The sequence below is a fragment of the Bradyrhizobium neotropicale genome, assembly GCF_001641695.1.
GTDB lineage: Bacteria > Pseudomonadota > Alphaproteobacteria > Rhizobiales > Xanthobacteraceae > Bradyrhizobium > Bradyrhizobium neotropicale.
Genome location: NZ_LSEF01000085.1, coordinates 1 through 57,509, shown reverse-complemented (window position 1 = coordinate 57,509; position 57,509 = coordinate 1). Strand labels below are relative to the sequence as shown.

General features: G+C 64.7%; 47 protein-coding genes, 3 tRNA genes and 4 pseudogenes (1 of these 54 running past the window's edge). 12 read left to right on the top strand and 42 right to left on the bottom strand.

Annotation, left to right across the window (positions count from 1 at the left end; genetic code table 11):
* Together AXW67_RS26790 and AXW67_RS26785 are read left to right on the top strand one after the other, a co-directional pair.
* A pseudogene (locus AXW67_RS26790) lies at positions 1-113 on the top strand (cbb3-type cytochrome c oxidase subunit I) (it extends 1,449 nt beyond the left edge of the window).
* Complete coding sequence (locus AXW67_RS26785; protein WP_063680318.1) at positions 113-928, top strand: c-type cytochrome; 816 nt, start codon at positions 113-115, stop codon at positions 926-928. Before AXW67_RS26790 ends, AXW67_RS26785 begins: the two are co-directional and overlap by 1 nt.
* On the opposite strand, the gene AXW67_RS26780 is transcribed toward AXW67_RS26785, so the two are convergent.
* Positions 929-1,399: a type II toxin-antitoxin system RatA family toxin gene (locus AXW67_RS26780; protein ID WP_063680317.1), complete on the bottom strand. Its 471-nt coding sequence runs from the start codon at positions 1,397-1,399 to the stop codon at positions 929-931.
* Positions 1,400-1,405: 6 nt separating this feature from the next.
* Positions 1,406-2,362: a lipoyl synthase gene (gene lipA / locus AXW67_RS26775; RefSeq protein WP_063680316.1), complete on the bottom strand. Its 957-nt coding sequence runs from the start codon at positions 2,360-2,362 to the stop codon at positions 1,406-1,408.
* Positions 2,363-2,492: 130 nt separating this feature from the next.
* Here lipA and AXW67_RS26770 point away from each other — a divergent pair, with 130 nt between their 5' ends.
* Positions 2,493-3,107 (top strand): DNA-3-methyladenine glycosylase, encoded by a 615-nt coding sequence (locus AXW67_RS26770; RefSeq protein ID WP_063680315.1) that lies wholly within the window; start codon positions 2,493-2,495, stop codon positions 3,105-3,107.
* Positions 3,108-3,156: 49 nt separating this feature from the next.
* Here the strand turns inward: AXW67_RS26770 and AXW67_RS26765 are convergent, their stop codons facing one another.
* From AXW67_RS26765 to AXW67_RS26715, 11 genes are all read right to left on the bottom strand, one after another.
* Positions 3,157-6,039, bottom strand: coding sequence for a valine--tRNA ligase (locus AXW67_RS26765; RefSeq protein ID WP_063680314.1), 2,883 nt, complete (start codon positions 6,037-6,039; stop codon positions 3,157-3,159).
* Positions 6,040-6,168: 129 nt separating this feature from the next.
* The gene (locus AXW67_RS26760; protein WP_063680313.1) at positions 6,169-6,933 is read right to left on the bottom strand and encodes a PopZ family protein; all 765 of its coding nucleotides are present in this window, start codon (positions 6,931-6,933) and stop codon (positions 6,169-6,171) included.
* 298 nt (positions 6,934-7,231) lie between these two features.
* Positions 7,232-8,638 (bottom strand): TolC family outer membrane protein, encoded by a 1,407-nt coding sequence (locus AXW67_RS26755; protein WP_063680312.1) that lies wholly within the window; start codon positions 8,636-8,638, stop codon positions 7,232-7,234.
* 205 nt (positions 8,639-8,843) lie between these two features.
* Complete coding sequence (locus AXW67_RS26750) at positions 8,844-9,506, bottom strand: protein-L-isoaspartate O-methyltransferase family protein (RefSeq protein WP_063680311.1); 663 nt, start codon at positions 9,504-9,506, stop codon at positions 8,844-8,846.
* A gap of 147 nt (positions 9,507-9,653) precedes the next feature.
* A complete protein-coding gene (locus AXW67_RS26745) occupies positions 9,654-9,833 on the bottom strand; it encodes a hypothetical protein (RefSeq protein WP_027555659.1) in 180 nt (59 codons plus the stop codon).
* 221 nt (positions 9,834-10,054) lie between these two features.
* Positions 10,055-10,129: transfer RNA gene (locus AXW67_RS26740), tRNA-Asn, on the bottom strand.
* A gap of 141 nt (positions 10,130-10,270) precedes the next feature.
* Complete coding sequence (locus AXW67_RS26735) at positions 10,271-10,639, bottom strand: hypothetical protein (RefSeq protein ID WP_063680310.1); 369 nt, start codon at positions 10,637-10,639, stop codon at positions 10,271-10,273.
* A 150-nt stretch (positions 10,640-10,789) separates the two neighbouring features.
* Complete coding sequence (locus tag AXW67_RS26730; RefSeq protein ID WP_063680309.1) at positions 10,790-12,493, bottom strand: flotillin family protein; 1,704 nt, start codon at positions 12,491-12,493, stop codon at positions 10,790-10,792.
* An 11-nt stretch (positions 12,494-12,504) separates the two neighbouring features.
* Positions 12,505-13,173 carry an OB-fold-containig protein gene (locus AXW67_RS26725; RefSeq protein ID WP_063680308.1) on the bottom strand — a complete coding sequence of 223 codons (669 nt, stop codon included), beginning with the start codon at positions 13,171-13,173 and terminating at the stop codon, positions 12,505-12,507.
* Positions 13,174-13,183: 10 nt separating this feature from the next.
* Positions 13,184-14,347: a PspA/IM30 family protein gene (locus AXW67_RS26720; protein WP_063680307.1), complete on the bottom strand. Its 1,164-nt coding sequence runs from the start codon at positions 14,345-14,347 to the stop codon at positions 13,184-13,186.
* A gap of 651 nt (positions 14,348-14,998) precedes the next feature.
* On the bottom strand, positions 14,999-15,262 hold the full coding sequence (locus AXW67_RS26715; RefSeq protein ID WP_027555179.1) for a hypothetical protein: 264 nt from the start codon (positions 15,260-15,262) through the stop codon (positions 14,999-15,001).
* Positions 15,263-15,520: 258 nt separating this feature from the next.
* On the opposite strand from AXW67_RS26715, the gene AXW67_RS26710 reads away from it, so the two are divergent.
* On the top strand, positions 15,521-15,727 hold the full coding sequence (locus AXW67_RS26710) for a hypothetical protein (RefSeq protein ID WP_027555180.1): 207 nt from the start codon (positions 15,521-15,523) through the stop codon (positions 15,725-15,727).
* 40 nt (positions 15,728-15,767) lie between these two features.
* On the opposite strand, the gene AXW67_RS43305 is transcribed toward AXW67_RS26710, so the two are convergent.
* From AXW67_RS43305 to AXW67_RS26680, 7 genes are all read right to left on the bottom strand, one after another.
* Positions 15,768-15,920: a hypothetical protein gene (locus AXW67_RS43305; protein WP_198024812.1), complete on the bottom strand. Its 153-nt coding sequence runs from the start codon at positions 15,918-15,920 to the stop codon at positions 15,768-15,770.
* A 175-nt stretch (positions 15,921-16,095) separates the two neighbouring features.
* A tRNA-Cys gene (locus AXW67_RS26705) sits at positions 16,096-16,169 on the bottom strand.
* Positions 16,170-16,229: 60 nt separating this feature from the next.
* A complete protein-coding gene (locus AXW67_RS26700; RefSeq protein ID WP_063680306.1) occupies positions 16,230-16,970 on the bottom strand; it encodes a tRNA-uridine aminocarboxypropyltransferase in 741 nt (246 codons plus the stop codon).
* Between the two features lie 41 nt (positions 16,971-17,011).
* Positions 17,012-20,116 (bottom strand): efflux RND transporter permease subunit, encoded by a 3,105-nt coding sequence (locus AXW67_RS26695; RefSeq protein ID WP_063680305.1) that lies wholly within the window; start codon positions 20,114-20,116, stop codon positions 17,012-17,014.
* Positions 20,116-23,265, bottom strand: a complete 3,150-nt coding sequence (locus AXW67_RS26690) for an efflux RND transporter permease subunit (protein ID WP_027555183.1) — start codon at positions 23,263-23,265, stop codon at positions 20,116-20,118. The genes AXW67_RS26695 and AXW67_RS26690 overlap by 1 nt, the downstream gene beginning before the upstream one ends.
* Before the next feature lie 36 nt (positions 23,266-23,301).
* Entirely contained in the window at positions 23,302-24,741 is a 1,440-nt protein-coding gene (locus AXW67_RS26685) for an efflux RND transporter periplasmic adaptor subunit (protein ID WP_063680304.1), read from the bottom strand.
* Complete coding sequence (locus tag AXW67_RS26680) at positions 24,731-26,182, bottom strand: efflux transporter outer membrane subunit (protein ID WP_198024814.1); 1,452 nt, start codon at positions 26,180-26,182, stop codon at positions 24,731-24,733. The genes AXW67_RS26685 and AXW67_RS26680 overlap by 11 nt, the downstream gene beginning before the upstream one ends.
* 854 nt (positions 26,183-27,036) lie before the next feature.
* Between AXW67_RS26680 and AXW67_RS26675 the strand changes: the two genes are divergently transcribed.
* Together AXW67_RS26675 and AXW67_RS26670 are read left to right on the top strand one after the other, a co-directional pair.
* Positions 27,037-28,341 (top strand): SAM-dependent methyltransferase, encoded by a 1,305-nt coding sequence (locus AXW67_RS26675; RefSeq protein WP_245315741.1) that lies wholly within the window; start codon positions 27,037-27,039, stop codon positions 28,339-28,341.
* Positions 28,342-28,350: 9 nt separating this feature from the next.
* Positions 28,351-29,385 (top strand): cysteine synthase A, encoded by a 1,035-nt coding sequence (locus AXW67_RS26670; RefSeq protein WP_063680457.1) that lies wholly within the window; start codon positions 28,351-28,353, stop codon positions 29,383-29,385.
* Here AXW67_RS26670 and AXW67_RS26665 read toward each other — a convergent pair.
* From AXW67_RS26665 to AXW67_RS26645, 5 genes are all read right to left on the bottom strand, one after another.
* Positions 29,382-29,912, bottom strand: a complete 531-nt coding sequence (locus AXW67_RS26665) for a DUF805 domain-containing protein (RefSeq protein WP_063680303.1) — start codon at positions 29,910-29,912, stop codon at positions 29,382-29,384. The two genes, AXW67_RS26670 and AXW67_RS26665, sit on opposite strands and share 4 nt — an antisense overlap.
* Positions 29,913-30,127: 215 nt before the next feature.
* Positions 30,128-30,868 (bottom strand): amino acid ABC transporter ATP-binding protein, encoded by a 741-nt coding sequence (locus AXW67_RS26660; protein ID WP_063680302.1) that lies wholly within the window; start codon positions 30,866-30,868, stop codon positions 30,128-30,130.
* Positions 30,869-30,879: 11 nt separating this feature from the next.
* Positions 30,880-32,400: an amino acid ABC transporter permease gene (locus AXW67_RS26655; RefSeq protein WP_063680301.1), complete on the bottom strand. Its 1,521-nt coding sequence runs from the start codon at positions 32,398-32,400 to the stop codon at positions 30,880-30,882.
* Positions 32,397-33,665, bottom strand: a complete 1,269-nt coding sequence (locus AXW67_RS26650; RefSeq protein ID WP_063680300.1) for an amino acid ABC transporter permease — start codon at positions 33,663-33,665, stop codon at positions 32,397-32,399. The genes AXW67_RS26655 and AXW67_RS26650 overlap by 4 nt, the downstream gene beginning before the upstream one ends.
* 24 nt (positions 33,666-33,689) lie before the next feature.
* Complete coding sequence (locus AXW67_RS26645; RefSeq protein WP_027555191.1) at positions 33,690-34,706, bottom strand: amino acid ABC transporter substrate-binding protein; 1,017 nt, start codon at positions 34,704-34,706, stop codon at positions 33,690-33,692.
* Between the two features lie 383 nt (positions 34,707-35,089).
* On the opposite strand from AXW67_RS26645, the gene metC reads away from it, so the two are divergent.
* Positions 35,090-36,283, top strand: coding sequence for a cystathionine beta-lyase (gene metC, locus AXW67_RS26640; protein WP_063680299.1), 1,194 nt, complete (start codon positions 35,090-35,092; stop codon positions 36,281-36,283).
* Between the two features lie 57 nt (positions 36,284-36,340).
* Here metC and AXW67_RS26635 read toward each other — a convergent pair whose 3' ends face one another.
* The 8 genes and pseudogenes from AXW67_RS26635 to AXW67_RS26605 form a co-directional block, all read right to left on the bottom strand.
* Positions 36,341-36,769 carry a DUF3592 domain-containing protein gene (locus tag AXW67_RS26635; RefSeq protein WP_145927887.1) on the bottom strand — a complete coding sequence of 143 codons (429 nt, stop codon included), beginning with the start codon at positions 36,767-36,769 and terminating at the stop codon, positions 36,341-36,343.
* Positions 36,770-36,872: 103 nt separating this feature from the next.
* Positions 36,873-37,211: a lipid-A-disaccharide synthase N-terminal domain-containing protein gene (locus AXW67_RS26630; protein WP_027555194.1), complete on the bottom strand. Its 339-nt coding sequence runs from the start codon at positions 37,209-37,211 to the stop codon at positions 36,873-36,875.
* The gene (locus AXW67_RS26625; RefSeq protein ID WP_063680297.1) at positions 37,208-37,939 is read right to left on the bottom strand and encodes a glycosyltransferase family 2 protein; all 732 of its coding nucleotides are present in this window, start codon (positions 37,937-37,939) and stop codon (positions 37,208-37,210) included. Before AXW67_RS26625 ends, AXW67_RS26630 begins: the two co-directional genes overlap by 4 nt.
* 65 nt (positions 37,940-38,004) lie before the next feature.
* Positions 38,005-38,103, bottom strand: a pseudogene (locus AXW67_RS44360) (phosphatase PAP2 family protein); the annotation flags it as partial.
* Between the two features lies 1 nt (position 38,104).
* A pseudogene (locus AXW67_RS40945) lies at positions 38,105-38,765 on the bottom strand (phosphatase PAP2 family protein); the annotation flags it as partial.
* 85 nt (positions 38,766-38,850) lie between these two features.
* Complete coding sequence (locus AXW67_RS26615) at positions 38,851-40,593, bottom strand: ArnT family glycosyltransferase (RefSeq protein WP_063680295.1); 1,743 nt, start codon at positions 40,591-40,593, stop codon at positions 38,851-38,853.
* Between the two features lie 50 nt (positions 40,594-40,643).
* Positions 40,644-42,794 (bottom strand): penicillin-binding protein 1C, encoded by a 2,151-nt coding sequence (gene pbpC / locus AXW67_RS26610; protein ID WP_245315740.1) that lies wholly within the window; start codon positions 42,792-42,794, stop codon positions 40,644-40,646.
* 84 nt (positions 42,795-42,878) lie between these two features.
* Complete coding sequence (locus AXW67_RS26605) at positions 42,879-48,083, bottom strand: alpha-2-macroglobulin family protein (RefSeq protein ID WP_063680294.1); 5,205 nt, start codon at positions 48,081-48,083, stop codon at positions 42,879-42,881.
* Between the two features lie 360 nt (positions 48,084-48,443).
* Here AXW67_RS26605 and AXW67_RS26600 point away from each other — a divergent pair.
* Positions 48,444-48,520, top strand: a tRNA-Arg gene (locus tag AXW67_RS26600).
* 139 nt (positions 48,521-48,659) lie between these two features.
* Here the strand turns inward: AXW67_RS26600 and AXW67_RS26595 are convergent.
* The 4 genes and pseudogenes from AXW67_RS26595 to AXW67_RS26580 all read right to left on the bottom strand — a co-directional run bounded on the left by AXW67_RS26595 (position 48,660) and on the right by AXW67_RS26580 (position 51,776).
* Positions 48,660-49,424, bottom strand: a complete 765-nt coding sequence (locus AXW67_RS26595; protein WP_063680293.1) for a phytanoyl-CoA dioxygenase family protein — start codon at positions 49,422-49,424, stop codon at positions 48,660-48,662.
* Between the two features lie 1,312 nt (positions 49,425-50,736).
* Entirely contained in the window at positions 50,737-50,925 is a 189-nt protein-coding gene (locus tag AXW67_RS26590) for a hypothetical protein (RefSeq protein WP_063680292.1), read from the bottom strand.
* A gap of 233 nt (positions 50,926-51,158) precedes the next feature.
* Positions 51,159-51,533, bottom strand: a pseudogene (locus tag AXW67_RS40940) (hypothetical protein); the annotation flags it as partial.
* Positions 51,534-51,581: 48 nt separating this feature from the next.
* Complete coding sequence (locus tag AXW67_RS26580) at positions 51,582-51,776, bottom strand: hypothetical protein (protein WP_063680291.1); 195 nt, start codon at positions 51,774-51,776, stop codon at positions 51,582-51,584.
* A gap of 115 nt (positions 51,777-51,891) precedes the next feature.
* Between AXW67_RS26580 and AXW67_RS43300 the strand changes: the two genes are divergently transcribed.
* Together AXW67_RS43300 and AXW67_RS42840 are read left to right on the top strand one after the other, a co-directional pair.
* Positions 51,892-52,050: a hypothetical protein gene (locus AXW67_RS43300; protein ID WP_201723721.1), complete on the top strand. Its 159-nt coding sequence runs from the start codon at positions 51,892-51,894 to the stop codon at positions 52,048-52,050.
* A 572-nt stretch (positions 52,051-52,622) separates the two neighbouring features.
* Positions 52,623-53,042 carry a hypothetical protein gene (locus AXW67_RS42840; protein WP_156918304.1) on the top strand — a complete coding sequence of 140 codons (420 nt, stop codon included), beginning with the start codon at positions 52,623-52,625 and terminating at the stop codon, positions 53,040-53,042.
* A 295-nt stretch (positions 53,043-53,337) separates the two neighbouring features.
* Here AXW67_RS42840 and AXW67_RS26570 read toward each other — a convergent pair whose 3' ends face one another.
* The 3 genes from AXW67_RS26570 to AXW67_RS26560 form a co-directional block, all read right to left on the bottom strand.
* Positions 53,338-54,117 (bottom strand): hypothetical protein, encoded by a 780-nt coding sequence (locus AXW67_RS26570; protein ID WP_063680290.1) that lies wholly within the window; start codon positions 54,115-54,117, stop codon positions 53,338-53,340.
* 172 nt (positions 54,118-54,289) lie between these two features.
* A complete protein-coding gene (locus AXW67_RS26565; protein WP_145927886.1) occupies positions 54,290-54,514 on the bottom strand; it encodes a hypothetical protein in 225 nt (74 codons plus the stop codon).
* Positions 54,515-54,575: 61 nt separating this feature from the next.
* Entirely contained in the window at positions 54,576-54,800 is a 225-nt protein-coding gene (locus AXW67_RS26560; RefSeq protein ID WP_063680289.1) for a hypothetical protein, read from the bottom strand.
* 272 nt (positions 54,801-55,072) lie between these two features.
* On the opposite strand from AXW67_RS26560, the gene AXW67_RS26555 reads away from it, so the two are divergent.
* Positions 55,073-55,426: a DUF6481 family protein gene (locus tag AXW67_RS26555; RefSeq protein WP_027555207.1), complete on the top strand. Its 354-nt coding sequence runs from the start codon at positions 55,073-55,075 to the stop codon at positions 55,424-55,426.
* A 211-nt stretch (positions 55,427-55,637) separates the two neighbouring features.
* Here the strand turns inward: AXW67_RS26555 and AXW67_RS26550 are convergent, their stop codons facing one another.
* Both AXW67_RS26550 and AXW67_RS26545 read right to left on the bottom strand, forming a co-directional pair.
* The gene (locus AXW67_RS26550; protein WP_063680288.1) at positions 55,638-55,868 is read right to left on the bottom strand and encodes a pentapeptide MXKDX repeat protein; all 231 of its coding nucleotides are present in this window, start codon (positions 55,866-55,868) and stop codon (positions 55,638-55,640) included.
* A gap of 179 nt (positions 55,869-56,047) precedes the next feature.
* Complete coding sequence (locus tag AXW67_RS26545; RefSeq protein ID WP_063675745.1) at positions 56,048-56,329, bottom strand: LexA family protein; 282 nt, start codon at positions 56,327-56,329, stop codon at positions 56,048-56,050.
* 38 nt (positions 56,330-56,367) lie between these two features.
* Here AXW67_RS26545 and AXW67_RS26540 point away from each other — a divergent pair, with 38 nt between their 5' ends.
* Positions 56,368-57,498, top strand: coding sequence for an IS630 family transposase (locus AXW67_RS26540; RefSeq protein WP_063675747.1), 1,131 nt, complete (start codon positions 56,368-56,370; stop codon positions 57,496-57,498).
* Positions 57,499-57,509: the final 11 nt, after the last annotated feature.

The window sequence follows — 57,509 nt, the reverse complement described above, 5'->3', positions numbered from 1 at the left end:
TGTGGGTGGCGTTGATGATCGCGCTCACCATCACCAACTACGGCTACCCGATCCTCACCCTGGCAATGACCGAGGGCACGTCGGTGCCGGCCGTCTATGTGGGAGCGCAGTGATGAGTGCGCGCGACCTTTTCACGCTCAGCAACTGGCACTTCAAGTCGAGCGTCGGTATCACCGCTGCAATCTTCATCGTGACGGTGATTGTCGGCTTCATCGTATTGCCCTTCGCGCAGCCCTGGGTTCAATTCGCCAATGTCTGGGATGCGATCTGCAGCGCTGCCGGGGTGCCGCAACGCTCAGCAGGCGTCGCTGCGCAGGCGCAGGACAAGCGTCTGTCGGAGGTTGTGCTGACCTCGCACACGCTGTCGCGTCCGAACCAGGAGGCGATCGGCCGCGGCGCCACGCTGGCGCAGCGCTGCGCGATCTGCCACGGCCCGACCGGCATCAGCCGGGCGGATTCGCCCAACCTCGCCGGCCAGTACGCCGCCGTGATCTACAAGGAGCTGCACGATTTCCGCTCCGGCGCGCGCACCAATGCCGTGATGTCGCCCTTCGCGGTCAACCTGACGGACCGGGAAATCGCCGATCTCGCAGTCTATTACGCCTATCTGCCGCGGCTGCCGGCGTACCATCCGACGCCGCAGCTTCCCAAGCCCAACATCGTCATCTACGGCGCGCCGATGCGCGGCATTGCACCTTGCGGCTCCTGCCACGGCAGTCTCGACAACAAGACCGGCAGTCCCTGGCTCGAGGGCCAATCCGAGGCCTACATGAAGGCACAGCTCCAGGCGTTTGCCACAAGCGAACGGCGCAACGACATCAGCCAGCAGATGCGCAACATCGCGCGCGCGATGACGCCGCAGGAGATCGAGGAGGCCGCGGCCTATTATGCCTCGCAGCCGCCGGATATCGTGAAAGCCGTTGATTGATCAGGACGATGCGAGCTTCGGCCGCCCGTAGATCGCATCGGCCCGCTTTTCGAAGGCCGCGGAAAAGCGCGCGAATGCGGCGTCGAACATCGAGCCCATCAGTATCGCCAGCATGCGGCTCCTGAACTCGTAGGACAGGAAAAAGCCGACGTCGCAGACCCCCTCGCCCTTCGGCTCGAACGTCCAGCGATTTTCCAGATTGCTGAACGGCCCCTGCAGATATTCGACGAGAATTTTCAAATTGGCACGATCGAGCGTCACGCGGCTGGTGAAGGATTCCTTGACCAGCTTGAACGACACCGTCATGTCGGCGACCAGCACCTCGGTCCCGTCGGGCTTGGCCAATCGCTGACGCACCTTCAGCGCGCTGCACAACGGCACGAATTCCGGGTAGCGCTCGACATCGGCGACCAGATCAAACATCTCGGACGCACTGTGGTTGACGCGGTGCTTGCTCGAAACTCGATGCATTGGACGTCAGCGAGCCGTTGCGGCCCGCGCTGCCTTCAGTCTTGCAAAATCCTCGCCGGCATGATGCGACGAACGGGTGAGCGGGCTCGCCGACACCATCAGGAAGCCTTTGGTGTAGGCGACCTTTTCGTATGACGAAAACTCGTCCGGCGGCACGTAGCGCATCACCGCATGATGCTTGCGCGTCGGCTGGAGATATTGCCCGATGGTCAGGAAGTCGACGTCGGCCGAGCGCAGGTCGTCCATCACCTGCTGCACCTCGTGGCGTTCCTCGCCGAGGCCCACCATGATCCCGGACTTGGTGAAAATGCTCGGATCGATCTCCTTGACCCGCTGCAACAGCCGGATCGAATGGAAGTAGCGCGCGCCGGGCCGCACTGTGAGATAGCGCGACGGCACGGTTTCGAGATTGTGGTTGAAGACGTCCGGCTTGGCCGCCACGACAACCTCGAGGGCGCCGTCCTTGCGCAGGAAGTCGGGCGTCAGGATCTCGATCGTGGTCGAGGGACAGGCCGTGCGGATCGCGCGGATGGTCCGGGCAAAGTGCTCGGCGCCCCCGTCAGCAAGGTCGTCGCGGTCGACGGAGGTGATGACGACGTGGGCGAGCCCCAGCTTGGCCACGGCCTCGGCGACGTTCTGCGGCTCTGCAGCGTCCAGGGCGTTGGGCAGGCCGGTCTTGACGTTGCAGAAGGCGCAGGCGCGGGTGCAGGTGTCACCCATGATCATGAAGGTCGCGTGCTTTTTGTCCCAGCACTCGCCGATATTCGGGCAGCCCGCCTCCTCGCACACCGTGTGCAGGCCGTTCGCCCGCACGATGTTGCGGGTGTCGGCATAGCCGCGGGTGTTGGGCGCCCGCACGCGGATCCAGTCCGGCTTCGGCGGCGACGCTGAATCGGGCCGATTCACCTTTTCCGGGTGGCGCGGGCGCAACGGGTTCGTGATGGTATCGACAATAACGACCATGGGGTGTCCGGTCTGTTCAGGTCCTACCTAGTCGGTATCGCATGGCATCGCAACCCGGCTCGCACCTCTTCAGGGAACATGGCAGATATGGGGAATATCCTGCTCTGTTCTCAGACGATTCTCACTTCGAATGGCTCCAAGAAAACTACGAAGTTCGAACGCCTCCGCGCCGCGCCTCGGCAAGCCGCTGAAGCGTGCCTTTTTCGGGCGCAGCGTCCACGAGGTCGCCCCCGACCTGATCGGCGCGACCATGCTGGTTGGCGGCGTCGGCGGGACCATTGTCGAAGTTGAGGCCTATCATCATACCGACCCGGCGGCGCACTCCTATCGCGGGCCGACGCAGCGGAACCGGGTCATGTTCGGCCCGCCCGGCTTTGCCTATGTCTATCGCTCTTACGGAATCCACTGGTGCGTGAACTTCGTCTGCGAGGAGGAAGGCTCGGCCAGCGCGGTCCTGATCCGCGCGTTGGCGCCGACGCATGGCATCGGCGCGATGCGCCGGCGACGTCATCTTGTCGACGTGCACGCGCTTTGCTCGGGGCCGGGCAAGCTGACGGAGGCGCTCGGCATCACGATCGACCACAACGCTTTGCCGCTCGACCGGCCGCCGATCGCGCTGCATGCGCGGACAGCAGATGTTGAGGTCGCGACCGGCATCCGCATCGGCATTACCAAGGCGGTCGAGCTGCCCTGGCGCTACGGCGTCAAGGGATCGAAGTTTCTGAGCAAGCCGTTTCCCAAGTGAGCGTCATTACGGGTTCGATGCTGCGCATCGCCCCGGAATGACCGGAGCCTCACGAGACCTGCTTCAAGCGTTCCTGCGCCTCGAGCAGCTTCGCCTTGCGCGCCAGCGCGGCCTCGCGCTTTTCGCGCTCCTCCTCGACGACCTCTTCCGCCGCGTTGGCAACGAATTTCTCGTTCGCCAGCTTGGACTCGGCGCGCTTGATGTCGGCGTCAGCCTTGGCGATCTCCTTGTCGAGACGCACGCGCTCGGCAGCGAGATCGATCACGCCCTTCAGCGGCAGGGCGGCGACCTCGCCACGCACCAGGATCTGGACCGCACCATCGGGCGCGCGATCGGCGAAGGAGATGTCCGAGAGCCGCGCCATACGCTTGATGACGTCGGTCCAGCGCGGCGCGCGCTCCTTCGTCCCCGCGGAGGCGCCAGCAAGTATCAGTGCCGTCAGCGTGGCCGGCGGGATGTTCATCTCGGCGCGCACCGAGCGGATCTGCGTGACGAGATCGATCACCCAGCCGATCTCGGCTTCGGCCGCAGGATCGGTGAAGTCGGCATGATCGAACATGGGCATGATAAGTGCCGGCGAGATCAGCGGATCGGTCGGCCCGGCCGCCGCGGCGAGCATCGCAAGCTGCTCCGGCGTCGGTTCGGCCGGTTTCAGCGGCCATGGCGCCAGCGCGAGCAGGCTCTCACGGCTGGCCGTCACCTCCCACAGCTCCTCGGTGATGAAGGGCATGAAGGGATGCAGCAGCTTCAGGATCTCGTCGCGCGCCCAGGCGACCATGGCGCGGGTCTCGGCCTTTGCCGGTCCATCGGGACCGAGCAACACGGGCTTTGCGAGTTCGACATACCAGTCGCAATAGACGTTCCAGACGAAACGGTAGATCGCGCCTGCCGCGTCGTTGAAGCGATAGGCCTCGATGGCTTCGGTCACTTCGCGCGTGGTGTGCGCGGTCTCATGCGCGATCCAGCGGCTCAACGTCTCCTTCTCCTTCGCCTTCGCCGGCTCAAAACCCTCGGGGACCACGCACTGGTTCATCTCGGCGAAGCGGCAGGCGTTCCAGAGCTTGGTCGCGAAGTTGCGGTAGCCCTCGACGCGGCTGGTCGCGAGCTTGATGTCGCGCCCCTGCGCCGCCATCGCGGCCAGCGTGAAGCGCAGCGCGTCCGCGCCGTATTCGTCGATCAGGTGCAGTGGGTCGATGACGTTGCCCTTCGACTTCGACATCTTGGCGCCCTTTTCGTCGCGGACGAGGGCGTGGATGTAGATCGTCGAGAACGGCACCTCCTTCATGAAGTGCAAGCCCATCATCATCATCCGGGCGACCCAGAAGAAGATGATGTCGAAGCCGGTCACCAGCGCGTTGGTCGGGTAGTAGCGCTTCACCTCGGGGGCATCTTCGGGCCAGCCGAGCGTCGAGAACGGCCACAGCGCAGAGGAGAACCAGGTGTCGAGCACGTCCTCGTCGCGCGTGATGAAGCCCTCACGCTTGTTGCGGTCGAGCGCCATCTCGCGGCCCTGCTCCGGCGTGATCACCTCCTGCTCGACGTAATAGCCGAGCGCGTGGCTGACGGCCTCCTCCTCTGTCTCGGCGACGAAGACCTTGCCGTCTGGTCCGTACCAGGCCGGAATCTGGTGACCCCACCAGAGCTGGCGCGAGATACACCAGGGCTGGATGTTCTCCATCCACTCGAAATAGGTCTTTTCCCAGTTCTTCGGCACGAACGCCGTTTCGCCCGAACGCACCGCCGCGATCGCGGGCCTCGCGAGCGTCTTCGCATCGACGTACCACTGATCGGTCAGATAGGGCTCGATCACGGTGCCGGAGCGATCACCATGCGGCACCGTGTGGGTGTGCGGCTCGATGCGCTCGATGAAGCCGAACGTCTCCAGCCGCTCGACGATGCGCTTGCGCGCGGCGAACCGTTCGACCTTGTTGAACTCCTCGGCGAATTGCGAGGCGCCTTCCGGCAGGTCGCGCAGATAGTCCTCGTTGTCGAGGAGATCGAGGCAGCCTTCCTTGTCGAGCACGCTGATCTGGCGCAGCCCGTGGCGCTTGCCGACCTCGAAGTCGTTGAAGTCGTGCGCCGGCGTCACCTTCACCGCGCCGGAACCCTTCTCCGGATCGGAATATTCGTCGGCGACGATCTGAACCTTGCGGCCGACCAGCGGCAGGATGACGTGCTTGCCGACCAGCTTCTGATAGCGCTCGTCCTCCGGATGCACAGCGACGCCGGTGTCGCCGAGCATGGTCTCGGGACGCGTGGTGGCGACGACGATGAAGCTCGAGGGATCATCCGGACTGAAGGTCTTGCCCTCGATCGGATAGCGCAGATACCAGAGGCTGCCCTTGACCTCGACCTGCTGCACTTCGAGATCGGAGATCGCGGTGAGCAGCTTGGTGTCCCAGTTCACCAGCCGCTTGTCCTTGTAGATCAGGCCATCGCGGTGCAGCTCGACGAACACCTTGATGACGGCCTGCGACAGGCCCTCGTCCATGGTGAAGCGCTCGCGCGACCAGTCGCAGGAGGCGCCGAGCCGCTTGAGCTGGTTGATGATGGTGTCGCCGCTCTCGGCCTTCCACTCCCAGACCCGCTCCAGGAATTTCTCGCGTCCCATCTCGCGGCGGCCGGGCTCCTGGCGCTCCATCAACTGCCGCTCGACAACCATCTGGGTTGCGATTCCGGCATGGTCGGTGCCGGGCTGCCAGAGCACGTCGCGGCCGCGCATCCGCTCGAAGCGGCACAGGATGTCCTGCAGCGTGTTGTTGAGGGCGTGGCCCATGTGCAGCGATCCCGTCACGTTCGGCGGCGGGATCACAATGGTAAAGGGCGCGGCATCGCGGCGGTCGGGACGGCCGGCCTTGAACGCAAGGCTGTCCTCCCACACGACGGACATGCGGGCTTCGATATCGGCAGGCTGGTAGTTTTTCTCGATCATGGGGCTGCTAGAAAGCCGCGCGCGGGGTTCAAGTCAACGGAAAGCTCAGCGGCAAAAGGGCTTTCCGGCCCGCCGGACAGACCAGATAGGACACGGAAGCAGGGCTTTATCGGGGCCAGGCGGCCCGGCTTACCGGCCGCCGCGTGAGACCCTCTCGATTTCGGCCTTCACGATGCGTTCGACAAGGCCCGGCAGGTTGTCGTCGAGCCAGGACTTCAGCATCGGCCGCAGCATTTCCTTGACCAGATCCTCCAGCGTTCGTGCGTTGCTGGAGAGAACCGTGTGAGCCAGGGAATTGAAGGCGGATTCGACCGCGGAGACCGTCGATTGTGCCAGGATCGGCTGCTGTGGCGGCAACGGCGGCGCGTCGAAATCCACCGGCGCATATGACGGCGGTGGCGTCGAGGGCCGCGATGGGGCCGCTTCGGCGAACTCGAGATCGTCGCGCGGCTCGACCTTGCGGAAGCTCGGCGGCGGCGGAGGCGGTGTCGGCTCCATCGCCATCTCGTCGGTCAGTTCGAGCACATCGGGTTCGGGTTCAGGCTCAGGCTCGGGTTCCGGGGCCCGCACCTCGGGTGCGGGTGTCGCCTCGTCCAGCCCCGCCAGCAATGCGTCGATATCGTCCTGGCTGTTCGGCGCCGCAGGCGCTGGCGCCGGTGCGGGCTTCGCTGCGGCGGGCGCCGGGGCCGGCTTTTCCGCGGCAGGCTTTGCCGGCGTGATCTTGGACGGCGGGATGTCGTTCATCGCCTGCGGTTTCGGCGCGGGCGCGGCAGCCTTCTCGGGTTTGGCAGCGTCTGCCGGCGGCGGCTTGGCCTCGTCGTCGGCAATGATGCGCCGGATCGAGGCCAGAATCTCCTCCATCGAGGGTTCTGTGACCTTTGCAGGCTGCGTCATCTCCGACTCCACATCATCAACGCCCTCGCATGCGTTGTTTTACACCAAGCACGACAGGATTGGCCGGTTCCGCGACGGGCAGTCCGACATTTTCGTCGCGACGGCCAGACTTGTCCCCAATTCACGGCTCGACGTGCGGCGCGCCCCTGCCCCAGGCACCAAACGTTACGCAAACGACATCGCATGCGAGCCGAATCGGCCCGCTGCTTCCTTGAAAGGCTATGTCAGGGATTTTGATGATTGCAAGCAAACCGCCGATTGGCCTCGCCTTTTTGCGAGGCCAATCTCATTGCGGCAATCAGCGTCCGTCAGGCGTGCGCACGCCGGCCCAGCTGTCGCGGACCTGATGGTAGTGGACACTGGGATCATAGGTCGTCGTGGAGAGACCGAGCACCTGCGGCGACAGACGGCCGACCGAGCTCAGCACCGAGTAGGACGCAACCACGCGATCATGCTGCGCGGTCACCAGCGCGACGCGCGCATTGACCAGCGCCTGCTGCGCGTTGAGCACGTCGAGGGTGGTACGCTGTCCGGCCTTGGCTTCCTCGCGGACACCGTTCAGCGCGATCTCGGAGGCCGTGACCTGCGCCTGCGCCGAGGCGACCTGCGCCTTGCCGGCCTGCAACTGTCCCCATGACTGCACGACGTTGGCGCGGGTCTGGTCGCGGGTCGTTTCGAGATTGAGACGCTGCTGCGCCAGGTTTTCCTTGGACTGACGGATCAGCGCATATTCAGCACCGCCCTGATAGATCGGTGCGGAGACCTGCGCGACCGCCGAGGCACCGAACGAGCGGAAGATCGTCATGGTCTGCTCGTAGGACTGCGTCGCCGCGACCTGGAAATTGATCGTGGGCAGCAACGCGCCTTCGTTGATCTTGACCTGGAGATAGTTGACGTCGATGCCGTACATGGCGGCGGTGACGTTGGGGTTCTCGACCAGACTGAGGCTCACGGAGGAGGCCAGCGTTCCCGGCAGGAAGCGATCGACCGGGGAACCCGGCGCCAGGTTTTCCGGCTCGTTGCCGATGATGCGGCGGAAGTTGGCGCGGGTCGTGACCAGGTTCGATTCGGCCTGCAGCGCCTGCGTCTTGCCGGCGGCGAGTTGCGCCTCGGATTGCGCAACGTCGGTGCGGGTCACCTCACCGACGTTGAAGCGGTCGCGCGTCTGCTTGAGCGTCTGCTCGAGCACGCGCACGTTGCTGCGCTGGACTTCCAGCGTCGCCGAATCGCGCAGGTAATCCATGTAAGTGGTGGCGGCCGAGAGCAGAACGCTCTGCTCCATCACGCGCAACGCCTCTCGGGAACCCGAGACCTGGCTCTCGGCGGCGCGCGTCCTGTTCGCGGTCTGGTTGCCGTTATACAGGTTCTGCGTCACCGTCACGCCGGCGCTGCGTGGCGCGTTCACGCCGTGGTTTTCGGTCCTGACGATCTGGGTCGGCGAGCCCCCGGAGGTAATGTTCGTATCCGTGTATTGAACGCCGACGCTGGCCGTCAGCGCGACCTTGGGCCGATAGCCCGACAGCGCCTGCGGCACGTTTTCGTCGGTCGAGCGCACCTGGGCGCGCTGCGCGTTGAGCTGCGGGTTGTTCTGATAGGCGCGCACCAGCGCAGCCTCGATCGTGTCCGCCAAGGCAGGCGTCGGCCCCGCGATCGCCGCCAGCAGGACCGAAACCGCAGCTCCGGTGAAGAGCTTCACCCCATGCATCCCTTAAATTCCGTTTCATCTCACGCCAGGTTCGTGCCCGCGAACCTGGTTACCGTATCCGAGTGGAGTCGTTGCCCCGTCGCAACATAGGACGGGGTTGAGCGCGACGGAACTACCCGGAAGTAGTTCTCAGCGGAAACTCTTCACCTGCAGCTTCCCGGCCACACTTCTGATTCAGAACGGTATTTTAACGGGGTATCGGCCGTCAGAAGACGAAGGCGGCGGTCCGTTCCAGCCCGGGGAGGACCGGTGCAGAGGCGTCGAACAGGGCCCGATGGCCGAATTCGCCGTGGGAATGGGTCACAATCATGGCCCGGGGCGGCTTCGATTCGGCGGAGACCCCAACCAGGCGCCCGCCCTCCTTGAGCTGGCCGAGCAGCCCTTCCGGCGTCACCTCGGCGGCCCCATTGAGAACGATGACGTCATAGGGGGCTGCGGCCGGGTCCCCTTCGGTGCAGGGCGCAGCCTTGCAGCTGACGTTGGCGAGCCCGAGGCTGGCGATGGCGTCCTTGGCCTTCGTGGCCAGCGCCGAATCGCATTCCGTGGCGGTAACCTCACCCGCAAGCTTGCCGACCAGCGCGGCGAGATATCCACTCGCGCACCCGACGACGAGCACCTTGTCGGCCGCGCCGATCTCGGCGGCCTGAAGCAGCTTGCCGGTCAGAGCCGGCTTGATCAGGTACCGCTTGGCAGCGCCCTCGCTCACGTCGAGATCGAGGTCGAGATAGGCCAATGCCTGCCGGCTGGCGGGCACAAACGCCTCACGGGGAACCGTGAGCATGGCGTCGAGAATGCGGCGATCGGTGACGTCATTGGTGCGCACCTGGCCATCGACCATTTTTTGGCGCGCGGTCGAAAAACCGGACATTTGCGGACCCTGAAATGCGGACAATGCCGCGGACGAAAGTTGGCGGCATCTTTGGAACAAGCTCCGCGAAAACGCAACACGGGCGTTGGCAGGGAACAGCCGGGACAGCATCCCGGTCCCCGTGACCGCAAAGCGATCGAAACAGGTCTATTCGATCGCGACTGCGAGCCGGCCGATCAGCGCGGCGACCTCGTCGAGTCGCGCAGAGTCGGGCGCTTCGACGGCACGCGCGAGCCGCGCCAGGCATTCATCGTCACTGAGCTCGGGAATGTCCGCAGGAAGAATCGAGGGGGCCAAGCGCGAATAGTCGACCTGGATGTCTCGCATTGGAATCAGCTCCTCTGGGGTCCAGCCCCGGGAAGCTCGGTTTGAATTGAGTCGATTTGGCGCCGGCCTCATGGCGCGACAGCGCTGTTCCACACAACTGCTTGATGCCTGGTTGCGATTCTGCATCGAGGCAGGGGATGGCGGCACCTGTTAGCTTACCGCAACGACATCGCACGACGCCAGAAGAGGCAATCGCAATCTATTGAAAATGCAGCGGAATTTGGCTCCCCGGGCTGGATTCGAACCAGCGACCATCCGATTAACAGTCGGATGCTCTACCGCTGAGCTACCGAGGAAAAGGGCGAACCGACGTTCGCGCGCGGCTGCGTATAACAAAGCCGCTTGCGCTTGCAAAGGACGAATTCGTCATCTTCCGCAAACGCCTGAGGAAGGGCCTTCGGGGGCGTCAAGCCCCTCCTCCCGGCATCGAAGGCGAACTACTCCGCGATGAAGGACGTGGTCTTGGTACCGGGGTCGTAGCGCAACCTCAGCACGTTGAACTTGCAGAGGTTGACGTTCTTCCACAGCACCGACTCGTCATAGTTCTGCCAGTCGACGCGGATGTTCCAGACGCAGCCCTCGTCATCCTCGTCGAACTCGACATAGGTGCTCGCCTGGTTGTGCAAGACCTTGTCGAGTTCGTTGTCCCATTCGTCCAGGCCGTCATCGGGCGCGTTGAAACCTAGAAACTTGATGGCATAGCCGGTCTCGTTGACCACGGAGACGTTGCGGGCGTCGGCCGCAAAGGATGGCGCTGCAGCAATCGAAAGACCGATGGCAATCAGTCCAGACAGAAAATACTTCATGTGAAATCCCTGATCGAAGGAACATCCGTTCGGAGGGCGATCGAAAGCTTCAACACGCGATCGACCTTGCACTCGGACAGCCGTGCGCGAGGCGAGACGCGCACGGCCTGTTCTTATCGATCAGCATTCACCGCAGCAATGAACGGGCATTCATAGATCTGCGGCGTTTGTTTTCTCCGGCGCAGGGACTGCGGCGGGCGTGACCGCCGCGCCGTTGCTCTTGCCGGTGACGGCACCAACCAGCGCCTTCACCGGGTCCTCACCGGGTGCAAAGCCGCTCTGGCGCAGGATCTCGTCGATCATGGGACGCAGCGCGTGGACCTTCAAAAGCTCGCCGGCGAGCCCTTCGCCGAAGCCGGCATTGCCTGCGCCGTTGCCGCTACCGCCGAACGCGCCACCGGTGTGAAGGATGCGGACGTCCTTCAGATTGCCGATCGGCCGCACCATCTCGGCGAGCGCCGACGGCATCGTCTCGATCCGCTTCTTGGCGAGCTCGAAATCGATGACGTTGTTGCCGAGCTTGTTCTGCGCCTCGTTCTTCAGCGTGATCACGGCGGCCTCGGCCTCACCGATGTTCCTGACACCGACTGCCTTGATCTTGTTGGACTCGGCCTCCGCCGTCGCCAGCGTCTTGGTGGCCTCGGCGCGATCGAGCGCCGCCCTCTTCTCGGCCTCCGCCGCGACGATCAGCTCGGTCGATTTGCGCTCGGCTTCGGTGCGCGCGGCCAGCACCTGGGTGAGACGGGCGCGATCGGCGACCTCGACGGCGCGCGCGGTGACGACCTTTTCCTCCGCGGAGACGGCGAGTGCCTCGGCCGCCTTGGCTTCGGCCACTGCTTCCGACGTCTGCTTGCTCTTGCTGGCGATCTGGATCTCGTTCTCCTGCGTGGCGATCTGAATCTCGCGCTGGGCGTCGGTCTTGCGCTTGTTGATGGCGAGATCCGACTCGATGACGGCGGTTTCCTTGACCTGCTTGGCACCGGCCTCCTTCTCGGCGACCGCCCGGTCGGTGTCGATGCGGGCGTTCTCCTCGGTCAGGCGCGCCGTCTGGGTCGCGGTCGCCACCTCGGCACGGGTGCTCGCGGTCTTGTTGGCGATGTCGCGCTCCTGCGACAGCTCGGCCTCCTTCTTGGTCCGCTCGATCCCCAGGGTCTGCTGCCGCGCCTCGAGGTCCTTCTGCGCGATCGCCACCTCGTTGTCGCGCACGATAGCGTTACGGTCGCGCCGGCGGGTTTCGGTAATGGTCTTGAGCTGGGTGAGACCCTCTGCGTCGAAGAAATTTTCGGGGTTGAAGAACTTGACGTCGGTCTGGTCGAGTTTCGTCAATGACACCGACTCCAGCTCGAGGCCGTTCGACTTCACGTCGGACTCGACGGTCGACTGCACGTGCTTGACGAAGTCCGAGCGCTTCTCCTGGAGCTCCAGGATGGTCATGGTCGCGGCGACCGAGCGCAGGCCGTCGACGAATTTGGCTTCGACCTGGCTGCGCAGCGCCTCCGCATCGTTGGTCAGCGCGCCCAGCGTCTGGCTGGCGAGCGCGATGCTCTCTTCGTCGGGGCGAACGCGGACGTAGAACTCGGCGACGATGTCGACGCGAAGCCGGTCCTTGGTGATCAGGGATTCCCGCTCCTTGCGCTCGACCGTGAGCCGCAGGGTCTTCAGGTTGACGCTGGCATAAGAGTGGAAGATCGGCAGGATCATGGCGCCGCCATCGAGCACGACCTTCTTGCCGCCGAGGCCGGTACGCACGAACGCCTCGTCGCGCGTGGAGCGCTTGTAGAGGACCGTGAAAACGATCCCCAGGACGACGATCAGCGCGACGCCGATCATGGCCGGGACTGCAATGTCGAACATGACTTTCTCCGCTAATGGGCTTGCTGGCTTAGAGGGGGCTTGGAGGGTTTGAGTTCATCGTCGGCCTTCACCGCCACGAAACGGGTGTCGACGCGATCGACCAGGAGAACCATGGTTCCCTGCGGCAGAGGCGACGACGAAGGCGCCGCCACCGCCCAGACGAAGTGCCTGTTGCCGTGGACGTCGGCGACGCTGACGCGGCCGGGCGGGCCCTGGTCCAGGGGTCCGATGACGACCTCGCCGACACGGCCGACGAGATCGCCGAGACCGACGGCGTAGCTCTCATCCTTGGGAATGACCCGAGCGATGGCCCCGCTCGCGGCGCGGACCAGCGGAATAGACACGACGACGGCCCCGATCGAGGCGACCATGGCTGGCAACGGACCGGCGACCATCCGCGCAACGTCCTGGATGAGGAAGCCGGTGATCGAGAAGGCGCCGAGCAGCAGCAGCAGGAAGATCAGCAGCGGCACACCGCCGACATTGATCCAGGAAATTGCGTTGATCACGCCGCTGTCGCTGGGGTGGCCGAAATCCACGGTGCCGCCGAGCATCTCACTCAAGGAGACGCCGATCAGCATCGAGACGATCTCGATGGAGCCGACGATGACGATCATGGCCGCAGCGATCGCGAACGGCCTGACCTCCGGCGCCATCACGTGTTCGAGCAGAACACTCATGACACGGCACTCAGGAGCGCGATTTCAGCCGCGCGAGCCTCGCCGCAATTTCCTTGTCGCGATGCAACGCACTGAGCTCATCGATGTCGCTCGAATACGGGATGCTAGGTGGCACGCCGGTGGCGCGCGCCACCGCCCTGCCGGCCCGCATTGCCTTCGCCGCCGCCGAGGCGCCGCCCTGCTTCCGCGGCGAGGTGGAGGCCTGATGGCTTGCGGCCGCTTCGCTCTTCTCCAGATCGGCGCGGCGCTGCTCAGCATCCTGAAGTGCCGACAGAACGGCGCGGAGCGAGGTGACGCATTGCTCGATCTTCTCATTGTTCTCGTCGATGGCGCGCGACAGCACCTCGAACTGCGCCTCCAGATCCATCTGACGTGCGATGCCGGCGCGCGCGAGTTCGTCGCGCCCGTCCTCGACCGCGCCCTGGATCTTGGCGGCGAGATCGGTCATCTCGCGCTCGATCTCGGTTCGCCTGGCGTTGAGGCGATATTCCTCGGCGCGGGCGGAGGCGAGCGCATCGCGCGCCTCGCTCTCGGCCCGCTCGATCTCGCGGATCGCCTGGCCAACGACTTTGAGCTTGTTCTTGCCTTCCGCCTGCTCGATCGCGTCGTAGGCGATCCCGGCGATCAGGCGCCCGACCCGGGACAGGAAGTTGTCGGGGGCGGCAGCGATGGTATCCATGGCGTTCTCCTCCTCTGGCAGACTGTTCGGCGTGACGCCGTAGTGAACTTCAAAACCGTCGTCGGTGCGGATGAGGTGCGCGGGCACGCTCTGCCCCCAGCCCTCGGCGTAGCCGGCGTAATCGAAGGCCACGCTGAAGCGGCCCTGCACGGTCGAGATCGAAATGGTGGCCGGCCCCTTGATCTTGGCGAGCTTGTCGTCGAGCGGCAGGCGTCGGACTTGCGCGGCGCGATAGTCGGCGCGGTCGCGCAGGCCCAGCGTCACAAGGCGCGATGGCAGCGCGGTCTGTTTCCGGATCGGCTCGTAGGCGTGGGCATGAAGCAGGACGACGTTGGACCCCACATTGTGGGTCCGGGCGACCTCCTCCAGGATCTCCATCATCCGGTCATAAGCCTCGAACGTCGCCTCCAGCGCGGCCCTGGCGGCCGGCTCGGGGGCGAGCCTGTAGCGCAGCGCGGACGGAGCATTTCGGGGCGGCGGGCTCATGGAAAGCACTAAAGCACCATTTTGGTGCTTTACAAGGGGGAAGGTCGATCACGTTCCACTGATCCTCATGTACTCTGGTGGTTAGTCGCTGCCGGTGGTCGCGTCGTTCAAGGCCGGCAGCTCACCGATAGATCATCGCCGATCAAGACTTCTTGCACGCGACGGTTGCAATTTTCATCAAAACGGTGCGTAGCCGCACTGCTTGGAGAATGCGCGGCATCCGAGGCACCGCACAGGAGTTGCGAGGCTCCACTCTCTCCAAGCTGTCATTGCGAGGAACTCTTGCAACGAAGCAATCCAGAGTCGTTCCGCGGATGCATTTCTGGATTGCTTCGCTCCGCTCGCAATGACGGAGTAAGCCGCATTGCCGCGCTCACCAACGCGCATCCGAAATCGCGGACGTATAGATCGCATTCTCGGGGGCCTGTTTCGCCCGAGAGGCGCGACTGACCGTCACATTAATCCACTGCTACAAAATCAACTGATATTCGAAGGAGTCGCGATCGCGCGCAGTACCGGCCGACATGATTTCGAATCTTTACAGATTTGCGTCAGACCTTCTTCGCTCAACAGCCTATCCGCAGCATATCCACAGCATCGATCCGGCGGATTTGCGCAAGCAGCCAAACCACTTGCTGCGCACAAATCCACAGGTCGTCTCTATCCACCAGCCTGATCGAACACCGAGCGGCAAGCTTCGCTCAAGTTCGCCCGGTTGCGCCTGAGGCAGGCGGTGATGGCGCGGACATTGGGGATCTCGCCGGCGCAAAGACGATAGACGTCCGGCGTGCAGGCCCGGCGCTGCTCCGGCGTTCCCTGCTGCGCCTGGGCGGCGGACGCGAACAAGGTGAGAAACAGCCCGATCGTGGAAGCCCGACGCGCCCGGCTCCTTACACCTGCAAACCGCAAGAACCTCGCCTTCATGACAAGTCTCCCGTCTGCCCTGCCCGCCCCCAGCCCGCACTGGCCGGTGTCGTGGAAAGCTTGCGGGAAATAAACCTGCGGGGATGTGATCTCTTTCACACTCGTCGCCTGCGGCCCCGCCCTAGGCTCGCGCAGGATTTTCAGGAATCGCTAACCAATCGGGCCTCGATCGCCGGATCGTTAAAATGCGAACGGTCGGCTCAATCGGGAAACAAACCGGCTTTGCGACATTGCGCCATCCGCGTTCCGGAGGGTGTGATGAGCGAAGCCGAATTCAATTTGCTGCTGGATGTCGTCCGGGACGCCATGGTGCTTGAAGATTTGGCGCCCGTGCCGGAGGAGGAATTCGTGCCCCGCTCGTGGACCTACGACGCAACGCCCAAGGAAGCTCCCAAGGCCGCCAATGACAATGAGGGGGCCTGGCCCCTCCTGCCGTTTCCGGACGGCTGGTACGCGGCCTGCTGAATGGCGGCGCGCCTGCTCAAACGACGCGGCGCGACAGCCATCAATTCTTGATTCCCGGCGGCTCCTCGCCTTCCTGCGGCGCGCGATCGGGGACGGCCGGCGGGAAGATGCTGTCGTAGATCGCGCGAGCCTCGCGAATGAGGCGGGCTCGCTCCAGCTCGGATTTCGAGACAAATCGGACGACGTCGCCCACGTGCTCTCCAGCGCTCGTTGGTCGGGGATGCATCACGGCGTGATGCGAACTCCATGCCAGCGCGCCTGAATCGCCGGTTCCGGCAAGCCCGGTGGCAGCCACGGAAGCAGCTATGCGCGGGTTCGGCGGAACCCGTCGCGAATTCGAATTGTCGTTGAGGATCAGAAGCTTGTGATGGAGGCCACGACCAGAATTGAACTGGTGTACACGGTTTTGCAGACCGTTGCGTAACCACTCCGCCACGTGGCCCCGTAAGGGCGGACCAATATAGAGGATCGGGGATTTAGGCAACCCCGACCGGCCGCACCTTCACTGCCGTTTGCCACGGCGGAAGTCGCGCCGTCGGCCCTTGGGAGCTGGCTTCGGCGCCAACTCCGGCATCTCCGCCTGCACTTCGCGATAACGCGCCAGCATCCGCTCAAAACTGGCATGCAGCGTCTCGGCGATGTCGGGACGCCGCTCCAGGCCGGCCAGCATCATGGCGGCGGCCTCGATGGTCGAGAGCCCGTCGCGGCGCGGCTCGCGCCGCAGGCGTCCGTAGCGCGAGGGGTGTGCCGGGTTGAGGATCACGCGCTGGCATTTCAGCATCCAGGGATTGCGCCACCACAGCGCCTTGGCCTGGCTCCAGGTGCCGTCGAGCAGCACCACGCCTTCGAGCTTGCCGAGGATGGCGCGCTGGTTCTCGGCAACCTCGCCCTTGCGGGTGAGCGCGACGATCTCGCCTTCGGCCTCGAGATCGGCCGCGCGCGCCGAACCGAGATAGAGCACGGCCCAGCGCGCTGCATTCTCGACCGGCCGTCCCAGCGCCTTGGACAGGCTCGGCCAGGACAGACCGACCCGCACGGTCGCATTGGCAAAATGCTTCGCGGTCAGGCGCGCGGTGCCAAGCGCCCTGTCCTGCTCCTGCGGATGCTGGAGGATCAGGAGCCCGAGGCGGTTCTTGATCGGTGCGACGCTGTCGCAGATGCACAGCGGCATCGGCTTCTGGCAGTGCGGGCATTCGGAAAGCGGCTCGGGCGGCGCGGCCGTCATATCTGGCGGGTTCGACATGGCCGCCGCTATACGCTGCGCGCGGCGCTCCAACAACCCGCCTATTCCGCCGGTGCGGCAACCGCGCGCGGCTCGGATCGCCGACGCAGGCGGTCGATCAAGAGGTAGATCACGGGCGTCGTGTAGAGCGTCAGGATCTGCGAGACGAACAGGCCGCCGATGATGGTGATACCGAGCGGGCGCCGGAGCTCGGTGCCTGGCCCGGTCGCGATCACCAGCGGAATGCCTGCGAACAACGCCGCCATCGTCGTCATCAGGATGGGACGGAAGCGGGCCTGGCAAGCCTCGAAGATCGCCTCCGCCGAGGACAGGCCGCGCTGGCGCTCGGCATCAAGCGCAAAGTCGACCATCATGATGCCGTTCTTCTTGACGATGCCAATCAACAGAATGATGCCGACGAAGGCGATCACCGTGAGCGGCGTGTTGGTGACCTGCAAGGCGAGCAGCGCGCCGAGTCCGGCCGAGGGCAGCGTCGAGATGATGGTCAGCGGATGGGCGAGGCTCTCATAGAGCACGCCGAGCACGATATACATCGCGACCAGCGCACCGAGGATGAGCAGCGGCTGGCGGCCGCTGGTCCTGGCGAAGTCGCCGGCATTGCCGTCAAAGCTGCCGCGGATGCCCTCGGGCATGTGCAATTCCTCGACCGCGCGCTGGATGTTTTGCGTAGCGGCCTGCAGCGGCACGTTCGGCAGCAGGTTGAACGACACCGTGGTCGAGGGGAACGACTGCGAGTGATAGACCGCGAGCGCGGCGAGCCCGCGCGTCGCATGCACCACGGCCGACAGCGGTACCTGCACGTCGCCCGCGCCAGCGACATAGATGCGGTCGAGGTTGGAGGGATCGACCTGGAATTTCGGATCGATCTCCAGCACGACCATGTACTGGTTGCGCTGGGTGTAGATGATCGAGATTTGCCGCTGCGAGAACGCGTTGTTCAGCGCGTTGTCGATGTCCTGGACCTTGACGCCGAGCGACGCGGCCTTCTGGCGGTCGATGTTCAGCGTGAGCTGCAGGCCGCCGGGATCGCGGTCGCTGGAGATGTCGGTGATGCCCTCAACCGTCTCCATGCGCTTGGCCACGATCGGCGCCCATTTCTGCAACAGATCGAGATCGGTGCTGGAGAGCGTGTACTGATAGTCGGAATCGCTCTGCCGTCCGCCAGTGCGCACGTCTTGGGCGGCGAACATGAAGAGGCGAATGCCGGGTACTGGGAACAGCGCGCGCCGCAAGCGGTCGATCACGAGCGCCGTCGAGACGTAGCCGCGTTCCTCCGGCGGCTTCAGGCTGATGTACATGACGCCGCGGTTCGAGGTCGCCCCGCCAGGTCCGCCGCCGCTGCCGACCGTGGAGCCGATTCCGGCCACGGCCGGATCCTGCATCACGATGTCGGCGAGGCGCTGCTGCAGGCCAAGCATCGACTGGAACGAGATATCGGCCGAGGCGCGCGTTGCGCCGATGACGAAGCCGGAATCATCGGTCGGGAAATAGCCCTTGGGCACCTTGATGTAGAGCGTCACCGTGAGACCGATGGTGGCGAAGAACACCAGCAGCGTCAGCAGCGGATATTCCAGCACGACGCGCAAGGTCCGGGTGTAGAAGGCGACGATGCGCGACAGCGATCCCTCGATGATCCGGTCGAACAGCGTCGCGGTGCCGGACGTGGTCTGCCGGACGTAATGGGCACAGATCATCGGCGTCACCGTCAGCGACACCAGCGTCGAGACCAGGATTGCGAAGGTGAGCGTCAGCGAGAATTCGCGCAGCAGGCGGCCGACGATGCCGTCCATGAAGATCAGTGGCGTGAAGGCGGCGATCAGCGACAGGCTGATCGATACCACGGTGAAGCCGATCTGCCGGGCCCCCTCCTGTGCCGCCTGGAATGGGCGCATGCCATGCTCGAGATTCCGGAACATGTTCTCGATCATGACGATGGCATCGTCGACCACGAAGCCGACGGAGATGGCAAGCGCCATCAGCGACAGATTGTCGATGGAGAAGCCGGCCAGCCACATGCCGGCGCAGGTGCCGGCAAGCGCGAGCGGCACCGAGATGCCGGCCGCGATCGTCGGCGTGAGGCGGCGCAGGAACACGAACACCACAACCATCACCAGCACGGCGGTCGCAAGCAACGTCCACTGCATGTCCAGCACGCTGGCGCGGATCGTGCTGGTGCGATCGACCAGGGTGGAGACCTCGACGCCGGCCGGAATCCATTGCTTCAGATCGGGGATCAGCGCCTTGACGCGGTCGACGGTGTCGATGACGTTGGCATCGCCCTGCTTGGTGATCTGGATCAGCACCGCCGGCTGCTTGTTGAACCAGGCAATGGAACGGGCATTTCGGACGGAGTCCTCGATGTCGGCGATGTCGGAGAGCCGCACGAAATTGCCGTTCGAGCTCTTGATGACGATGTCGCGGAACTCCTTGGCCGTACGCATCTGGCGGTTGAGCGACAGCGTCTCGCTCTGGCGGTCGCCGTTGAAGATGCCGACCGGGCCGAGCGGATTGGCGTTGATGATCGCGGTGCGCACGTCGTCGGTGGCGATGCCGGCGTTCGACAGCGCCACCGGATTGAGCTGGATCCGCACCGCCGGCTGATCGGCGCCGCTCACGGTCACATCGCCCACGCCCGGCACCTGCGAGATGCGCTGCGCGAGCACGGTATCGGCGACGTCGTAGATTGCGCTCGCGGACAGTGTCTTCGAGGTCAGCGCCAGCACGAAGACCGGCGCGCCGGCCGTATTCGCCTTGCGGAAGCGCGGCAGCGTCGGCAGGTCGCTCGGCAGGTCGACGAGCGATGCGTTGATGGCGGCCTGCACGTCGCGCGCGGCCTTGTCGATGTTGCGGCCGATGTCGAACTGGAGCTGGATATTGGTCGTCCCCAGCGAGCTCGTCGAGGTGATCTGGTTGATGCCTGCGATTTCGCCCAGCCGCCGCTCCAGCGGTGAGGCAACTGTTGCGGCCATTACGGACGGATCAGCGCCCGGCCGGCTTGCCGTGACGAAGATGGCGGGAAAGTCGACGTTCGGGACCGAAGCGACCGGCAGGAACTCGTAGGCGACGACACCCAGCAGGAACAGCCCGATCGAGAGCAGCGTGGTCGCGACCGGACGGCGGATGAACGGCTCCGAGATCGATGCCATCACTGCATCCCCTCGGTGGCGCCGGCGACCGGCGGGCCGCCGGACTCAGCCGGCGGCAGCGCCTGCTCGAGGCGGCGGTTAATGCGGTCGAGCGCGAGGTAGATCACGGGTGTGGTGTAAAGCGTCAGGAGCTGGCTGAGCAGCAGGCCGCCGATGATGGAGATGCCCAAGGGAAAACGCAGCTCCGAGCCCGTGCCGCTTTCGATCGCGAGCGGCAACGCGCCGAACAGCGCCGCCAGCGTCGTCATCATGATCGGACGGAAGCGCAACAGGCAGGCCTGCACGATCGCCTCGTTGGCCGACATCCCCTGCCCGCGCTCGGCCTCGAGCGCGAAGTCGATCATCATGATCGCGTTCTTCTTGACGATGCCCATCAACAGGATGATGCCGATCAGGCCGATCACCGAGAGGTCCTGCCCGCACAAGACCAGCGCCAGGATCGCGCCGACGCCGGCCGAGGGCAGCGTTGAGAGAATCGTGATCGGGTGGATGTAGCTCTCATAGAGCACGCCCAGCACGATGTAGATCGTGATCACAGCGGCAAGCAGCAGCCAGGGCTGGCCGGCCAGCGCCTTGGCGAATTCGGCGGCATCGCCCGCATAGACGCCGACGATGCTGTTGGGCATGCCGATCCGGGTCTCGATCGTCTTCACCGCCTCGACCGCATCGCCGAGCGCCGCCCCCGGCGCGAGGTTGAAGCTGAGCGAGATCGCCGGGAATTGCGCCTGGTGCGAGATCGCGAGCGGCGCGGTGGTGCGCTTCAGCGTCGCCACGGCCGACAGCGGCACCTGGGCGTTGGGGGCGCCGACGGTGGCGCTCGCGCCGCCCGGCAGATAGAGTTTTGACAGGATCGAGGGATCGCGCTGGTACATCGGCAGCGCCTCCAGCACCACGCGGTACTGGTTGGCCTGTCCGTAGATGGTCGAGATCTGCCGCTGCGCGAAGGCGTCGTTCAGTGTGTCGGTAATCCCCTGGAGGCTGACGCCGAGTTGGCCGGCGCGGGTGCGGTCGACATCGAGCTGTGCCCGCAGGCCGCCTTCCTGCGCCTCCGAGGACACGTCCCGGAACAAGGGATCACGTCGCATCTCCGCAACCAGCTTGCGCGCCCATTCCGACACCAGCGTCGCGTCGGTGCCGGTCAGGGTGTACTGGTACTGCGAACGGCTCGACTGGGTCGAGATCTGCACGTCCTGCACCGGCTGGAAATACACGGTCATGCCGGGGATGCCGGCCACCCTCTGCTTCAGCCGGGTCACGACCACGCCGACATCGTCGCGCCGCTCGCCGCGCGGCTTCAGCGTCATGACGAGACGCCCGACATTGGTGGTCGGGTTGACCGAGCCCGCACCGATCACCGAGACGACGCCGGTCACATCGGGATCGGCCTTGATGGCGTCGGCGGCCTCGCTCTGGCGCTTCTGCATCTCCGCGAAAGACACGTCCGGTCCCGCCTCAGTCACCGCTGTGATCGAGGCGGTATCCTGCAGCGGCAGGAAGCCTTTTGGCGCGACCACGTAGAGCACCAGGGTCGCAATCAGCGTCACGAAGGTCACCACCAGCGTCGCGCGCTGGCGCTCCAGCACCCAGAGCAGCGTCGAATGGTAGACTTCGACGGTGCGGTCGATGAAGCGGCTGATCGCCGCCAGCCCAGGCACCGCCAGCTCCTCATGAGCGGCCTTGAGCAACCGCGAGCACATCATCGGCGTCAGCGTCAGCGAGACCACGGCCGAGGTCACGACCGCGATCGTCAATGTCAGCGCGAACTCACGGAACATCCGACCGACCAGACCCGACATGAACAGAAGCGGGATGAAGACCGCGATCAGCGACACCGTCAGCGAGATCACGGTGAAGCCGATCTCGCTGGCGCCCTTGAGCGAGGCCTCCATTGCGCTCTCGCCGTTCTCCATGTGGCGGACGATGTTCTCGATCATCACGATGGCGTCGTCGACGACGAAGCCGGTGCCGATGGTGAGCGCCATCAGCGACAGATTGTCGAGGCTGAACCCGGCAAAATACATGATGCCGAAGCTGGTGATCAGCGACAGCGGCAGCGCCACGCCCGCGATCAGCGTCGCCCGCAGCGAACGCAGGAACAGCAGCACCACCAGCGTCACCAGCACGACGCTGAGGATCAACGTGAACTGCACGTCGCGGACGGAGGCGCGGATGGTCTCGGTGCGGTCGGAAACGACGGTCAGGTTGACGCCGGCCGGAATGGCGCGCTGGACCTTGGGTATTTCGGCGCGGATCTGGCGCACGACGTCGATGACATTGGCGCCGGGCTGACGCTGGATGTCGATGATGACTGCGGGCGTGCCCTGATACCAGCCGCCGGTGCGGTCGTTCTCCAGGCCATCGACGATCTGCGCGACGTCGCCGATCGTGACCGGCGAGCCGTTGCGGTAGGCGATGATGATCGGCTTGTAGGCATCGGCCGCGGCGATCTGGTCGTTTGCCGCGATGATGTAGGATTGCTGCGCGCCGTCGAGCGAACCCTTCGGACCCGACACGTTGGCGTTGGCGATCGCGGTGCGCAGATCCTCCATGGCAATGCCATAAGCGGCAAGCCGGGCCAGATCCGCCTGGATGCGGACGGCCGGCTTCAAGCCGCCGAGCACCGAGACCCGGCCGACGCCGGAAATCTGGCTCAGCCGCTGCGCCAGGATGGTGTCGGCGATGTCGCTCATCACTCTCAGCGAGATCGTCTCGGAGCGCAGCGCCAGGGTCATGACCGGCGCGTCGGCCGGGTTCACCTTGGCGTAGGTCGGCGGATAAGGCAGCGTTTTGGGCAGCACGCCGGCGGCGGCGTTGATCGCGGCCTGCACGTCCTGGGTCGCGCCGTCGATGTCGCGGTTGAGATCGAACTGCAGCGAAATCTGGCTGACGCCGAATGAGCTCGTCGAGTTCATCGCCGACAGCGACGGGATCTGCCCGAGCTGCCGCTCCAGGGGCGCGGTGATCAGCGAGGCGATCACGTCGGGGCTCGCGCCCGGCAACTGCGTCGTCACCTGCACCGTCGGAAAGTCGACCTGCGGCAGCGCGGACACCGGCAAAGCGAAATAGCCGAGCGCGCCGCCGATCAGCAGCGCGATGCCGAGCAGCGAGGTCGCGATCGGCCGGCGAATGAATGGTTCGGAGACGCCCATGAGACGCGCCTGCCGCTCAAGCGGCTGTTGTCGGGATCATGGCTGCTTCGCTCCACCTCCCGATGATTCAGCCCCCTGCGCCGGCCCGGTCTGCCCCTTCTGGTCGCCCTCGCCGTTCATCCGCTTGGCACGCCGCTCCTGCCAATCCTTGGAGCCGTCCTTGGTCGGATGATCCTGACCATCCTTCTGGCCATCCTTCTGACCGTCCTTGGCCTGACCGCCCTTTCCGTCATTGCCCTGCGATCCGCGCGAGCGCTTGCGCGGGGCCAGATCGGCCGACGGAGTCTGGTCGTCGCGGCCGACGACCACCTTGGAACCGTCGGACAGATTGGCGAAGCCCGTGGTGACGACCCGGTCGTTCGGCGCCAGGCCACTAGCGATCACCGCGTCATGTTCGTTCTGCTGCGTGACCGTCACCGGCTTGGCCGAAACGATATCGCCCTCACCGATCACGTAGCTGAAGGTACCGATCGGACCGCGCTGCACGGCCGATGTCGGCACCACCAGCGCCTGCGGCAGCGTCTCGACCTTGAGACGAACATTGACGAACTGGCCCGGCCAGAGCTGGTAATTGGCGTTGGGAAACTCGGCCTTCAGCCTGAGCGTGCCGGTGGTCGGATCGACCTGGTTGTCGATGCCGGTGAGCTTGCCGGTGTCGATCACGGTGACACCATCATTGCCGAACACGTCGACGGCGAGCGGGCCCTTGGCCGCGGCGGCGTTGACGCGCGTGATCTGTTGCTGCGGCAGACTGAACCACACCGCGATCGGTTGAATCTGCGTGATCACGACGAGGCCGGTCGTGTCGGCAGCGTGAATGATGTTGCCCTGGTCGACCTGGCGCAGGCCGGCTCGGCCCGAGAGCGGCGCCACGATCTTGGTATAGCTCAGTGTCGCCGCCGCATTGTCGATCGCGGCCTGGTCCGCCCTGACCAGCGCCTCGGTCTGCGCGACCAGCGCGCGCTGCGTGTCCGCCTGCTGCTTGGAGCCGGCATTGGAGGCGGCAAGTTGTTCGTAGCGCGTCAGGTCGATGCGCTGGTTGGCAAGCTGGGCCTGGTCCTGTGCCTTCTTGGCAACCGCCTGATCGTACTGCGCCTGGTAGATGGCCGGATCGATCTCGGCGAGCACATCGCCTTTCTTGACGTCCTGCCCCTCGGTGAAGTTGACCGCGATCAGCTTGCCGTCGACCTGCGAGCGCACGGTCACGGTATTGAGTGCGCGGATCGCGCCGACACCGTCGAGATAGACCGGCACGTCCTGGATGCGCGGCGTCGCCGCCAGCACCGGCACCGGCAGATCGGGCCGCTGGTTGCGGCCATTGGCCTGCTGCTGCTGATGCATCGCGGTCCAGCCGACATAGAAGAGGCCGCCGAGGATCGCGAGCGTGATCAGCGTCATGACGAAGCCGCGGCCGCGCGAGGCCTTTTTTGTGGGCGCCGCCTTCGCGCCTTCCTTCGTATCCGGCTTAAAGAGCATTGACCGGTTTCTCCATCCTCGGCTCCCAGCCGCCGCCTAGAGCCTGGTACAGACTGACGATCGCCAGCAGCCGCGCGAGCTGCGCCTGCCATAACGCATCTTCCGCCTGAAATAGTGTCTGCTGGACGTTCAGCACGGCCACGATGTCGGCCGTTCCAGCGCGCAACTGTTGCTCGGCAAGATCGAAGGCGCGACGCGACGACGCAACCACCTCGCGCTCCAATTGCAACCTGATCGTCGTCTGCTTGATCGAATAGAGCGCATTGTCGACATCGGCAAAGGCCTGGACGATGGTCTTGCGGTAGGTCTGCAGCAACTCGTCCTGCCGCGCCTTGGCGAATTCGAAATTGCCGAGGATCTTGCCGCCGTCGAAGATCGGCTGTGTGGCACTGCCGACGAGCTGGAAGAACGCCGCGTGCGGCTGGAACAGCGAGACCAGCGCCGAGCTCTGATAGCCGCCATTGCCGGTCAGCTGGATGCTCGGGAAGAACTGCGCGCGGGCATTGCCGACATTGGCCGTGGCGGAAGCGAGCTGGGCCTCCTGCCTGCGGATGTCGGGCCGCTGCGTCAGCAGTTCGGATGGCAGGCCCGGGGTTACCTTGGGAATCGCGATCCGGTTCAGCGAGCCGCCCATCACACGCACGCTCTCCGGCGGTCGTGACACCAGCACGGCGAGCGCGTTGACGTTCTGGTCGAGCGTCTGGCGCAGCGGCGGCACCGTCACCTTCTGGTTGCCCAGCACGCTCTCCTGCTGCGCGACGTCGAGATCGGTGCCGGTGCCGGCCTTGCGGCGTTCCTTGATGGCATCAAGGATGCGCTGCGCGCTCGCGATGTTGTTCTGCGCGGTCCGCAGGCGGTCCTGCGACGCCAGCACCTGGAAATAGGCGTTAGCGACGCTGGCGAGCGTCGTCAGCGCGACGACGTCGCGGTCGAAGCGGTTGGCATGGGCGGTTTCCTCCGCCGTCTGGAGCGCGTCGCGGTTCTGGCCCCAGAAGTCGAGCTGATAGCTCGCGCTCAACGAGGCTGAATAATTCACGACCTCGCGGCCGCCATTGGTCAGACCCGACGCGCTCGAACCGGACGTGCGTGAATAGGTTTCCGATCCGCTGCCCGACAGGCTCGGCAGCAGCGCCGCGCCCGCCTGCCGTGCCTGGGCGTCGGCCTCGACGATGCGCGAGACCGCGGCCGCGATGTCGAGATTGACGGTCTGTGCCTCCTCCATCAACTGCGTCAGCTCCGTCGAACGGAAGCCGCGCCACCAATCGAGCGTCGGCGGCGCATCGGGCTTGCCGGCGTATTTGTATTTTGCGGGAACGTCGAGCGCGGGATCGGGCAGATCCTGGGTCAGCACGCAAGCACCCGAACTGGCCGCAACGCACGCGACCGCGAGCCAGCGCGCCGCACGCAGCGTCCGGGAAGCCGAACCAAGGGATCGCCGCATGGCGACCGCCGGGACTTCCTGTGTCACATCAACCCCCTGCCGGGCGGATCGAGCCGCCATCGCGCAACCGGAGTAACCGATTCGCAGCGGGACGGTCGGGGGCCTTTGTGTAACTCGCTCACAGCAGTGCTGCTTTCCTGGAACCTTAACCCCATACTACCCGGGCGCGGAACCGCGGGACAGTCCCGCAGCTGCGAAACGCTCATATGCATGACGCGATCCCGGGGTCACGAAAATGCAAATTGTGCCTGTGTTGCAATGGTCTTTTGCATTTTCGCGACGTCACGCAGCCTTGATCAGCTTACCAAGATTTCATGTGATATCGCCGCTGCCCCGGCCCCCGAACGCCGAAGCCGGCTTCGCCCGTCACTGAAATCCGCAGCGCAGCGTAGTCCGTCCGTCCCCCGAGCAGGAATGCTGGCGCATGTGCAAGCGCGTCTTCCGAACTGGCATCGCCGGCGGTACCTGTTCGGGTCGGCGAGGCAACCGTCGCAAGCTGCATGAGGTTTGCCGGCTCCGCCGGTCGCGGACGTCAGCGTGGCCTGCGCAGCCTTAAGGCAAGCCCCGACCTTCCTCGCCGCTGCGATCGCTCCTCAGGCTGCCGCCCTGGCTTGCTGAGTGATTGCGCCGATCCATCGGGAAGCGCTGCGCGCATTGCCCAAGGGCACACGCCTGTACCACGACTGAATGTCGCAGGGCAGCATCACGGCGAAACCACCTTGGCGGCAGGCAAAACGCGCGCCTATATTATTGGTCGCTGACCGTGGGGGCGCGCTTGGGTCCAGCGACAGAAGCCGGGATGGGCGCGCCTGGCTCGCGGTCAGCCTGAACCCGTTCAGGTGATGGATCCGCCAATGTCCAACGCCATCTCGGTGACCCCCGACAATGTGGAGACGGTGCTCGCCGATCTTCCCCGCATTGTTCGCCTCGCGCTCGCCTTCGGCTCGCGCCTGAGGCGCGGCACACTCGACGTCGTTCTGCCCGATGGCCGGGCGATCCGGCTTGGCGGGCTGGAGCCTGGCCCGAACGCAATCATGCGGCTGCACAATTACGGCTTTGCTTCGCGGCTCATCAATGGCGGCGACATCGGGATTGCAGAGGCCTATGTGGCCGGCGACTGGGACACGCCGGACCTCACGCAATTCCTTCTGGTGTTCTGCGTCAACCACGACCTGATCCAGGCCATGCTGCGCGACAAGCCGCTGATGCGCCTCGTGCAGATGGTCCGGCACTGGTTCAACCGCAACACCCGCCGCCAGGCGCGGCGCAACATCCACGCCCATTACGATATCGGCAACGCGTTCTACTCGGCCTGGCTAGATCCCAGCATGACCTATTCCTCGGCGCTGTTCGAGGAGAGCACCACCGATCTCACAACCGCGCAGACCAACAAGTACCGCAGGCTCGCCGAGGCACTCGATCTGCGTCCGGGCCAGAAGCTGCTCGAGATCGGCTGCGGCTGGGGCGGTTTCGCCGAATTTGCCGCCAAAACGTTTGGCGCGCACGTGGTGGGACTGACCATCTCGACCGAGCAGCGCGATTTCGCGCAGAAGCGCATTCACGAAGCCGGCCTTGCCGAGAAGGTCGAGATCCGTCTGCAGGATTATCGCGACGAGCGCGACCGCTATGACCGGATCGCCTCGATCGAGATGATCGAGGCCGTCGGCGAGCAGTTCTGGCCGAAATATTTCGCACAGTTGCGTGATCTCCTGCTGCCGGGCGGCCTCGCCGGCATCCAGGCCATCACCATTCAGGACAAGTTCTTCCAGAGCTACCGGCGCGAGGTCGACTTCATCCAGCGCTACGTGTTTCCCGGCGGCATGCTGCCCTCGCCCGCCGTGCTCAAGTCGTTCGGCGACAGGTTCGGCGTTCCCGTCATCCGCGAACGCATCTTTGGGCAAGATTATGCCAAGACGCTTGCCACCTGGCGAAATAACTTCCGCGCGGCGTGGCCCAACCTCATCCCGCTCGGCTTCGACGACCGGTTCCGGCGGCTGTGGGAGTATTATCTCTCCTATTGCGAGGCGGGATTCCTGTCCGGGAATATCGACGTCCGGCAGGTCATCTTCGCAAAGCAGCAATGTGAGTTCAAAGCCTCGGCTTGTCTGCCCGGCAGCCCTCCTTTAGGGTCGATCACGAATTGCGAAACCGATCGGTAAATGCCTGACATGACCATTCGAAACGACGTTGTTGAAGCCATCGGCAACACCCCGCTCATCAAGCTCAAGCAGGCCTCGGAATTGACCGGCTGCACCATTCTGGGCAAGGCCGAGTTCATGAATCCCGGCCAGTCGGTGAAAGACCGCGCCGGCAAATGGATGATTCTGGAGGCGGAGAAGCGCGGCGAGTTGCGGCCGGGCGGTCTCGTGGTGGAAGCGACCGCCGGCAACACCGGCATCGGCCTCGCCGTCGTGGCGAGCGCGCGCGGCTACCGGACGCTGATCGTGATTCCGGAAACGCAGAGCCAGGAGAAGAAGGATTTTCTCAAGCTGTGCGGCGCCGAGCTCATCGAAGTGCCGGCCCTGCCCTACGCCAACCCGAACAACTACCAGCATGTCGGCCGACGGCTTGCGGACGAGCTCCGCAAGACCGAGCCCAACGGCGTGCTGTTCGCCGACCAGTGGAACAACCTCGACAATGCCAAGGCGCATTACGAGTCGACGGGACCCGAGATTTGGGAGCAGACAGGCGGCAAGATCGACGGCTTTATCTGCTCGGTGGGCACCGGCGGCACGCTGGCCGGCGTCAGCCGCTATCTCAAGGAGAAGCACCCGGGCATCGTCAACGCCTGCGCCGACCCGCACGGGTTTGCAATGTACGAGCTGTTCAAGAACGGTCAGGCCAAATCGACGCCCGGCGATTCCATCACCGAGGGCATCGGGCTCGGCCGCGTCACGCCCGTGATCGAGACCGCGAAGGTCGACGATGCCTTCCTGATTCCGGACGAGGAAGCTGTGAAGGTGATCTACGAGTTGATCCAGCACGAAGGCCTGTGCCTCGGCGGCTCGACCGGCATCAACATCGTCGGCGCAATGCGCCTCGCCACGCAGCTCGGACCAGGCAAGACGATCGTCACCGTGCTCTGCGATTCTGGCAGCCGCTATCAGTCGAAGCTGTTCAATGCCGACTTCATGCGCGCCAAGAACCTGCCGGTGCCGGAATGGCTGGAGAAGCGCAGCAACATCAAGCCGCCGTTCGTTTAGCCCCAAGTTGGGCGCGACGCGCCTTGTGAGATGCGCGCCAGGCGGTCGGTCGACAGCGAGGACCTGGCGGTCGAGCGCGGCGGCTCCGGGCTGCTGTACGAGCCGTCGCTTTCGCCGCCCGGCCAGAACAGCAGCGCCACCGTGAGCGCGAGATTGACGAGACCGCCGACGATCGTGCCGTGATGCTCATGCCCGATCGCGAACTGCGGAAACCGGGTCGCGACGACGTAATCGACGATCATGAGCGCGATCCAGGCCGGGACCACGCAAACCGGATCCCAGCCGATGTCGCGGAAGCGCATCGATTGCAGCGTGAAGGTCGCGAGCGCGAAGAAGACGATCGCTGCGACAATCCCCCAGTGCCGCATCAGGTCTTCCGGCCGGATCATGCCGGGGGACGTGCTGCGCGCGATCGACATCGCGACCGCGAAGCAGATCGCGGTCATCACGATCGCGAGGACCATCGAGGCCAGAAAGAACTTCAACCGTCCCAGGCGGGCATTGAGGCCGAACACGAAACCGAGCATTGGCGCACCTCTTTTTTGGGCACCAGATGCGCAGGGATTGCTTTCGGAGCCGTGAAGCGGCGGGCGCGCCGCGTCGATATAGTTTCCGGCTGGACGAGAAGATAGTTCGAATTTTAGATTTCTAGGGTGGGCAAAGCGAACCGTGCCCAGCACGCCGCTGTTGTACTGAAGAGTTGGTGGGCACGGCGCAGTGCGCCTTTGCCCACCCTACGACATCAGCGCAGAATCTGGCTCAAAAACAGTTTCGAGCGCGCGTGCTGCGGGTTGGCGAAGAACTCGTTCGGCGTGTTGGCTTCGATGATCTGGCCGGCGTCCATGAACACGACGCGGTTGGCGACCTCCTTTGCGAAGCCCATCTCGTGGGTGACGACCAGCATGGTCATGCCCTCCTTGGCGAGGTCGACCATGGTGTCGAGCACCTCCTTGACCATTTCGGGGTCGAGCGCCGAGGTCGGCTCGTCGAACAGCATCACCTTCGGATTCATCGTCAGCGCCCGCGCGATCGCGACGCGCTGCTGCTGGCCGCCGGACATCTGCCCCGGAAACTTGTTGGCCTGGTGCGGAATCTTGACCCGCTCCAGGAATTTCATCGCGGTCATCTCGGCGTCCTTCTTCGGGATGTTGCGCACCCAGATCGGCGCCAGCGTGCAATTGTCCAGCACGGTCAGGTGCGGGAACAGATTGAAGCTCTGGAACACCATGCCGACCTCGCGGCGGACCGCGTCGATGTGCTTGAGGTTCGGCCCGAGCTCGATGCCGTCGACGACGATCTCGCCCTCCTGGAATTCCTCGAGCGCATTGATGCAGCGGATCAGGGTCGACTTGCCCGAGCCCGAGGGGCCGCAGATCACGATGCGCTCGCCCTTCTGGACCTCGAGGTCGATGTCGCGCAGCACGTGAAAATCACCGTACCACTTGTTGAGACCGGAAATCTTGACGATCTGATTGTCTGACATGGGAATCTCGATCAGTTGCGGCGGTGGGCGTTGAGACGGTGCTCGACGAAGAGCGAGTAGCGCGACATTCCAAAGCAGAAGATGAAATAGATGATGCCTGTGAAGGCAAAGCCCGTGAACGCGGTCGACGGCGTGGTCCAGACCGGATCGGCGAACGATGCACGCAGCGAGCCCAACAGGTCGAACAGCGCGACGATCGAGACCAGCGAGGTGTCCTTGAACAGCGAGATGAAGCTGTTGACGATGCTCGGAATGACGTGGCGCAGCGCCTGCGGCAACACGATCAGCGAGGTCGTCCGCCACCAGGACAGTCCGAGCGCGGCCGCGGCCTCGGACTGCCCGCGGGGCACGGCGGCGAGGCCGCCGCGGACGTTCTCGGCCTGATAGGCACCGGTGAACAGGGCAACGCCGATCAGCGCGCGCACGAGACCATCGACCGTGAAATTGCCGGGCAGGAACAGCGGCAGCATGTAGGTCGCGAAGAACAGCACCGTGATCAGCGGCACGCCGCGCCAGAACTCGATGAAGGTGATCGAGAAGATCCGGATCAGCGGAATGGTCGAGCGGCGGCCGAGCGCCAGCGCGATGCCGATCGGCAACGAGGCCACGATGCCGGTGATGGCGATGACGAGCGTCACCAAAAGGCCGCCCCACAGCCTTGTGTCGACGATCGGAAGTCCCCCGTGATCGAGGTCCATCAGCTTGATCACCGCGGCCATGCCGGCGAACGTGGCGAGCCCCGTGATCAGCGCGCGGTGCCCTGTCCGCATGCCGCCGCCGAGCACGAACAGGATCGCGCACACGATGATCGCGGTAATGACGAAGTCGATCCAGACCGCCTGGCCGGAGGCCTGCAGCTGATCGCTCAGCCAGGTCAGCGGGAAGATGACCCAGTAGATGACGGTGCCCAGCAGGGCGATGAGATTGCCGAGCGCCCACAGCAATGGACCAAAGGCCGAGCTCTTGCCGAGATTGACCAGCACCTGACCGGCGCCGCTGATGCTGTCATTGAAAAGCTGGAGCAGGCCGGCCGCCCAGGTCACGCCAAACCCCTTGATGCCGCCGCCGTGGAGCAGGAAGAACGCGACCACGGGAAAGGCGACGAAGAACAGCCCGGAGTTCACACCCTTGGCCGGCAGGCGCGGAATGAGCAGCGGCAGCAGCAGCACCGCGCCCAGCAGGAAGGTCAGGTTGACCCGCCAGCGCGCGGCCTCCGGATAGAAGCCGTAGATGAGCTGGAAGAGCTTGGCCTGGATATAGGGCCAGCAGGCACCGACCGGATGCCCGGCCTTCTCGGCAAGACAGGCCGCGCGATCCTTGCCGGTCCAGACCGCGTCCACAAACAGGAACTGGAACGCGGGGATGACGGTGTACCAGAGCAGCAGCAGCCCGAGAATCGTGAGCAGGATGTTGGTCGGTGAGTTGAGGAGGCGCGTGCGCACGAAACCGACGAAGCCCGTCGTCTTGACCGGCGCCGGGCGTTCCGGAACCAGATCCTGCCTGACAAAGGACGAGGCGGTGATATCGGTCATGCGCCCAGGCTCCGGTTAAGGCGCCAGCCATAGACGCTCATGATCGCGCTGGTGACGAGCGAAATCAAAAGATAAACGCCCATCGTCGTTGCGATGATCTCGATCGCCTGCCCGGTCTGGCTAAGCGCCGTACCGGCCCACACCGAGACCAGATCAGGATAGCCGATCGCGACGGCGAGCGAAGAGTTCTTCGTGAGATTGAGGTACTGGTTGGTCAGCGGCGGCACGATCACGCGCATGGCCTGCGGCACCACGATCAGCCGCAGTGTCGCCCCGCGGCTGAGGCCCAGCGACGAGCCAGCCTCCATCTGGCCCTTGTGGACCGAGAGGATGCCGGCGCGCACGATCTCGGCGATGAAGGCCGCTGTATAGGTCGACAGCGCCACCGTCAGCGCCACGAATTCAGGAATGACGCGCGTGCCGCCGACGAAATTGAAGCCCTTGAGCTGCGGCAGCTCAAACGTGAAGGGCAGACCGAAGATCGCTATCGTGATCAGCGGCAGGCCGACGAGGAAGGTCAGCACATAGGGCCAGATGTGGATCATCTGGCCGCGCTGGAACAGTGCGCGCCGGGCGTAGAGGCGCAGCGCCAGCGAGGCGACGATGCCGAGGCCAAGGACGGCAAGGAACGGCTCGAGGCCCGCCTCGCCGACCGGCCGGGGAATGACCAGTCCGCGATTGCTGATGAAGGCGATGCCGACATTAGGAGGCCAGGCCGGAAGCTGTGCCATAGCCCGGATGAGCGCAGCGATATCCGGGACGGACAGTGAGATGCTCTGGCGCGGATTGGGCAATGCCGCAAGCACCGCCAGGTACCAGAACAGGATCTGAAACAGCAGTGGCAGGTTGCGGATGGTCTCGACATAGATCCCGCCGACCCGCGACAACAGCCAGTTCGGCGAGAGCCGGCATAGCGCGACCACGAAGCCGATCACGGTGGCGAAGACGATCCCGATCACGGAGACCAGCAGGGTGTTCAGGAGCCCGACCACGAACACGCGCAGGTAGGTGTCGGAGCCTGAATAGGAGATCAGGCTCTGACTGACGTCAAAGCCCGCATTGTTGGTCAGGAAGCCAAATCCAGCCGCGATGTGCTGGGTCTCGAGGTTCGCGCTCGCATTGGCAACGATCTCGTAGGCGATCCAGGCCAGGATCGCGGCGAAGGCGAGCTGGACGGCGACGCCGTTCCAGCCGGACCTGCCCCCGAGCGCGCGCTTCAGCTTCAGCGCGATCTGCGGCGGTGGTTTGCGGGCCTCGGTGCTCATCGCCGCAGCCGTCGGCTGGACCGATCAGCGGATCGGCGGCGCGTACTGTATACCGCCCTTGTTCCAGAGATTGTTGATGCCTCGGGAAATACCAAGCGGCGAGCCGGCACCGACATTGCGATCGAACACTTCGCCGTAGTTGCCGACCGACTTCACGATCCGCACGACCCAGTCCTTCGTCACACCGAGCTGTTCGCCGAGATTGCCATCGGTGCCGAGCACCCGCTTCACCTCCGGCTTATCGGATTTCGTCATCTCATCGACGTTCTTCTGGGTGATGCCCATTTCTTCCGCGGTGATCATCGCGAACAGCGTCCATTTCACCAGATCGAACCATTGATCGTCGCCGTGGCGCACCATCGGGCCCAACGGCTCCTTGGAAATGATTTCCGGCAGCACGATATGATCGGCCGGGTTCGCGAGCTTCAAACGGCTGGCATAGAGCCCGGACGAATCGTCCGTGAAGGCATCGCAGCGCCCGGACTCGTAAGCCTTGATCGCTTCATCGATGGTGCCGAACGCGATCACCTCGTACTTCATGTTGTTGGCCTTGAAGTAGTCGGCGAGGTTCAGCTCGGTCGTGGTGCCGGTCTGAACGCAGACCGAGGCGCTGTTCAGTTCGAGCGCGGAATTGACCTTGAGCGACTTCTTCACCATGAATCCCTGCCCGTCATAATAGGTCACGCCGGTGAAGTTGGCGCCGAGCGAGGTGTCGCGCGAGATCGTCCAGGTGGTGTTGCGCGACAGCACATCAATCTCGCCGGATTGCAGCGCGGTGAAACGATCCTTGGCCGACAGCGGCACGTATTTGACCTTGGTCGTATCGTTGAAGATCGCAGCCGCGATGGCACGGCAGACGTCAACGTCGATCCCGGTCCAGTTGCCCTTGTCGTCGGGCGACGAAAATCCCGGCAGACCCTGGCTCACGCCGCAGGACAGCATGCCCCGGTCCTTGACGGTCTTGAGCGTTTGCGCGTCGGCAGCCGGGGCCGAAAGGCCCGCGGCGAGAGCAACAGTAAGAGCCAAAGTTACGCGTTTCATGGGCTGAAGCCTTTCAAAGTCTTCTCAAGGTCAGGATTGTTGTCTCAGGATCGTCTCTGCCAAGGCTGTCCTTGCAAGAGTCATGCTGGGAAGCATTGCCGAACACCCGCCCATCCTGGAGGGCCACACCTTAATCAATCCCCGCCGCAGGCGCTGCCGTTGTGGCTACGGCGCATGGTCCGGTCAGGCGATGGATCGAAGGTCGCGGCAGGCCCCTCAACATGCGGCGACTGAATAGCACCTGCGCATCACAGAACGACTGGCGAGCCGGGTCAAGGGGTTGACGGGACTCTTCCGTGTTCTGTTATTAACGATACGGCCTCCGCCGGCCCGCCGACGTTACACGCGCGTCGTCGCGGAAACGAACTTTTGAAAGCAGACGCATGGATTCTTCGCAGGGCGATGCCCCCTCTCAGCAGCATGCCGACACCCGCCTGGTGACCTCCGGCCGCGACACCAAGGCGCAGAAGGGGTTCGTCAACCCGCCGGTGGTCCACGGCTCGACGGTGCTCTATCCGACCGCCGAGGACCTGCATGCCCATCGCGGCGAGTTCCAGTACGGCCGCCACGGTACCCCGACCACCAAGGCGCTGCAGGAGACGCTGATGGCGCTGGAGGGCCCGCAATGCGCCGGCGTCGGCCTTGCGCCTTCCGGCCTGGCGGCGATCTCGACAACCCTGCTCTCCGTGCTGAAGGCCGGCGATCACCTTCTGGTCTGCGACAACGTCTATCGTCCCTCGCGCAATTTCTGCAACGGCCTGCTCGTCCGCTACGGCGTCGAGACCACCTATTTCGATCCGCTGATCGGCGCCGGCATCGCGGCGCTGTTCAAGTCCAAGACCCGCGCGGTGCTGGTGGAGGCGCCGGGCTCGCAATCCTTCGAGATGCCCGACATCCGCGCCATCGCAGATGTCGCGCATGCGCGCGGCGCGCTCGTCATCGACGACAATACCTGGGCAACGCCGCTCTATCACCGCTCGCTCGACCAGGGCGTCGACATCAGCATGCAGGCTGCCACCAAATATGTCGGCGGTCACTCCGACATCATGTTCGGCACGATCTCTGCCAACGCGAAGGCCTGGCCGCTGGTTGCCGAGACCATTCGCCTGCTCGGCGTCTGTGCCGGCCCCGACGACGTCTTCCTCGCGCTGCGCGGCATGCGCACCCTGTCGGTGCGCCTTGCGCAGCATTATCGCTCGGGGCTGGACATGGCGCGCTGGCTCGCCACGCGGCCCGAGGTCGCGCGCGTGCTGCACCCCGCGCTCGAAACCGATCCGGGCCATGCGATATGGAAGCGTGACTTCACCGGCGCCTCCGGCCTGTTCAGCATCGTGCTGAAGCCCGCGCCGCAAAAAGCGGTCGATGCCATGCTCGACGCGGTCAAACTGTTCGGCATGGGCTATTCCTGGGGCGGCTTCGAGAGCCTCGTCATTCCCTTCGATTGCGACAGCTATCGCACCGCGACCAAATGGTCGCCGGGCGGACCGACGCTGCGCCTCCACATCGGACTCGAGAATGTCGACGACCTGAAGGCCGACCTCGATCGGGGCTTTGCTGCCCTCAAAGCGGCAATGTGAGGCTGCGGGCGCGGCATCGCGCCTGCCGTGCCGCGCGACTATCCGTGCCGGCAAGAGCTAGCGTGCGGCCGTTAGCCTCCATCGGAGAAGAACAGCCCCGCCTGCGAGAAGCAAGCCGGCGCCGCAAAGCAGGACCGGCGAGATCCACAACGTCAGGAACGACACCAGGCGCGCATCTTCGGGCCGCCGGGGATCGTAGACGATCTTGACCCGCTCGCCCTCTGAATAGGGCTGATCGGTCGAGCCCGACGCGGACGTGAACGTCATCGATCGGCCATCCGCCGTCACGAATCGAAACGTCGGATAGAGAAACGTCCCGCCATGATTTCCGCCGCTCCGCGCGACGGCACCGGCGAAACGCGCTTCCGTGTGCTCGGCTCGCGCCAGAAATGCGAAGGTGCTGCCGAACTCGAAAAGGCCGAGCCCAAGCGAGACGAGGCCGACCAGAAGCACCGACGCGAACATGATGATGGACAGCTTGCGCATGCCGATCGGGGAACCTGGATGGCGCGGATTGCCGAATTCCACTTGCGAGCGCGCTCCCTGCCCGCGTCTGGCGCGGCGTGCCACGCCAGCGCGCCGCCTTCAATCAGCGATCGAGCGTCTTGGAGGCGCTGCCGCGGTTCTTCCAGATCAGCATGATGTTGCGAACATAGATGATGGTCGCCAGCGCCTGTCCGAGGATGATGACGGGCTCGCGCTTCACGACGCCGTAAACCAGCGTCATCAAACCACCGCCCATCGAGCAGAACCAGAACGCCATCGGCACCACGCTGTTGCCGGCTCGCTCGCTCGCGATCCACTGCACCAGAAAGCGCGCGGTGAAGAACAACTGCGCGATCAGACCGAACGCCAGCCAGAAATCGAACTTGGCGACGAAGACGTCGTAGAGATAGTTGCTCAGCGCCTGACCGTATTGAATGATCATGCCTTCACCTCAGTCACTTCCGGAGTCGGCTTCTTGCGGCGGATCAGCCACCACACGCCGGCGAGGTCCATGATCCCGATCCATAGCCGGTCGAAGAAGCCGTAGTTGGACACGCCGGAATGGCGCGGCCGGTCGATCACATCGACGTAGGCGATCTCGTAGCCTTCACGGCGCACCAGCGCCGGCAGGAACCGGTGCAGCCCGTCGAAATAGGGCAACATCAGGAAGACATCGCGCCGGAACGCCTTCAGCCCGCAGCCGGTGTCGCGCGTGCCGTCCTTGAGGATCGCGTTGCGCACACGGTTGGCGACGCGCGACTGGAATTTCTTGAAGCCGGTATCCTTGCGCCCGACCCGTTGACCGGCAACCAGACCGACGCGTTCTCCCTTCTCGACCTCAGCGATCAGGTCGGGCAGGAAGGCGGGATTGTTCTGGCCGTCGCCGTCGAGCGTCGCCACGATCATGCCACGCGCCGCGCGCACGCCGCTGCGCACCGCCGCCGACTGTCCGCCCGATCTGGCATGGCGGAGTTGACGCAGATTGTCCCGCTGCTTCATGAGGGCAGCGAGGCGATCGCCGGTCGCATCGGTCGAGCCGTCGTTGACGTAGATGATCTCGTAGGCCCACCGGCCGTCGAGCGCCGCCATGATCTCCTCGATCAGCGGCGCAATGTTGTCGGCTTCGTTGCGCACGGGAACGACGATGGAAACCGAAGGCTGGGACGACAAATCGAAAGCTCGTGGTTGGAATTGGCCTGCCCCGGGAACCGGGCAGCCCCGGCAGGCAGCAGCTTTTATGGGGCGGATGGCCCGCGGGCAACCCTTTTGAGGCGCCCCCCGGCCGCCCCTGGAAGAGGCACAATGGTGCCGTCGGCTCGGATAGCGAAGCCGAGNGGCGGGCCGCGAACCAGTAGCGGACCGCCATGGCGCAGACGATGCCGACCAGGGCGCCGGCCACGACGTCGCTCGGGTGATGCGCGAGCAACACCAGGCGCGTCAGCAGGATGACGATCGCGTAGGTGAACATGAAGACGCGCAGGCGCGGCCAAAGTGCACTGACCGCGAACGCGAGCGCGAACGCCGTGACCGCGTGTGCGGATGGCAGGCTGTAATAGGCCTCGCTCCCGCTGAAGGGAACGAAGTTGAATACATCGGCCTTGCCGCCGACGAAGGGCCGTCCGCGGCCGATGATGAATTTCAGGACCTCCGCGGCGGCGACGGAGACCAGCAAAGAAAGAAAGATGAATTGCAGTCGGGTGCCGAGGCCGAGCAACAGCGCGCGGCGCGTGCCGTTCAGGCCTGCCGCAACGAGGGCCACCGCGACCAGCGCGACGGCCAGCACCGACAGCACATACTCGTCCTTGCCGAAATCGGTGAGGATGCGGATCGGCCACAGGCCGGGCGTGCCGCGCGCGGGCATCAACTGGATCTCGGCAGAATCGAACGCGACCATCAGGACGATGATCACGGCCGCGCCCGCCAGGCTGAGCCACAGCGAATGCCGAGCCAGCCTTCGTGCGGCCTCGGCACGACGCGAATGCGAGGGCGTGCGCACGAGCTGCGCCAGCGCGTGCCAGGACACGGCCGCCAATTGGACGGGATAGCTCGCGCGCGGCGCGATCTCGGCGGGCGTGGACATCCTACTCGGTGCCTTCCGAACCGAAGATCGATATCGAGATCGCGCGGCCTTGCGAGAAATTATAGCCGTCGATCCGCGCGCCGACCTTGTAGCGCAGCCCTATCGCTTCGGCACGCTGCACGAAGCTGCGTTCCGAACGCTGCTCGATCAGGGCGAAGCGGCAGCTGCCCTGCCTGAGGAAATCCGCGGCGCCGGAACCGTCGGTCAGTAATGTCTGGGTACCCGTCAGGAACACGAGGCTCGGCTCATGATAGCCGGCCGAGGCGGCTTTCGGCCCAACGCAGGTGACGTTGCGCAAGGCACGCGCGATTTCGATGCTCGGGAACAGCGGCGTCAGCGACGGCAGCACGATGCCGTAGACCGCGATCGCCAGCATCAGCGCCGCGACCAGCGCGTTGAGCAGCGAGCGCTCGGCACGGTTGTTGTCGTAGAGCCACCAGGCGAACAGCCCGAAGATCAGCGAAGCCGCGATGAACGGCCAAGCCACGAAGGCCGGCTGCCGCGTCAGCATGACCGCGCCGACCACCGCGATGATCGAGCCGCCGGCAGGGATCACGAACCACCAGGCCGAGCCGCGCATCAACCACGACCGCGACAGCACCTGCCGCTCCAGCGCGCCGGCGGTGAGGATCGCGATCGCCGGATAGAGCGGCAGCACGTAGTGCGGCAGCTTGGTCAGCACCGCCTCGAACACGATCCAGGACGGTATCAGCCAGGCCAGCAGAAATTGCGCGCCGGGCTCCCGGCGTGCGCGCCATACCGCGGGCGCAGCCATCGCGGCGAGCGGTGCGCCGGGCCAGAAGGTGATCCAGAACAGCGCAAAATACAGCCCGGGCGGCGCGCCATGGGATTCCTGGGCGCCGATCTTGCTCAGCATGTCGCCGCCGACGGAATCGGCGAAGAAGGCATCGCCTGCGCGCCAGAAGATCGCGATGAACCAGGGCAGCACCAGCACCAGCATCCACATCAGGCCCCAGACCGGGCGCAGCCGCCACAGCCAGGAGGAATCGCGGTCCTGGATCGCGAGCGCGATCACGGTCAGCCCTGCGAACATCAGGATCAGCGGGCCCTTGATCAGGATGCCGACGGCCAGCGCGGTCCAGAAGATCGCAGGCCAGCTCCAGGGCGGATGCGTCTGGTCCTCGGCGCGCGCCCAGGACAGATAGGCGCGTCCCATCGCCCCCATCGCCGCGACCACACAGAACAGCAGCATCGCGTCGGTCTTGGCGAGCCGGGCCTCGACGCCGAGCAGCACGGAGGCGCACATCATCAGCGCCGCCAGCACTGCGGCGCGCCGCGTGACGAAGCCGAGCGCGGTCCAGTAAGTCATCAGCACAGCGCCGATCGCGCCAATCAGCGAGGGCAACCGATAGACCCAGATGCGCAATTCGGCCTTCGGCAGCCGCAGCGCCGTGGCGGTTTCAACGGCGGCCGCTTGCAGCCAGTAGATGCCGACCGGTTTCTTGTAGCGGACATCATCCTGGAAGCGGATGTCGATGTAGTCGCCGCTCTCGACCATCTGCTTGGTGGCCTGCGCAAAGCGCGCCTCATCGCGGTCGATCGGCGGGATGGTGAAGAAGCCGGGCAGGAAAAGCAGCAGCGCGCACAGCACCAGGAAGCCGACGGCCCGGGCGTGGCTGGCGGTGGCGACATCGATCAGGCGCACCAGCCGGTTGCCCGGATTCACCGGGGATTTCGGCTCGCGCGGCTCACCAAAGCGGGGGCGGTTAAGGGTCTCGGCCATTGGTTCCGCTTACGCTGAAACCGCCATCGCCACAACCGGTTAAGCCTGCATCATTGAATTCGAATGACAACTGTGTCCGCGGCGCCCGTGGCGTCGATAACGGTCAGGCGGGCAAAGCCCGGGCCGGGCGGATCGATCAGGCGCTGGCGCCGGCCATCGATCTCCCCGAGCGCCGTGCCATTGACCAGGATGGTCATCGGCAGGACCCCTCCGGCGACCTTGACCGGCATGGCGGCTGCCTCCGCCCCACCGCTGCGATCGACGTCGATCCGCGAGCCGTTCAGCGGGAACTGGATGTGCAGAGCCTGCTCGCCCCGGCTCCGGACGAGTTCCCCGACCGGACGGAACCGCTTCAGTGGCAAGGGCAGCTTGATGTTGCTGGCGACCAGGGTTCCCTTCGGCGGCTTCGGCAGCGGCGCCGGCGTTTTGCCGGTGCGGGCAAAGGCGTCGAAGAGAATGGGCGCAGCGGCGACGCGGCCGATCAGGCCGGGAACCGGCGCCCCGTCGGGCCGGCCGACCCAGACGCCGATGGTCATGCGACCGTCGAAGCCGACCGACCAGGCGTCGCGATAGCCGTAGGACGTGCCGGTCTTGAAGGCGATGCGGTTGTGGGCCGCGTTCTCCGGCGGCGGTGTGCCCAGGAGCACGTTGCCGACCTGCCAGGCCGCGACCTGATCCAGCAGCCGCATCGGCTCGCGATCATCCTTGCTTGCCATGACCTCACGCAGCGGCTTGGTGGTCCCGAGCCGGGCGAGACCCGTGTAGAGCTGGGCAAGGTCCTGAAGCGTCACGCCGACACCACCGAGGCCCATGGCGAGCCCGGGCGCTTCATCCTTGGGCAGCACGAGATTGCCGCCGGCCTGCCGCAGCCGCGACGCCAACCGGCTTGAGCCGACGCGGTCGAGCAGCACGATCGCCGGCACGTTCAGCGACAGCTGCAGCGCCTTCTTCACGGGCACCGTGCCCTGGAACGTCATGTCGAAATTTTCCGGCGCGTAGGAGCCGAAGCGGACCGGCCGGTCGTCGATCAGGCTCTCGGGATGGACGAAGCCGTCCTCGAAAGCGAGCCCATAGATGAACGGTTTCAGCGTCGAGCCTGGCGAGCGGATGGCGCGGGTCATGTCGACCTGCCCTGCCCGGCGCTCGTCGAAGTAATCGGCAGAGCCCACGCGTGCGAGTACGTCGCCGCTCTCATTGTCGATCACGATGATGCCGATCGAGATGTTCGGCCCAAGCGCAATGGCGCGATCGCGCGCCAGCGGCTCCAGCACCTTCTGGAGATTGGCGTCCAGCGTCAGCTTGATGACCGGCGTATCCTTGATGGTTGCAAGCGCCGTGTCGGAGGCATGCGGCGCCAGGATCGGCATCGGCTTGCGCAGCTTCGGCACCGGCACGGCCTTCGCCTGCTTCGCATCCTCGGCACTGACCTGCTGGTCTTCGACCATACGGTCGAGCACGCGGTCGCGCGCGATGCGTGCCGCCTCGGGATAGCGATCGAGCCGGCGTGTCTCCGGCGATTGCGGCAGCGCGACAAGAAGCGCAGCCTCGGCCAGCGACAGCCGCTTCGGCTCCTTGCCGAGATAGGCGATCGAGGCTGCGCGGATGCCTTCGAGATTGCCGCCATAGGGCGCGAGCGCGAGATAGAGGTCGAGGATCTGGTCCTTGCCGAGCGTCCGCTCCAGCTCGATGGCGCGCACGATCTGGCGCAGCTTTGCATAGAACGAGCGCTGGCGCCGCGGCTCCATCAGCCGCGCGAGCTGCATGGTGATGGTCGAGCCGCCCGACACGATGTGCCCGCGCGTTGCAAGCTGCATCGCGGCGCGGCCGAGTGCCAGTGGATCGACGCCGTCATGGGCGTAGAAGCGCTGGTCCTCACAGGCGAGCAGCAGCTTCAGGTAGGTCGGATCGACATTCGCTTTTGTCTCGACCGGCAATCGCCAACGCCCGTCCGCCATCGCATAGGCGCGCAGCAGCTTGCCGTTGCGGTCGACGATGGTGGTAGAGACCGCGCGCGCCTCTTCGAGCGGCAGCGGACCGAGGGAGTAGACCCAGGCGACGGAGGCGACGATCGCGAGGATGAGCGTCAGCGCGAGGGCAGAAAGGACGCGAAGGCCCCTGCCCCTTGCTCCGTCATGACCGGGCTTGTCCCGGCCATCCACGTTCTTGCCAGTTGCACCAAAGTCCGTGGATGCCCGGGACATCTGCGCGAAGACGCGCTTCGCGCTTTTGCCCGGGCATGACGACTGAGATTGTGGCCCGTTCGGAGCGTCAGTCATCCCAATCACTCACTTCGCCGCGCGCACCTCGACCGTGCCAGTTCCCGTGCGGCCGTAGCGCGAGGGGTTGTACATGTCCTCGACATAGGCCTGCGGCAGCACGTATTTGCCGGGCGAGACCGCGCGCACGACATAGGCGACGGTGAAGACCGACTTGGCGTCCGAGGCGCGGTCAATCGCGGCGGTGAAGCGATCGTCGCGGAACTCGCTATCTTTCGGCTCCACTCCGTCTTCGATCCAGTCGAGCGTGCCGCTTTCGCCCGACGAGACAAGCTTTGGATTGTCGATCTCCAGGCCGGCCGGCAGATAGTCGGAGACCATGATGTGGCCGTACTCCGGCTTGGCCTCTGTGATCTTCAACACCACAGCGAAGCGATCGTTCTGTTTGACCTTGCTGATGTCGGCCGGCTTGCCGTCGAGCGTGAAGTAGCTGCGCTCGATCTTGAAGCCGTTGGAGGCGGCCGGCTCCGGCGTCACCGGCGAACCCGACACCGAAACCACCGCCTGTACCGGTGCGTCCCCGGTATTGGTGATCTTCAGCGGTTTGCCCTCCAGCGTCGCGGCCTTGTAGCTGCGGTAGAGCGCGGTCTTGACCGGCTGGCCATCGACGTCGATCGACAGGTTCTCCTTCGCAAGCGCACGCGCAGCCAGCACCAGCCACGCATTCTCCTGCGTCGAGGTGTAGGGCGTCAGCCCGCGCGCGGTCTCGACCCGCGAGACGGCCTGCGTCAGCGTCGCCTTCGGCGCATTGCCTTCGCTCGCGAGCGAGACGAGAGCTGCGGCATCGCGGAGCTGCGAGCCATAGTCGCTGCGGCCGAACTCCAGCTCCGGCTTCGGCGCCAGGCTGTCGAGAGCGGCGCCGTAGACGCGCTCCGCGCGGTTGCGGTCGCCGACCAGCGCGAGCGCTGCCGCGAGCTGCGACTTCGCGATCGGCGTTGCGAGGTTGCCGAGCTTGGTGTCGGCGAGATAGCGGAGATCGCCGATCGGCGCTGCGCCGTTGCGGGCGAGCACGTAGAGGCCATAGGCGAGATCGCGGCCGCCGTCCTTCTCCGGCTCGTTGGCGTTGACGACGGAATTGCGGACGCGGTCAAGCGCGTTCTTGAACAGCACGTCCGGCACCACAAAACCCTTTTCGCGGGCGCGGGTCAGGAAGTCGGTCACGTACGCGTCGAGCCAGGCGTCGTCACCGCCGGCCGACCACAGGCCGAACGAGCCGTTGGAGCCCTGGCGCGCCAGCAGCCGCTCGATCGCATCGCGGATGCGCTGGTCGACCTCGGTGTCCATGGCCAGATGCGCGCCGGCCGCGAGCTCGTTGACATAGAGCAGCGGCATGGCCCGGCTCGTGATCTGCTCCGAGCAGCCATAGGGATAGCGGTCCAGCGCTTTCAGGATCGTCGCGGCATCGAGCGCGGTCGACAGGCTTGCCGAGAGCGAGACGCTGCCGGTGCCCGGCACGAGGTCGGAGAACATGTCGGAGGTCAGCATCAGGCTCTCGCCCTTGGCCAGCGTCCGGATCGAGCGCCGTGCCAGCACCTGCGTCGCCGCCTTGACGTCGAGCGCGTAGTGGCGCGCGAGCGCCAGGCCATTCGGCCCGGTGATGTCGACGTCGAGGGTCGCCTGCCCCGCGGCCGTCGCGTCGAGCGCGAGCGAGAACGAGTTGCGCTGCTTGGCGGCAAGCTTGACGGTGGTGGCGGGATTGCCGGTCATCTTCACCGGACCGCCCGTCTTCACGTTGATCTTGTAGTCGCCGGCCTGTCCCTCGACATTGTCGATATCGAGATTGACCGTGCCGTGGTCGCCATTGAGCAGGAAGCGCGGCAAGGTCGCGGTCAGCACCACGGGATCGCGGATCACGACGTCGGTGTTGGCGCGGCCAAGTTTGGTCGCGGTCCAGGCCACGGCCATCACGCGCGCCGTGCCGGCGAACTCCGGAATCTCGAAGCTGACTTCGGCGGTGCCGTCAGCACCGACCGTGACGATGCCGGAATAGAGCGCGAGCGGCTTTTGCGTGGGCGGTGAGCCCTGAAGCTCGGCCGCACCCGCGTCCCCGCCGGACTTGATCTGGCCGCGCGTGCCCTGCATGCCGTCGATGAGCTGGCCGTAGAGATCGCGGATCTCGGCGGTCAGGCCGTGCTGGCCGAGATAGTAATCGTCGGGCGCCGGCGGCTTGTAGTTGGTGAGATTGAGGATGCCGACATCAACCGCCGCGATGACGATCTTGGCGTCCTCGCCCGGATTGAGCCCGTCGAGCTTGACCGGAATCTTCAGCATCGAATTCGGCCGGATCAGCGCCGGCGGCGTCAACTTCACGGACAGCGTGCGGGTCTGCTTGTCGATGCCGAACCATTTCAGGCCGATCGCGCGGCCGGGCATGCGCTGGGCGGCGGCATCCAGCGGACGGCGCAGCGTCGCCACGACGTAGGCACCGGTACCCCAGTCCTTGCCGACGGGGATCTTCACCTGCGCGGTGCCTTCCCTGACGTCCACGGTCTGCGTGGTCAAGAGGCGGTCGCCAAGCACGTTGATCGTGAGCTTGCCGGCGGTGCGGACGTTGACCGACACCGTCATGGTGTCGCCGGAGGCGTATTGCGGCTTGTCGATCGAGGTCTCCAGGAGGTCCGGCGTGTCGGCGCCGCCCTCGGAATACCAGCCGACGTCGAACTGCACCGACGTGACCGGACCGTCTGCGTCGTTGGACTTCACCTCAAGCCGGTAGCGGCCGGGCTGCGGGTTGAGTGAGATGCGCGACGGCTTGTCGGCGGCGATGACGAGATCGCCGTCGGCGACGCGCGAGGTCGACTTGACCGGCTCGTACTCCCAGTAATTGTTCTGGCGATACCACTGGTAGCGCGACTCCATCTTCAGGAGCTCGTAGCGCAAGCCATCGCGGCGAAGCGTCTTGCCCTCGGGCGAGACGAACACGACCTCGAACTCGGCCTTGTCGCCCTCGGCGACGCTTCTGTCGCCGAACAGCGGCTTGACGCCGATCATGGCGGCCGCGGGCGCGACCGGCAGCACGAGTTTGCGCTCGACGGCGCGCCCGCCCGTCTCGGCCATGCGGACGAAGATCTGCGCCTCCTGTGGGCGCGTCGAGGCTGGCTGCTTGTCGAGCGTCACCGGGAAGGTCGCAATGCCATTGGCGTCGGCCTCGGGCAGGTTCTCCAGCGGCGTGCGCTCGTTCGAGGTGGTTTCCTCGTCGGCGACGCCGAACTGGTAGCCGGCGAAGCCCGGCCGCTCGGCAGCGGGCGCGACCAGCATGTCGCCTTCGAGCTGCAGGCCGGAGGCCGGCGCGCCGTAGAGGAAATGGCCGTCGACCTTGAGCTCCACAGGAGCATTAGCTTTGATTAGCTTGTCCTTGGCGGACAAATCGAATTCGATCCGGTCCGGGACATAGTCCTCGACCATGAAGGTCGTCTCGCCGACCGAGGAGCCCTTCGGATCGGTAAAGGCGCGCACCCGCCAGGTGCCGGTCGGGACGGCCGAGTTCAGCGGCACGGAGAGCGTACGACCACCGGCGCCCTGGTCGGATAGCACGGCGCGGCGGAATTCGACGCCGTCGGGACGCTCGATCACCAGTGTCAGCGGGCCGCCGGTGACGGCATTGCCCTGCCCGTCGCGCAAGAGCGCGGTGATATAAACGGTCTCGTTGGAACGGTAGACGCCGCGCTCGGCATAGACGAAGGCATCGGCGCCGGCCGGCACCGCGCGTCCGGCGACGCCCCGATCGGACAGGTCGAAGGCAGAGGTCTTCAGGCTGAGGAAGGCATAATCGGCCTTCTCGCCCGTGACCGTCAGCAGCGCCGGCGACAAACCGCCCTCGCCGCGCGCAAGCCCCGCCTCGAACACCACGTGGCCGCTCTCGTCGGTCTTGCGGGTCGCCAGGATTTCGTTGTTGCGCGCGACCAACCGCACCTCGGCCTTCCCAACCGGATCAGTCGAGGCCAGCGAGTTGACGAAGACGTGGATGCCGTCATTGCCGGAATAGGCCGTCACGCCGAGATCGGAGACGATGAACCATTGCGTGGCGAGCTGGTAGCCGTCGTCGGAGCCAGGCCCCTTGGCCGCGGCAGTCATCACATAGACGCCGGGCTGAAGGTCGCCGAGTGCCTGATCGACCGGGAATGCCGTGGTGACGTCCTGGTTCAGCGTCATCGCAGTCGCAAGCTCGCCGGACCAGACCTTGACGCCGCGCTCGCCGCCGAGATCTGTGAGCTGGTATTTCGACAGCGTCTTCTGGAAGTCGCTGTCGACGACCGTGTTGATCAGGTTGCGATCACCGATCCGGAACACGTTGATGTTGACCGTGGATGTGTTGACGCTGACCACGGGAATGCCGCGCTGGCCGGTCCTCGGCAGCACATAGGCGCGGCTGGTGAAGCGCACGAAGGGTTTTCGATCGCGCACATAGACGTTGAACTCGGCCGATTTCGGCAGGCCTTCCTTCACGGTCGACGGCAGGCCGGCGCGCAAGTTGATGTTGTAGCGCTCGCCGTGCTTCAGCCCGTCGACGCAGAGCTGCGTGCCGTCGGCTGACAGCGCCGGCTTGTCCTGCCCTGCGAGCGCCAGGAACGGCGCGAAATCGGTGCGCTTGGCAAGCTCCTCGGAGAACTGGAAGCAGGCGCGCGGGCTCGCCGAATCCGAGTCCACGGTATAGTCGAGCAGCCGGAAGCCGTGCTCGTCGCGCAGCTTCTCATACTGGCCGCGCACGTCGGCGACCTCGCGCAAGTCGAGCGACAGCCGCAGCGCATCCAAGGCCGGACGCCAGAGCTTGCGCTCGGCGAACGATTTGCCGAGCACTGCGAGCGCGTCGGCTTCCTCTCCCGGATTGGCGGCGCGCTGATAGGCGATGTAGGCGGCGGTCGAGGCGCGCTCCAGGAGGAACGTCTGCTCGCTCGAGCTCTTCGGCCATATCTGCAAGATGACCTTGGCAAGCCGCAGCCAGTTGCCGGCATCCTCCGGCGTCGTCGCGGCGATCTGGCCGAGGACGGAGAGGCCGCTGCGGACATCGTTGCGCCGGAAGGCCGCGTCCGCATCCGTGCGTAGCGTCGCGTTGCTCTTGGCGACCGGCCCCGCCTCGCTCTTGATCTGGGCCTCCAGCTTGATCGCGGAATCGGCGAGATCGTCGCGCTTGAAGGCCTTGTCCGCGGCCTGCGCCACGGTAAGGCCGAACGCGAGCGTTGCGCAGATCGTGACGGCGCGAACCAAACCGATCATGTAGGACTCCCGGGATCGCGGACGAACGCCGCGGTAGGATGAAGTGCGCGGAAAGGTGACGGACTCAAGGCGATGGAACCAGAAGTGCAATACGTTGCATGCGCCATGGCACGGCAAGCCCACAGCCGCCAAGAAACCGCCGGCGGACACCGGCGGCAGTGAAAACTGTAGCGGCAGCGCATGTCCCGGGCGCGACACGGCGCCTGCCGCCGGATCGCGCGAGCCGGTCGCAACACACTCCGCGCTCCGCTTTGTCGCGTCCCGGAGGAAAGCGGTTCGATTCAGACTTGGCGAACGTGCGGATTTTTCATATTTGCCATGGTAGAAGGCGGCCAAGCCTCACCGAGGCCGGCCTAACATGGTCCCGTAGCTCAACTGGATAGAGTAGCGGATTTCTACTCCGCGGGTTGCAGGTTCGAGCCCTGCCGGGATCGCCAGCTCTTTCAGCCGGGAGGCGAAAACCCAGTTCGCCGGTCCGGTTGTCCACCCTGCCGCCGAAAACGAAATCAGTCGTCTTCGCCTCTAGAACGCCCTGCCCCGAAAAGTCCAGCAAGCACGAGGCACTCGCCGGCGCGGTCAGTGGCTTCCACGGCCAAATCTCCATGCCAAGGTCTTGACCGAGGCGCGTAACCCTGTTGTCCAGGTTGACCGTTCGAACTGCAGAATGAACGCATACCGAGGCGAGTTCGTCTTGTTGGGCCCTGTATAGTGCAATGTGGCCTCTGTGTGCACGGTGGCGCTTCCGGCCTTTAACGGGCACGAAACGACGTCGGCTTTCTCAGGGAGGGTGGTCTTCAAAGCGTCAGACGTTGGCGCTACGCGGACGTGTGGGAGGAGGCCGATGCGATGGCTGCCGCGCACGAAATGCATGCATCCTTGGTCGGTCGAGACATCATGAAGAGGCAACCACCAATGCAATCGTTCTCGTGCAGAAAAATTGAACCAGGTGGAATAGGCGAAATCCTGATGCCAAGCCGTTTCCCTAAAATTGAAAGCGGGCTTAATAATAGCGTGGTCGAAGTTGTATGTGACTCTATGGCCAAAATAGGCCTCGGAAACAGCGCACGCGTTCCGGACGAAGCAAGACCTCGCAATTCGTTCCGATAACTTCATAGGCCACATAATCTCGATGATCTGAGGTGCGCCGCCTCGTTCTCCGAGCTCCTTTGTCGGCACATGACCGCGCCGGAGAAGCTCGTCAATCTCGCTTCTGATCACCGCAAGATCATCAAGATCGGTTATGTTTTCGACAACCGCAAAGCCGTCTTGGTCCAAATGGGCCAGCTGCTGTTGATGTTGTACAAAGCCCTCGGTCGCCTTCGCAGCACTCGGTGCAAGCATTGCGGTACGCCATTCAATAAAAAAAGACTAATGGTACATTCACAATCCAAACAAAATCCTGCCACACTCCATTATCGCGGTCAAGCCGCTCGGACAGGGTAATTCACCATTTCCGAACACGCGGGCGATCACGCCCTTGCTGCCGCGCATTGGACCGACCATCAACCTGACTTTGTGTAGATCAGCCCGTCATGACGTAGTCACACGACGCAGCGCGAACGTTGATCGCGCCCGCGTCCTGCCGCGCTGCGCGATGAGCGCAAGGCCATCGAGCTAGCCGATGGGCTGCTTTGGGGCGTGTCGGTTGATACGTGCACGCCGGCCGACCGCATGGGCGCGGCGCGCATTGGCGCTGCTCGATCGCGACGGCCAGGCGCGCGGCATTGCGGCGCCGCGCGAGTTCATCGCCCTTGCCAGATAGCCGGAGAAAACCCCGGGATGCGGCTTAAGCCGTTGTAGCGCCGCGCATATTGCGCGTGCGCCCGTAATGTTTTTACTCCGCGGGTTGCAGGTTCGAGCCCTGCCGGGATCGCCAATCAATGCGACGTGGCAAATTTGCCGGCCTGCCGCTGCCCGTCCTCTCACCAGTACCGATTGATACGATATGGGCGCGGGTACTCGCCGCGATGATAGACAACGCCCGGTCCCACGACCCGCCGATGTCGAAAGCGAGAGTTGACTAGGTTGACCGCGATCGCCGTCACGTTGCTGCCGGTGTAGACAGGATACTCGTAGGCAAAAGCGTAGCTGTCATATGCCGGGAGAGCGTGTTCACCGTAATAGGCCGGACCATCGCCGTAAGACCCATACCAGAGCCCCCACCCACTCCGTGCCCCGTCCGCCAGAGCCGATCCTGGTGTTGCGGCGAGTCCAACGATGGCGGCAGCAGCTAAAACACCCGCAGTCCTTTTCATTTGCATTTCCTCCCAAATGTGACTGTCAAGACGTTCAGTCGCCGTCCACGCCCCACATTATCTGCTCTTCGCGGGTGTTGCGAGTATGCGCAACAGGCCCTGCCAGCGCGAACCGGCGGTCATCAATCGGGATTTTGCATTGCGTCTCGGGCAGGAAAAACGCCGACTGTGCTCATTCAAGCGGGCGACGTTTTTTGACTTCCGAACAGGACAAGGGCCCCGATCGGGGGGCTGGCTTCGTGATCAGGGCCCTCGCACTCTGCCCCTCTTTCCACTCGAGGGGCCAGGAAACGCTGCCATCGTTTCCCGATCTTATCCAGCGCCTAATTCGGATTATTCCGACTGTCTTAATCTGCGTTTCGATTGCGCGGATTTCGCTCTCGACGCCCTCTTTAGTTTTAGTATTCGTCGCCGTCGTCGTACCGGGAATCCGAGTGCAGCGGGAGGATGGCGAATGCGACAATCGCGCAGACCACGACGGCGAAGGGAATAATCAGGATGCCGTACGCAAGCGACTCGACCGCCCGCCCGATGGAAAACCGGGCCTTGTCTGGCGACTTGGGCAAAACGTGGTAGCTTTGATACATGGCAATTGTTGCCGGCAAAAAAGCACTCTGGTTTGGTCGGCCCCGGCCTTGGGGCTTAGGGGCTCTAAGAGGGGCCGGGGCCGTAGGCCTGGCCGCTTTGGGAAGGCCAAGCGAGGGTGAGCTTACCCGCAGCTCACGGTGTTGTACCCTTCAATGGCGAGGTACCCCTTCGGATTTACGTCAACGTTGCCTCTCTAGACCGTCTGGACAATGTCCAGCACGGTTCTTGCCATTCACCCCTCAACAAGCTCCAACTGATGCGTTGCCCACCAACCGGCGATGGCCGCGGTGAGATCGTCCCACAGCGCAGTCGGCAGGTCCGGGACGGCCACGCGAACGCTGTACTGGTCAGTCGCCGAATTGTGAAACCACTCGATCGCGGCGAAGTCGAAACCGAAGCTGCCGGCGTGGCGAATGGGAAAACCCTTCTGGCTGAGATCGTCGCTCATCGCTTCGGCTGCGCGTCGCGCTGTTGCCTCATCGAGGGGGCGTGTCGCGCCGAGCGTGACATAGAGGCCGTGGGTGAAGTTGAGCTCGGTCGTCCACGCCGCGAGTTCGGAGGCAAAATATCGCGCCGTGCGGCGGCCATTGCGCAGGATGGCCGCAACGGGTCCTCCCTGCGGCGATGCTCCCGGTTTGCGTCGCCGTCGGATTGATCATGCATCGAGCAGCACGAGGAAGGGCCGAAGCCGATAGGCATCGATCGCGGCATTCGACAACAGCAGCCTGCGTCTTTCGCCGCGCAACATCATGCGGTCGATCCTGTTCAGGATGAATCGGGCGGAGTCCCTGGGCTCACCTGTGAGCCAGGCAATCTTGAAGGACTGTGCGCGCAGTTCAGGATCGGTCATGGGCGCACAACGTGGCCGCGCATGGAAATGTTCCGGCAACGCAAGGGAACGACTCCAGGGGGCTGCAGGTAGTCCGACAGGAGAAAGCAGGCAACTCAACCGAAATGTGACGTCCATGAAGCCGACCAAGTCGCTCAAGCAGCAGGCGCGCGTTGCAGAGAAGGCCGCGCAGGAGGCGGCGGACGAATTTGTGGCCAACCAGATGAAGTCGTTAGCCTCCGCCTTCCGCGCCCAGGCCAAAGTTCTGAAGAAAAAGAGGAAGAAGTCCTCGTAATTCCAATGCCTTGCTGGAGGTTGCGAACGGCATGAAACGCCTCCTGCGCGACGCAGGATCCCTTTGTGAGATTCGAGGAACGAACCTGCGACCAGCGCGTTGTACCACCAGAAATTGAGTGATGCCGACTCGCCAGCCCCGGTCGGCTTTGAAGAACCCCGTGCTCATCCCCCCGAGCGCGGGGTTTTTCTCGTGAACAGCCGTCGGGCCGTTGTCTCACCAGCTCTAACGGATGCGGCCGGTGCCGGAGTAGGTCTCGGACGCGAAACCGACAGCGCGAGGCCCGCCGAGGGATTGCCCCTGGTTGCACGGCCCCGGATGGATGCGGTCAGTCCGCCTGCTCGTCACGACGGTCGCGCGCGAGCTGGTGCCAGGCCACGGCAAGCCGAATCAACCTCTGCCGGTCGGCGCTTTCAGATGCCGCGGCGGCCCGCTTCATCGCGGCCTCAGCCTCACGCTGTGGATCGTACCTGGTACACATGGCGCCAGTTTATCCGCTTGATCTGGACAAGCGCGTGGCAACTTCGTCCGTATGAATGCGGAGAGGGTTTCACGGGATGCGTCGTCGCCACATGACTCGCGTCGCACGAGATCGGCGCGATGGTCGTGCCGCCGGTCTTCGCTTTTTCGTCATTTGGGGTGAACGACGAGCTCAGCGGCCCGTCGTCGAATTCGGAGGCGCTGCGGGTTGCGACGGGTTTGGGCTGCCCGGCAACAGCGTATTGCCTGACGGGTTGATCGTGGTGTTCATCCCGCCGTTTGCTCCGCTCGCGCCAGTGAATCCTCCGGTGCCGGTGCCGGTGGTGGTGCCGGTCGAACCGGGGGACACGCCGCTCGACGTGCCGACGCCGGGTGAAGCTCCTGTCGATGCGCCGCCTCCGGTCGAGCCGCCTGCGCTTTGTGCGAAAGCGGCCGTCGACGAGATTGCCAGCGCCAAGCCTAAAGTGATCGCGGCCAGCTTCATGAAGTCACTCCTTCTGATCGCTTCGTGACAGGGAGTAAGCGCCGAGGCTTGCGATTGTTCTCAATGTTCTCACGCACAAAGAGGTGAAGCCATCTCGTTCGGGCGCATTTGTGAATTGCGTCACGGCCCGCGACGCCGCAACGCTCCGCACAGCGCGATACAAGACACAACCGCTCGGCCTCACCTTTCTCGCAACTGTCGCCATCGTGATGACCGTGGGACGCGGCGCGTCCGGGACGAGACAACATCAGGCAGCCACGTCTGCAAAAACAAATGAGGCGGGCACGGGCCCGCCTCATTCGGATCAAATCTCGATCAAACGCTCAGTAGCATGCCCGGGGATCGGCGAGCACGTACTGGCCGCTCGGGTAGCGGTAGTAGCAATTGCCCTCGGCCAGATAGTACCCGGGACGCGAGGCGGCCGTCGCACCGGCGATCGCGCCGGTTGCGCCGCCGAGAACGGCGCCGGCCGCCGCACCCGTTGCGTTGCCCGAGATCAGACCGCCGAGCACGCCGCCAACGATGGCGCCGCCAAGAGCGCTCGCGCCGGGATCAGCCGGCGGCGGCGGAGGCGGCGGGGGTGCATAGGCGACCGGAGGTGGCGGCGGCGCATAGGCCACCGGCACGTCGTCGATGTAATCCTCAGAGATGTAGGCGGGCGGCCCCTCGATGCGCTGCGGATAATAATACCAGACGCCGCCGACGTCCCACCACCAGCCGGAGCGGCCGTTGTGGACTTCATGGCGCCAGCGCCCGCCTTCCCAGGCGAGATTGCCGCGATAGCTGTGCCCGCCCCAATCGCGCGCCGGCGCGGGCCCACGGGCATAGCGTCCCGGCGGCGGACCGCCGGCGCCATGCGGACCGGGGCCGGCATGTGCTTGGCCGCCAGGCTGAGGGGCCGGCCGTGTCGCCTGCTGCGGCGGCGGGCCCTTGCGGGTGTTCTGCGGATTGTTCTGGGTCGGCGGCGCGCCCGCGCCCGGCGCGGCCGGTGGCTGGCCGGCGCCCTTCCCCGGTCCCGCGTCCTGTGCCTGCGCCGAAAACGCGAGCAAAGACATGGCCGAAACCAAGGGAATGATGATCTTCATACGGCTGGACGCACTCATTGGTGCTTGAACCCCCTACTTCTCGATGGCCGTGGTCCCCGCGCGATAGACGATTCTTCCGCGACAAGGGTGATGCCGGCCGACATAACTGACCTGCCTGAACGGCGAAGTCTCGTTACAAATGGTTAGGATCACGGCAATTTTTCGTCCGCGCGGTCCGCCTGGAACCGCCTCAGCGGGCGGGCTCGATCACATTGCAGTTGGTGCGGCCCGACATCAGGCAGTCCTGCATCTTGCTCGCAGCCGTGAGGCTGCGGGCGAGCCACAGGCCGACGCCGAGGATCACGGCGGCAATGATCAGGCCGGCAAGTGCCGCGCGGCGGCTGTCACCGGACTGGGGCCGGGATTGGGGCTTGGCTGGGGATTTGGGCTTTTCGCCTGGTTCGCGCTTGGACATGGCTATCTTGTCGCGCAGTTGAACGGGCTTATCACCGCTGCGACCTCGGGTCACAGCCCGGTCAGCCTCTGGTCCGCACGGCATCCTTGCGCGAGGTTTCGATGGCCGGGGTTGCCCGCGGCGCGCAGGTGGTCAGGACGTACGCGGTCTGGGTGCACTCCCAATTGCCGCCCAGAACGGCACTCTCGATCGGCTGTGGACGGGCCAGCAGCAGCGCGGCCCCCGCGACCGCCACCGCGGCAAAGGTGATTGCGAGCGCCTTCAGGCTCAGCCGAAAGAAAGTCATGCCCGTGCTCCGTCTCGTTGCGGGGCGGGACGCTAAGGGACCCGCCTCCGTGCCCTCTATGCGGGACATCACAATTCGGCAGTTTTTCCGGGCTACGAATGATCGACTGGTCCAGCGATTTTTCGTCTACCTGATCGGCTGCGATTATGGGTGGCTTCGCGGCGCGCGTGGATGTACACGCATGTGCGTCACGCGACGCAGCGCTTCGCGCTTGCCCGCGTACCCACAGTCAGTGATGTAGGATTGAAAGCGAGGAAGACAAGGCTCGTTCGATGAGTGGATTCAGAGAACCCGGGTTCGCAGACCGGCAAAAGGCGGCACAGGACGCCCGCAAAAATCTTTTGAACAAGTTCAAGTCTCAGCCGGGGCCCGACGATCCCGCGGTCGCGGCACGACGCGCCGAGCGCGAGGCGATTGCCGCCAAGCGCGCCGAGGTGAAGGCGACGCGCGAGGCGGAAAAGGCCGACCAGAAGCGTCGCGAGGAAGAAGCCGCGGCCGCGGAAGCGGCACGGATTGCCCGCGAGGCTGAGGAAACCGCAGCAAAGCTGGCCGAGCTCGAAGCCGAGCAGAAGGCCAAGCGCGACGCGCGCTATGCTGCCCGCAAGGCCAAGGGCAAGCGGAAGTAGTCTTCAACTGGAATTGAACTGAAGCGCCGCTTCAGCTCACGCGCCGGTTGCTCCGGGACGGTCCCACCGGGCCCACGCGAAAGCGCGGCCCGATGACGGGCCCGATCCCGGAATCATGGGATTCTCTGGTGCGCAATTGCGCACCGGAGTTCGGTGCTCGGGCTGCGCTGACGCAGTCCCGTCGCATCGCCCCGGGATGACTGAATGAGGATCAGTTCTTCTTCATCATCCCGCCGTCGTCTTTCTTCATGCCATCCTTCGACATCGTATCCTTCTTCATACCGTCGTCCTTGGACATGGTGTCCTTCTTCATGCCGTCCTTGGACATCGTCTCCTTCTTCATCGTGTCCTTCTTCATGTCGTCCATGGCGAAGGCGGGTGCGAAGGCCAGGCTGAGCGAGAGAGCGGCGGCGCCGAGCGCGATGCGGGTGCGAATGGTCATGGTTCAACTTCCCTTCGAGATGGTGTTTGCCAGCGACGGATGCCGCTATCCCTGCTCGACGGATCGAAGGCCGCGCGTGTTACGCTAAGGCGCGGAATTTTTCGCGCCGTTGTTTCCGGATTCGCTTTCGGCGCGAGGTTTGACACAATTTTGCCCGGCTCAGCCGCGCTAGTGGTTCATCACAGTGATTTTGACGTTTTGATACCGAGCCATCCGAGGATAGGCAACTTTTCGGGTGGCAAGAGGATCTCGATGCTTCGAGCGACGCCGGGCTGGCGACGAATGAACCCGTTGCGTTCGAGGGTGAGGATCATCTGGTGGACTGACGGCGGGCTGACGCGGAAATGCCGCTGGATGTCGGCCTCGGCGGGCGGCTGTCCGAACATGTACGAGTAGGTATGGATGAAAGCGAGATAGTGTCCCTGCTTCTCGGTGAAGTGCGCGCCTGATTTTTGACTCATAGCTGGATTCGTCCCGGCCTCCGACAAGGAGGCGAAGCATGAATGTACGTTATCGGGTCGAATTGAGCCAAGCCGAGCGGGACGAACTGACGGCAATGCTCGGCGGCGGCACGCATTCCGCCCGCAAACTCAAACGGGCTCAGATTGTGCTGGCGGCCGATTCAGGCAGCTGCGACGCGGAGATTGCCCGAACCGTCCGGGTCAGCCTTTCCACCGTCGGCCGGACCAAACGCCGTTTCGTAGAAGGCAATCTGGAGCGGGCCTTGAGTGAGGAGCCGCGTCCGGGCGCGGAACGCAAGCTGACAGGCAAGGAAGAGGCCCTGCTGGTGGCGACGGCATGCGCCAAGCCGCCCGCCGGCCGCAAACGCTGGACGCTGACATTGCTGGCCGACGCGATGGTCAAGCTCACCGATCACGCCAGCCTGTCGGGCGAGACCGTGCGCCGCCGGCTGGCCGACAACGACCTCAAGCCGTGGCGCCGGGATATGTGGTGCATTCCTCATGTCGACGGCGAATACGTCGCCCGGATGGAGGATGTGCTCGATCTCTACGCCGAGGCGCCGGATCCCGAGCGGCCCCTGGTTTGCTTCGACGAGACCCCAGTCCAGCTGATCGGCGAGGTACGCCAGCCGATCCCTGCCCAACCGGGACAGCGCGAGCGCTACGATTACGAATATCGCCGCAACGGTACCGTCAATCTCTTCGTCACCTTCGATCCGCATCGCGGCTGGCGCAATGTCAAGGTTACAGACCACCGCGCCGCGGTCGACTACGCGCACTGCATGCGCGAACTCGTCGACGTCCACTATCCCAATGCCGCCTGCATCCGTGTGGTGCAGGACAATCTGTCGATTCATACGGCCGGCGCGCTATATCAGGCATTTGCGCCTGCCGAGGCCCGTCGCATCCTGCGCCGCCTCGAGTTCCACTACACCCCGAAACACGCCAGCTGGCTCAATATGGTCGAGTGCGAGATCAGCGTGCTGCAGCGCCAGTGTCTCGGCCGTCGCATCGACGATCCCAAAAGGCTTCGAAAAGAAATCGCAGCATGGCAACGGCAGCGAAACAAGGCGCGAGACCGCATCAAATGGATGTTCACAACCGACAAAGCCCGCGCCAAACTCGGTCGCGCCTATCCAGTTGCCGCCAAAGAGTCAAAACCACTGTGATGAACCACTAG

Coding starts and splice junctions, on each gene's coding strand:
- AXW67_RS26785 (WP_063680318.1), top strand. CDS start 113: ATGAGTGCGCGCGACCTTTTCACGCTCAGCAACTGGCACTTCAAGTCG.
- AXW67_RS26780 (WP_063680317.1), bottom strand. CDS start 1,399: ATGCATCGAGTTTCGAGCAAGCACCGCGTCAACCACAGTGCGTCCGAG.
- lipA (WP_063680316.1), bottom strand. CDS start 2,362: ATGGTCGTTATTGTCGATACCATCACGAACCCGTTGCGCCCGCGCCAC.
- AXW67_RS26770 (WP_063680315.1), top strand. CDS start 2,493: ATGGCTCCAAGAAAACTACGAAGTTCGAACGCCTCCGCGCCGCGCCTC.
- AXW67_RS26765 (WP_063680314.1), bottom strand. CDS start 6,039: ATGATCGAGAAAAACTACCAGCCTGCCGATATCGAAGCCCGCATGTCC.
- AXW67_RS26760 (WP_063680313.1), bottom strand. CDS start 6,933: ATGACGCAGCCTGCAAAGGTCACAGAACCCTCGATGGAGGAGATTCTG.
- AXW67_RS26755 (WP_063680312.1), bottom strand. CDS start 8,638: ATGCATGGGGTGAAGCTCTTCACCGGAGCTGCGGTTTCGGTCCTGCTG.
- AXW67_RS26750 (WP_063680311.1), bottom strand. CDS start 9,506: ATGTCCGGTTTTTCGACCGCGCGCCAAAAAATGGTCGATGGCCAGGTG.
- AXW67_RS26745 (WP_027555659.1), bottom strand. CDS start 9,833: ATGCGAGACATCCAGGTCGACTATTCGCGCTTGGCCCCCTCGATTCTT.
- AXW67_RS26735 (WP_063680310.1), bottom strand. CDS start 10,639: ATGAAGTATTTTCTGTCTGGACTGATTGCCATCGGTCTTTCGATTGCT.
- AXW67_RS26730 (WP_063680309.1), bottom strand. CDS start 12,493: ATGTTCGACATTGCAGTCCCGGCCATGATCGGCGTCGCGCTGATCGTC.
- AXW67_RS26725 (WP_063680308.1), bottom strand. CDS start 13,173: ATGAGTGTTCTGCTCGAACACGTGATGGCGCCGGAGGTCAGGCCGTTC.
- AXW67_RS26715 (WP_027555179.1), bottom strand. CDS start 15,262: ATGAAGGCGAGGTTCTTGCGGTTTGCAGGTGTAAGGAGCCGGGCGCGT.
- AXW67_RS26710 (WP_027555180.1), top strand. CDS start 15,521: ATGAGCGAAGCCGAATTCAATTTGCTGCTGGATGTCGTCCGGGACGCC.
- AXW67_RS26700 (WP_063680306.1), bottom strand. CDS start 16,970: ATGTCGAACCCGCCAGATATGACGGCCGCGCCGCCCGAGCCGCTTTCC.
- AXW67_RS26695 (WP_063680305.1), bottom strand. CDS start 20,116: ATGGCATCGATCTCGGAGCCGTTCATCCGCCGTCCGGTCGCGACCACG.
- AXW67_RS26690 (WP_027555183.1), bottom strand. CDS start 23,265: ATGGGCGTCTCCGAACCATTCATTCGCCGGCCGATCGCGACCTCGCTG.
- AXW67_RS26685 (WP_063680304.1), bottom strand. CDS start 24,741: ATGCTCTTTAAGCCGGATACGAAGGAAGGCGCGAAGGCGGCGCCCACA.
- AXW67_RS26680 (WP_198024814.1), bottom strand. CDS start 26,182: ATGCGGCGATCCCTTGGTTCGGCTTCCCGGACGCTGCGTGCGGCGCGC.
- AXW67_RS26675 (WP_245315741.1), top strand. CDS start 27,037: ATGTCCAACGCCATCTCGGTGACCCCCGACAATGTGGAGACGGTGCTC.
- AXW67_RS26670 (WP_063680457.1), top strand. CDS start 28,351: ATGACCATTCGAAACGACGTTGTTGAAGCCATCGGCAACACCCCGCTC.
- AXW67_RS26665 (WP_063680303.1), bottom strand. CDS start 29,912: ATGCTCGGTTTCGTGTTCGGCCTCAATGCCCGCCTGGGACGGTTGAAG.
- AXW67_RS26660 (WP_063680302.1), bottom strand. CDS start 30,868: ATGTCAGACAATCAGATCGTCAAGATTTCCGGTCTCAACAAGTGGTAC.
- AXW67_RS26655 (WP_063680301.1), bottom strand. CDS start 32,400: ATGACCGATATCACCGCCTCGTCCTTTGTCAGGCAGGATCTGGTTCCG.
- AXW67_RS26650 (WP_063680300.1), bottom strand. CDS start 33,665: ATGAGCACCGAGGCCCGCAAACCACCGCCGCAGATCGCGCTGAAGCTG.
- AXW67_RS26645 (WP_027555191.1), bottom strand. CDS start 34,706: ATGAAACGCGTAACTTTGGCTCTTACTGTTGCTCTCGCCGCGGGCCTT.
- metC (WP_063680299.1), top strand. CDS start 35,090: ATGGATTCTTCGCAGGGCGATGCCCCCTCTCAGCAGCATGCCGACACC.
- AXW67_RS26635 (WP_145927887.1), bottom strand. CDS start 36,769: ATGCGCAAGCTGTCCATCATCATGTTCGCGTCGGTGCTTCTGGTCGGC.
- AXW67_RS26630 (WP_027555194.1), bottom strand. CDS start 37,211: ATGATCATTCAATACGGTCAGGCGCTGAGCAACTATCTCTACGACGTC.
- AXW67_RS26615 (WP_063680295.1), bottom strand. CDS start 40,593: ATGGCCGAGACCCTTAACCGCCCCCGCTTTGGTGAGCCGCGCGAGCCG.
- pbpC (WP_245315740.1), bottom strand. CDS start 42,794: ATGTCCCGGGCATCCACGGACTTTGGTGCAACTGGCAAGAACGTGGAT.
- AXW67_RS26605 (WP_063680294.1), bottom strand. CDS start 48,083: ATGATCGGTTTGGTTCGCGCCGTCACGATCTGCGCAACGCTCGCGTTC.
- AXW67_RS26595 (WP_063680293.1), bottom strand. CDS start 49,424: ATGCTTGCACCGAGTGCTGCGAAGGCGACCGAGGGCTTTGTACAACAT.
- AXW67_RS26590 (WP_063680292.1), bottom strand. CDS start 50,925: ATGTATCAAAGCTACCACGTTTTGCCCAAGTCGCCAGACAAGGCCCGG.
- AXW67_RS26580 (WP_063680291.1), bottom strand. CDS start 51,776: ATGACCGATCCTGAACTGCGCGCACAGTCCTTCAAGATTGCCTGGCTC.
- AXW67_RS43300 (WP_201723721.1), top strand. CDS start 51,892: ATGAAGCCGACCAAGTCGCTCAAGCAGCAGGCGCGCGTTGCAGAGAAG.
- AXW67_RS42840 (WP_156918304.1), top strand. CDS start 52,623: ATGACTCGCGTCGCACGAGATCGGCGCGATGGTCGTGCCGCCGGTCTT.
- AXW67_RS26570 (WP_063680290.1), bottom strand. CDS start 54,117: ATGAGTGCGTCCAGCCGTATGAAGATCATCATTCCCTTGGTTTCGGCC.
- AXW67_RS26565 (WP_145927886.1), bottom strand. CDS start 54,514: ATGTCCAAGCGCGAACCAGGCGAAAAGCCCAAATCCCCAGCCAAGCCC.
- AXW67_RS26560 (WP_063680289.1), bottom strand. CDS start 54,800: ATGACTTTCTTTCGGCTGAGCCTGAAGGCGCTCGCAATCACCTTTGCC.
- AXW67_RS26555 (WP_027555207.1), top strand. CDS start 55,073: ATGAGTGGATTCAGAGAACCCGGGTTCGCAGACCGGCAAAAGGCGGCA.
- AXW67_RS26550 (WP_063680288.1), bottom strand. CDS start 55,868: ATGACCATTCGCACCCGCATCGCGCTCGGCGCCGCCGCTCTCTCGCTC.
- AXW67_RS26545 (WP_063675745.1), bottom strand. CDS start 56,329: ATGAGTCAAAAATCAGGCGCGCACTTCACCGAGAAGCAGGGACACTAT.
- AXW67_RS26540 (WP_063675747.1), top strand. CDS start 56,368: ATGAATGTACGTTATCGGGTCGAATTGAGCCAAGCCGAGCGGGACGAA.